The sequence below is a fragment of the Pseudomonas oryzihabitans genome (assembly GCF_014522265.1).
GTDB classification, from domain to species: domain Bacteria; phylum Pseudomonadota; class Gammaproteobacteria; order Pseudomonadales; family Pseudomonadaceae; genus Chryseomonas; species Chryseomonas aestiva.
Window position 1 is genome coordinate 3,906,737 of the sequence record NZ_CP017024.1, and the last position, 57,671, is coordinate 3,964,407.

The 57,671-nt window shown below is 68.3% G+C and carries 45 protein-coding genes, 5 pseudogenes and 1 riboswitch (2 of these 51 running past the window's edge); of the genes and pseudogenes, 27 read left to right on the forward strand and 23 right to left on the reverse strand.

Annotation, left to right across the window (positions count from 1 at the left end; all coding sequences use genetic code 11):
* Positions 1-293, forward strand: partial view of a GNAT family N-acetyltransferase gene (locus BGI51_RS18130; RefSeq protein WP_187979231.1) — the end only. It extends 556 nt beyond the left edge of the window; the window shows 293 of its 849 coding nt (coding positions 557-849); its start codon lies off the left edge, out of view; it ends in the stop codon at positions 291-293.
* A 29-nt stretch (positions 294-322) separates the two neighbouring features.
* Complete coding sequence (locus BGI51_RS18135) at positions 323-1,777, forward strand: aldehyde dehydrogenase family protein (RefSeq protein ID WP_187979232.1); 1,455 nt, start codon at positions 323-325, stop codon at positions 1,775-1,777.
* Here the strand turns inward: BGI51_RS18135 and BGI51_RS18140 are convergent.
* The 11 genes and pseudogenes from BGI51_RS18140 to BGI51_RS18190 all read right to left on the reverse strand — a co-directional run bounded on the left by BGI51_RS18140 (position 1,771) and on the right by BGI51_RS18190 (position 13,286).
* Positions 1,771-2,670 (reverse strand): LysR family transcriptional regulator, encoded by a 900-nt coding sequence (locus BGI51_RS18140; protein WP_187979233.1) that lies wholly within the window; start codon positions 2,668-2,670, stop codon positions 1,771-1,773. The two genes, BGI51_RS18135 and BGI51_RS18140, sit on opposite strands and share 7 nt — an antisense overlap.
* A 76-nt stretch (positions 2,671-2,746) precedes the next feature.
* A pseudogene (locus tag BGI51_RS18145) lies at positions 2,747-4,773 on the reverse strand (2Fe-2S iron-sulfur cluster-binding protein).
* 31 nt (positions 4,774-4,804) lie between these two features.
* Positions 4,805-5,416, reverse strand: a complete 612-nt coding sequence (locus tag BGI51_RS18150; protein ID WP_187979234.1) for a glutathione S-transferase family protein — start codon at positions 5,414-5,416, stop codon at positions 4,805-4,807.
* 175 nt (positions 5,417-5,591) lie between these two features.
* Entirely contained in the window at positions 5,592-6,743 is a 1,152-nt protein-coding gene (gene argE, locus BGI51_RS18155) for an acetylornithine deacetylase (RefSeq protein ID WP_187979235.1), read from the reverse strand.
* Positions 6,740-7,417: a DUF1028 domain-containing protein gene (locus tag BGI51_RS18160; protein WP_187979236.1), complete on the reverse strand. Its 678-nt coding sequence runs from the start codon at positions 7,415-7,417 to the stop codon at positions 6,740-6,742. Before BGI51_RS18160 ends, argE begins: the two co-directional genes overlap by 4 nt.
* 9 nt (positions 7,418-7,426) lie before the next feature.
* Positions 7,427-7,843 (reverse strand): RidA family protein, encoded by a 417-nt coding sequence (locus BGI51_RS18165; RefSeq protein WP_187979237.1) that lies wholly within the window; start codon positions 7,841-7,843, stop codon positions 7,427-7,429.
* Between the two features lie 28 nt (positions 7,844-7,871).
* Positions 7,872-9,164 (reverse strand): flavin-containing monooxygenase, encoded by a 1,293-nt coding sequence (locus BGI51_RS18170; RefSeq protein WP_187979238.1) that lies wholly within the window; start codon positions 9,162-9,164, stop codon positions 7,872-7,874.
* A gap of 80 nt (positions 9,165-9,244) precedes the next feature.
* Entirely contained in the window at positions 9,245-9,976 is a 732-nt protein-coding gene (locus BGI51_RS18175) for a class II aldolase and adducin N-terminal domain-containing protein (protein ID WP_187979239.1), read from the reverse strand.
* A gap of 19 nt (positions 9,977-9,995) precedes the next feature.
* Positions 9,996-10,835: an ABC transporter substrate-binding protein gene (locus BGI51_RS18180; protein ID WP_187979240.1), complete on the reverse strand. Its 840-nt coding sequence runs from the start codon at positions 10,833-10,835 to the stop codon at positions 9,996-9,998.
* Between the two features lie 28 nt (positions 10,836-10,863).
* A complete protein-coding gene (locus BGI51_RS18185; protein ID WP_187979241.1) occupies positions 10,864-11,736 on the reverse strand; it encodes a phytanoyl-CoA dioxygenase family protein in 873 nt (290 codons plus the stop codon).
* Between the two features lie 29 nt (positions 11,737-11,765).
* Positions 11,766-13,286, reverse strand: a complete 1,521-nt coding sequence (locus BGI51_RS18190; RefSeq protein WP_187979242.1) for an amino acid ABC transporter permease/ATP-binding protein — start codon at positions 13,284-13,286, stop codon at positions 11,766-11,768.
* Between the two features lie 379 nt (positions 13,287-13,665).
* Here BGI51_RS18190 and BGI51_RS18195 point away from each other — a divergent pair, with 379 nt between their 5' ends.
* The 17 genes and pseudogenes from BGI51_RS18195 to BGI51_RS18275 all read left to right on the forward strand — a co-directional run bounded on the left by BGI51_RS18195 (position 13,666) and on the right by BGI51_RS18275 (position 34,362).
* Positions 13,666-14,595: a LysR family transcriptional regulator gene (locus BGI51_RS18195; protein WP_187979243.1), complete on the forward strand. Its 930-nt coding sequence runs from the start codon at positions 13,666-13,668 to the stop codon at positions 14,593-14,595.
* Between the two features lie 129 nt (positions 14,596-14,724).
* A complete protein-coding gene (locus BGI51_RS18200; RefSeq protein WP_187979244.1) occupies positions 14,725-15,237 on the forward strand; it encodes a sigma-70 family RNA polymerase sigma factor in 513 nt (170 codons plus the stop codon).
* Positions 15,231-16,178, forward strand: a complete 948-nt coding sequence (locus BGI51_RS18205) for a FecR domain-containing protein (protein ID WP_187979245.1) — start codon at positions 15,231-15,233, stop codon at positions 16,176-16,178. Before BGI51_RS18200 ends, BGI51_RS18205 begins: the two co-directional genes overlap by 7 nt.
* 70 nt (positions 16,179-16,248) lie before the next feature.
* A complete protein-coding gene (locus BGI51_RS18210; RefSeq protein WP_187979246.1) occupies positions 16,249-18,645 on the forward strand; it encodes a TonB-dependent receptor in 2,397 nt (798 codons plus the stop codon).
* A gap of 339 nt (positions 18,646-18,984) precedes the next feature.
* Entirely contained in the window at positions 18,985-20,358 is a 1,374-nt protein-coding gene (locus tag BGI51_RS18215) for a diaminobutyrate--2-oxoglutarate transaminase (protein ID WP_187979247.1), read from the forward strand.
* A 69-nt stretch (positions 20,359-20,427) separates the two neighbouring features.
* Positions 20,428-22,200 carry an IucA/IucC family protein gene (locus tag BGI51_RS18220; RefSeq protein WP_187979248.1) on the forward strand — a complete coding sequence of 591 codons (1,773 nt, stop codon included), beginning with the start codon at positions 20,428-20,430 and terminating at the stop codon, positions 22,198-22,200.
* Positions 22,193-23,400 (forward strand): annotated as a pseudogene (locus tag BGI51_RS18225) (type III PLP-dependent enzyme). The gene BGI51_RS18220 and the pseudogene BGI51_RS18225 overlap by 8 nt, the downstream one beginning before the upstream one ends.
* The gene (locus BGI51_RS18230; protein ID WP_187979249.1) at positions 23,397-24,803 is read left to right on the forward strand and encodes a DHA2 family efflux MFS transporter permease subunit; all 1,407 of its coding nucleotides are present in this window, start codon (positions 23,397-23,399) and stop codon (positions 24,801-24,803) included. Before BGI51_RS18225 ends, BGI51_RS18230 begins: the two are co-directional and overlap by 4 nt.
* A complete protein-coding gene (locus BGI51_RS18235) occupies positions 24,800-26,641 on the forward strand; it encodes an IucA/IucC family protein (protein ID WP_187979250.1) in 1,842 nt (613 codons plus the stop codon). Before BGI51_RS18230 ends, BGI51_RS18235 begins: the two co-directional genes overlap by 4 nt.
* On the forward strand, positions 26,635-27,411 hold the full coding sequence (locus BGI51_RS18240; RefSeq protein WP_187979251.1) for an HpcH/HpaI aldolase family protein: 777 nt from the start codon (positions 26,635-26,637) through the stop codon (positions 27,409-27,411). The genes BGI51_RS18235 and BGI51_RS18240 overlap by 7 nt, the downstream gene beginning before the upstream one ends.
* Positions 27,408-29,243, forward strand: a pseudogene (locus BGI51_RS18245) (IucA/IucC family protein); the annotation flags it as partial. The gene BGI51_RS18240 and the pseudogene BGI51_RS18245, both read left to right, overlap by 4 nt.
* A gap of 27 nt (positions 29,244-29,270) precedes the next feature.
* Positions 29,271-30,164 carry an ABC transporter substrate-binding protein gene (locus tag BGI51_RS18250; RefSeq protein WP_187981348.1) on the forward strand — a complete coding sequence of 298 codons (894 nt, stop codon included), beginning with the start codon at positions 29,271-29,273 and terminating at the stop codon, positions 30,162-30,164.
* Positions 30,161-31,162 carry a FecCD family ABC transporter permease gene (locus BGI51_RS18255; RefSeq protein ID WP_187979252.1) on the forward strand — a complete coding sequence of 334 codons (1,002 nt, stop codon included), beginning with the start codon at positions 30,161-30,163 and terminating at the stop codon, positions 31,160-31,162. The genes BGI51_RS18250 and BGI51_RS18255 overlap by 4 nt, the downstream gene beginning before the upstream one ends.
* A pseudogene (locus BGI51_RS18260) lies at positions 31,152-32,182 on the forward strand (FecCD family ABC transporter permease). Before BGI51_RS18255 ends, BGI51_RS18260 begins: the two are co-directional and overlap by 11 nt.
* Before the next feature lie 10 nt (positions 32,183-32,192).
* The gene (locus BGI51_RS18265) at positions 32,193-32,990 is read left to right on the forward strand and encodes an ABC transporter ATP-binding protein (protein WP_187979253.1); all 798 of its coding nucleotides are present in this window, start codon (positions 32,193-32,195) and stop codon (positions 32,988-32,990) included.
* The gene (locus tag BGI51_RS18270) at positions 32,981-33,766 is read left to right on the forward strand and encodes an IucA/IucC family C-terminal-domain containing protein (protein ID WP_187979254.1); all 786 of its coding nucleotides are present in this window, start codon (positions 32,981-32,983) and stop codon (positions 33,764-33,766) included. The genes BGI51_RS18265 and BGI51_RS18270 overlap by 10 nt, the downstream gene beginning before the upstream one ends.
* Positions 33,751-34,362 (forward strand): RraA family protein, encoded by a 612-nt coding sequence (locus tag BGI51_RS18275; RefSeq protein WP_187979255.1) that lies wholly within the window; start codon positions 33,751-33,753, stop codon positions 34,360-34,362. Before BGI51_RS18270 ends, BGI51_RS18275 begins: the two co-directional genes overlap by 16 nt.
* Positions 34,363-34,367: 5 nt before the next feature.
* Here the strand turns inward: BGI51_RS18275 and BGI51_RS18280 are convergent, their stop codons facing one another.
* Positions 34,368-35,264, reverse strand: coding sequence for a LysR family transcriptional regulator (locus BGI51_RS18280; protein ID WP_187979256.1), 897 nt, complete (start codon positions 35,262-35,264; stop codon positions 34,368-34,370).
* A gap of 86 nt (positions 35,265-35,350) precedes the next feature.
* Between BGI51_RS18280 and BGI51_RS18285 the strand changes: the two genes are divergently transcribed.
* From BGI51_RS18285 to BGI51_RS18300, 4 genes are read left to right on the forward strand one after another with little or no spacing between them, the layout of a single operon-like run.
* A complete protein-coding gene (locus BGI51_RS18285; RefSeq protein ID WP_187979257.1) occupies positions 35,351-36,127 on the forward strand; it encodes an SDR family NAD(P)-dependent oxidoreductase in 777 nt (258 codons plus the stop codon).
* A gap of 1 nt (position 36,128) precedes the next feature.
* Complete coding sequence (locus BGI51_RS18290; RefSeq protein WP_187979258.1) at positions 36,129-36,884, forward strand: SDR family NAD(P)-dependent oxidoreductase; 756 nt, start codon at positions 36,129-36,131, stop codon at positions 36,882-36,884.
* A gap of 40 nt (positions 36,885-36,924) precedes the next feature.
* Positions 36,925-38,325 carry an aspartate aminotransferase family protein gene (locus tag BGI51_RS18295; protein WP_187979259.1) on the forward strand — a complete coding sequence of 467 codons (1,401 nt, stop codon included), beginning with the start codon at positions 36,925-36,927 and terminating at the stop codon, positions 38,323-38,325.
* Positions 38,322-39,689, forward strand: a complete 1,368-nt coding sequence (locus tag BGI51_RS18300) for a glutamine synthetase family protein (protein ID WP_187979260.1) — start codon at positions 38,322-38,324, stop codon at positions 39,687-39,689. The genes BGI51_RS18295 and BGI51_RS18300 overlap by 4 nt, the downstream gene beginning before the upstream one ends.
* 15 nt (positions 39,690-39,704) lie before the next feature.
* Here the strand turns inward: BGI51_RS18300 and BGI51_RS18305 are convergent, their stop codons facing one another.
* From BGI51_RS18305 to BGI51_RS18355, 11 genes are all read right to left on the reverse strand, one after another.
* Positions 39,705-40,412 (reverse strand): RES family NAD+ phosphorylase, encoded by a 708-nt coding sequence (locus BGI51_RS18305; RefSeq protein ID WP_187979261.1) that lies wholly within the window; start codon positions 40,410-40,412, stop codon positions 39,705-39,707.
* Positions 40,406-40,810, reverse strand: coding sequence for an antitoxin Xre-like helix-turn-helix domain-containing protein (locus BGI51_RS18310; protein WP_187979262.1), 405 nt, complete (start codon positions 40,808-40,810; stop codon positions 40,406-40,408). Before BGI51_RS18310 ends, BGI51_RS18305 begins: the two co-directional genes overlap by 7 nt.
* 82 nt (positions 40,811-40,892) lie before the next feature.
* On the reverse strand, positions 40,893-42,236 hold the full coding sequence (locus BGI51_RS18315; protein ID WP_252977120.1) for a tetratricopeptide repeat protein: 1,344 nt from the start codon (positions 42,234-42,236) through the stop codon (positions 40,893-40,895).
* 239 nt (positions 42,237-42,475) lie between these two features.
* Entirely contained in the window at positions 42,476-44,278 is a 1,803-nt protein-coding gene (gene atzF / locus BGI51_RS18320; protein ID WP_187979263.1) for an allophanate hydrolase, read from the reverse strand.
* 11 nt (positions 44,279-44,289) lie between these two features.
* Entirely contained in the window at positions 44,290-47,889 is a 3,600-nt protein-coding gene (uca, locus tag BGI51_RS18325) for an urea carboxylase (RefSeq protein ID WP_187979264.1), read from the reverse strand.
* A gap of 191 nt (positions 47,890-48,080) precedes the next feature.
* Positions 48,081-48,716: an urea amidolyase associated protein UAAP2 gene (locus tag BGI51_RS18330; RefSeq protein ID WP_017640185.1), complete on the reverse strand. Its 636-nt coding sequence runs from the start codon at positions 48,714-48,716 to the stop codon at positions 48,081-48,083.
* A 9-nt stretch (positions 48,717-48,725) separates the two neighbouring features.
* Positions 48,726-49,436 carry an urea amidolyase associated protein UAAP1 gene (locus BGI51_RS18335; protein ID WP_158895542.1) on the reverse strand — a complete coding sequence of 237 codons (711 nt, stop codon included), beginning with the start codon at positions 49,434-49,436 and terminating at the stop codon, positions 48,726-48,728.
* An 11-nt stretch (positions 49,437-49,447) separates the two neighbouring features.
* Positions 49,448-50,206: an ABC transporter ATP-binding protein gene (locus BGI51_RS18340; protein ID WP_187979265.1), complete on the reverse strand. Its 759-nt coding sequence runs from the start codon at positions 50,204-50,206 to the stop codon at positions 49,448-49,450.
* Entirely contained in the window at positions 50,206-51,018 is an 813-nt protein-coding gene (locus BGI51_RS18345; protein WP_027599335.1) for an ABC transporter permease, read from the reverse strand. Before BGI51_RS18345 ends, BGI51_RS18340 begins: the two co-directional genes overlap by 1 nt.
* Positions 51,019-51,041: 23 nt before the next feature.
* Entirely contained in the window at positions 51,042-52,106 is a 1,065-nt protein-coding gene (locus BGI51_RS18350) for a putative urea ABC transporter substrate-binding protein (protein WP_187979266.1), read from the reverse strand.
* Between the two features lie 51 nt (positions 52,107-52,157).
* A riboswitch (guanidine-I (ykkC/yxkD leader) is annotated at positions 52,158-52,257 on the reverse strand.
* Between the two features lie 178 nt (positions 52,258-52,435).
* Entirely contained in the window at positions 52,436-53,341 is a 906-nt protein-coding gene (locus BGI51_RS18355; RefSeq protein ID WP_187979267.1) for a LysR family transcriptional regulator, read from the reverse strand.
* Positions 53,342-53,512: 171 nt separating this feature from the next.
* Here BGI51_RS18355 and BGI51_RS18360 point away from each other — a divergent pair, with 171 nt between their 5' ends.
* From BGI51_RS18360 to BGI51_RS18375, 4 genes and pseudogenes are all read left to right on the forward strand, one after another.
* Complete coding sequence (locus tag BGI51_RS18360; protein WP_187979268.1) at positions 53,513-55,033, forward strand: ABC transporter substrate-binding protein; 1,521 nt, start codon at positions 53,513-53,515, stop codon at positions 55,031-55,033.
* Positions 55,034-55,222: 189 nt separating this feature from the next.
* Entirely contained in the window at positions 55,223-56,140 is a 918-nt protein-coding gene (locus BGI51_RS18365) for an ABC transporter permease (protein ID WP_187979269.1), read from the forward strand.
* Positions 56,141-56,148: 8 nt separating this feature from the next.
* A complete protein-coding gene (locus BGI51_RS18370; RefSeq protein ID WP_187979270.1) occupies positions 56,149-57,051 on the forward strand; it encodes an ABC transporter permease in 903 nt (300 codons plus the stop codon).
* A 14-nt stretch (positions 57,052-57,065) separates the two neighbouring features.
* Positions 57,066-57,671: pseudogene (locus BGI51_RS18375) on the forward strand (ABC transporter ATP-binding protein); it runs 389 nt beyond the window's last position.

A 57,671-nucleotide genomic window follows, 5' to 3' on the forward strand; every position in this document is an offset into this window, starting at 1 on the left:
CGGGTGAATTGCAGGGGCTGGCCCTGCTCAGACACTTCGGCCGGGGCCTGGTGATAGGCCCTGTGGTAGCGCCGGATGCCGAGGCGGCCAAGGCCCTGATCGCACCGCTGTTGGAGGCGACCCAGGGTGAATTCGTGCGCATCGACATCCTCGCCGCTTGCGGCCTGGCCGACTGGCTGGTAGCCGCCGGCCTGGCCTGCGTGGATCGCGCCCCGCGCATGGCCAGAGGCACGCCGCCACGAGCGTCGGGGAGTGTCCGATCCTTCGCCCTGGTGACCCAGGCGCTGGGCTGAGTCGCGTTCAATCTTCAGGAGACACCGCCATGCTGGACGCCACGCTGCACGACCTGCTCGATTCCCGGACCACCAGCCACTTCTATCTCGACGGTCGCTGGGTGCCCGCCGCCGGCCCGGAACGGGTCAGGGTGATCAACCCGGCGAATGAACGTCCCCTGGCCGACGTGGCCCTGGGCAGCGCCGCCGAGGTGGATCGGGCCGTACAGGCCGCCCGCGCGGCCTTCAGCGACTGGTCCGGTCGTACCCCGGCCGCCCGGGCCCGGCTGCTGGAGCGACTCCATGGCCTGCTGACGCAGCGCAGCGAAAGCTTCGCCCAGGTCATCTCCCGGGAGATGGGCGCGCCCCTGGCCGCGGCGCGCGCCCTGCAGGTGCGCCTGGCCCTGGAACATCTGCGCGTCGCGCGCGAGGTCGCGCTCGACTACGCCTTCGAGCGCAGCGAGGGTACGCTGCGCATCCGCCGCGAGGCCATCGGCGTCTGCGCCCTCATCACCCCCTGGAACTGGCCGCTGTACCAGATCACCGCCAAGGTCGCGCCGGCGCTGGCCGCTGGCTGCACGGTAGTGCTCAAGCCCAGCGAACTGGCGCCATTGAGCGCCTTGCTGTTCGCCCAGGCGGTCCATGACGCGGGGATACCGGCCGGGGTGTTCAACCTGATCAACGGTGACGGCCCCACCGTCGGCGCCGCGCTGGCCGAGCATCCCGAGGTCGACATGATTTCCATCACTGGCTCCAATCGCGCCGGGGTGCAGGTGGCCCGGGCCGCCGCCGCCACCGTGAAGCGAGTGACCCAGGAGCTGGGTGGCAAGTCGCCGAACCTGCTGCTACCCGACGCCGACCTCGAGATGGCCGTGGCCAAGGGCGTGCTGGCCGCCTTTCGCAACAGCGGCCAGTCCTGCAGCGCGCCGACGCGGATGCTGGTGCCCCAGATCCAGTTGGCGGAGGTGGAGCGCCTGGCGGCGGCCACCGTGGCCAGCCTCGTGGTCGGCGATCCCCTGGCGCCCGCGACGACCCATGGTCCCCTGGCCAATGGCGCCCAGTTCGCCCGGGTGCAGGAACTGATCGAGAGCGGCCTGGCGGAGGGCGCCAGGCTGGTCTGCGGCGGACCGGGGCGCCCGGAGGATCAGCCGGTAGGCTTCTATGCGCGGCCCACGGTCTTCTCGGCGGTCACCACCGGCATGCGCATCGCCCAGGAAGAGATCTTCGGGCCGGTGCTCTGCCTGCTTCCCTACGGTTCCGTGGAGGAAGCCATCGCCATCGCCAACGACAGCCGCTATGGCCTCAGTGCCCACGTCCAGGGCCGCGATCCCGACCAGGTCGCCGCGGTGGCGGCCCGTCTTCGTGCCGGGCAGGTCCATCTCAACTATCCGGCCTGGAACCCCTGCGCACCCTTCGGCGGCTACAAGGGCTCCGGCAACGGGCGCGAATATGGCGTCCACGGCCTGGAGGAATACCTGGAGACCAAGGCGATCCTCGGTCACTGACGCGGGTTGAACAGCGGATTGCTCCGCAATCCCGCTACCGCCAGGTCGATGAACGCCCGGACCTTGGCCGGCGCCTGGCGCCCCTCGGGATAGATCAGATTGACCGGCAGCGGCGCTTCCTCGTGGTCTTCGAGTACCAGTTGCAGCGTGCCGTCCGCCAGGGCCTGGGCGATCTGATAGTGGGGCACGCGGGTGAGGCCCAGACCGCTCTCGGCCGCGCTGATCGCGGCGGCATTGGTGTTGCTGTGCAGCAAAGGCTCGACCACCACCCGTTGTCCCCCGGCGAAACGCCATTCCAGCGACGACCAGGCGCTGTGGGACACCAGGACGCGGTGATCGCGCAGCGCGGCGGGCGTCCGCGGGATGCCACGGGTCGCCAGGTAGCTGGGCGCGGCGCAGACCACCCGCCGCATGCAGCCGACCTGAATGGCGGTGAGGCCGGAGTCGGCCAACTGGCCGATGCGCAGGGCGATGTCCATGCCCTCGTCGACGATGTTCACCGGCCTGTCGACGAAGAAGGTCCGGGCGCGCACGTCCGGATAACGCCCGAGGTAGTCCAGCACCAGCGGCAATACGTGCAGTTGGCCGAGGAGCAGCGGCGCGGTGATCGCCAGGGTGCCGACCGGCTTGGCGTAGTGCCCGGCCGCGGCCAGTTCCGCCTCGGCGATCTCGCCGAGGATGCGCCGGCAATCCTGCAGATAGCGAACGCCGGCCTCGGTGGGTTTCACCGAACGGGTAGTGCGCACCAGCAAGCGGGCGCCGACCAGCGCTTCCAGGCCCGCCACCAGGCGGGTCACCGCCGGGGCGCTCAGGTGCAGATCCCGGGCCGCGCGGGCGAAACTCTCGGTCTCGGCCACCTTCACGAATACGCGCATCGCCTGCCAACGATCCATCTGCGGGGTCTTCCTCAGGGCGCCGGAGCGGCCCGGCAAGACGCCCATGGTAGTCGACCCGGCCAGGCAGGCCAGCCTAGAGATCGAGCTCCAGTGGCGCGGACCCGGAGGCGGGCCGCGCGCAACAGAGCAGGGCCTGGTCGGCGGCGACCGCCGCGGCGGGTTCCTCGGCATAGGTGACCGCGCCCTGGAGCAGCCCCGTGCGACAGCTGCCACAGTGCCCCTCGCGACAGCTGAAGGCGGGCTCCAGGCCCTGGGCCTCGGCCAGCTCCAGCAGACTGCCGGAGGCGGGCGTCCACTGCGCTTGCTGGCCGGACGCCGCGAAGCGCACCCGGACGGCCTCGGTGGCCGCGGCAGGCCGCACGGTCGCCGCCGTCGCCGCACCGCTGCGCACCAGGCCGGCCGGACCGAAGGCTTCGGCATGGATACGGGCATCCTCGATACCAAAACCGCGCAAGCCGTCATAGAGGCCCTGGGTAAAGGCCGCGGGACCGCAGAGGTAGAAGTCATAGTCACCGAAGGGCAGCTGGCGGCCCAGCAGTGCCATGTCGATGCGCCCGGCGACGTCATAGTCCACCCCGGGGAGGGCAGCCGCGGGATCGCTCAGCACCCTGATCACCCGTAGCGCTTCCGGAGCCCTGGCCATCAGCTCGCTCAGCTCCCGGTCGAAGGCCCGTTCCGCCTGGGTCCGCGCGCCATAGAACAGCGTGACTGGCCGCCGACCCTGATGGACCGCCTGGCGCAGCATGGCCAGCAACGGAGTGATACCGATCCCGGCGGCGAGGAACACCAGGGGGCGCTCCGCCGAGACCGCCAGGGTGAAGTCGCCGGCGGGTGCCCGGGCCTCGATCAGGTCGCCTTCGCGCAGCTGGTCGTGCAGCAGCCGCGAGACCAGCCCGTCGCGCTTGACGCTGATGCGGTAATGGCCGTCGGCGGGAAGGGAGGTCAGGGTATAGGTTCGCACCAGGGAGGGTTGCCCCGCCTCGGCTGTCACCCGGATCGGCAGGAATTGACCGGCCTGGTAGGGGGCAGGGCCGAAGCGTCCCCTGATTCGAGGTGGAAGGAGCGGATGGTGGTGCTCTCCTGGACGATCCGGGTGATGCGCAGCGGACGCCAGGAGCGGTCCTGGGCCCTGGCCCGCAGGCGCTGCTCGGCTTCCGCCCAACTGCCGGTCAGCCGACTGCTGTCCGACTCGCCGCCGGGCTGCGCCTGCCAGCGCAACGCCAGGGCACCACGGCGACGGACGATACGCTGGGGGCGAAAGGTCCAGAGGCGTTCGGCACCCTCGAAGGCGGCGATCTCGGGCGAGTCGAGCAGTACCTCGGCGGTACCGCTCAGCTGCAGCAGATCACCGCGCTCCAGGTCCGCGAACAGCAGGCCGGCCCGGCCAGTGGCGACGACATTGCCCAGGGTGTTGAAGAACAGATTGCCGTTGAAGTCGGGAATGGTCAGCAGGCCCTCGGCGTCCACCCGGACGAAGCCCGGCTTGCCGCCCCGGTGGGAGACATCGACCCGTCGCTGGCCCTGCTGGTCGGCGTAGGAGGCGACGAAAAAGGCATCGGCGCCGGCAATGAGCGCGCGGGCCGACGCATCCAGGCTGGCGAGCTGCTCCCCGGGCGTGACCGGGACGGCGCCCGGTTCGTGAGCGAAGCTCAGGTCACGCAGCTGGATATAGCGCGGGCAGTTGCCAAAGCTCTGGTCCACCGTCACGCGCAGTCCCTGGGCCGTGGGGCTGAGGACGCCGTTCATGCGATTGCGGCGGCGGGTGTGCCACTCGATGCCCAGCAGGCCCACGGCCGCGCCTGCGCCCAGGCCGGCTGCTGCCGGATCCTCGCGGGCCGGGCGGGCGGCGATATCCAGGGTGGTGGACGTGGGCGAGGCGAGAAAGCCCGGCTGGCCTTCCAGGATCGTCGCCCAGGCGTCGCCGGCGGCATCCACGCTGCCCAGTATCACGAAGGGCAGCTGGGCGAAGAACTGCCGATGCTGGTCGGGCATGAACGGCCGGATCACCCGCGGCCCCAGGGCCTCCAGGCGTTCGCGGACGCCCAGCCGTTCCTGGATGAAGGTTTCCCCGGTGTGCCAGGTGGGTAGGGGCTCGTGCATGACCTTGACCTCCAGCGGAGAAAAGGCGCGATCAGGCCCGGAGGCCGGCCGCGGTCTCGGGAAAGGGCACGAAGCCCGGCAGGGCCTCCACCCGCTGCAGGAAGGCGCGCACCGCCGTATAGGGCGCCAGCTCCACATTGCCTTCCGGCGCTCCGGCCAGGTAGCTGTAGAGGGCAATGTCGGCGATGGTCGGGTGATCGGCAGCCAACCACTTGCCCGTGGTCAGGTGCGCCTCCAGGCGTTCGAGCAGGACATGGGCGCGGGCGATGACTTCTTCCGGATTCAGGCGGGCGCCGAATACCGTGATCAGTCGCGCCGCCGCCGGGCCATAGGCCAGTTCGCCTGCAGCCACCGATAGCCAGCGCTGGACGGCGGCGGCACCGACCGGATCTTCCGGTAGCCAATCGGTGCGCCCGGTCTTTTTCGCCAGGTAGACGAGGATGGCGTTGGAGTCGGCGACGACCGTCGCGCCGTCCTCCAGCACCGGCACCTGGCCGAAGGGATTGAGGGCGAGGAATTCCGGCGTGCGATTGGCGCCGCCCGGAATATCGATGTCGATCAGCTCGACCTCGATCCCCAGCAGCGAGGCGAAGAGCACGGCGCGATGGGCATGACCGGACAGCGGGGTGTGATAGAGCTTCATGATCCGACTCCTGGCAGGCAGCGGGCCGAGGGGGCCCGATAGGTGCTACCAGCTTGGGATCAGGGCGCTTTCGAGGGAATGGGCTTTCTGGTCAGTTCAGCATTCCGCAAAATGGAATGATCGGGCCAGGTCCTGTACGAAGCATCACCGAGCGCAGGCACATTTGGTACAGGACCTAGCAGCAGGCGAAGGCCAACACCCGCCCCAGCATGGCATCGCAATCATCCAGCTGCGCCTGGCTGATGAACTCGTCCGGCTTGTGGCCCTGGGCCATGCTGCCGGGGCCGCAGACCACGGTGGGGATGCCCGCCGCCGCGAACAGCCCTCCTTCGGTGCCGAAGGCCACCGTACCGAATTCGCGGGAGCCACAGAACTGTGCGATCCAGTCGGCTGCCTCGCTTTCGATGGCGGTATCCAGGCCGGGATAGCTCGACAGTTCGGTGAAGCGGAGGGCGCTCTGGCCGCTGATGGCGCGCATGGCCGGGAGCAATGCCGCTTCGGCATGGGCCTGCAGCTGATGGATCACCTGGTAGGGGTCCTGGGCGGGCAGGGCGCGGATTTCGAAATCGAAGGTGCAGTCCTGGGGCACGATGTTCAGGGCCTGGCCGCCGTCGATGAGGCCGGTCTGCACCGTGGAGAAGGGCGGATCGAAGCGGGGGTCCTGGCGTTCCGCTGTCCTGAGCGCCTCACCGAGCCGGCCGAGTTCCACGACCAGGCGCGCGGCGTATTCGACGGCGTTGACGCCCTGAGGCGCATAGGCCGAATGACAGGCCGCGCCATGCACCTGGCAGCGCATGGCTACCTTGCCCTTGTGGCCTAGCACGGGTTTCAGCTCCGTGGGCTCGCCGATCAGGCACAGCAGCGGCTTGACCGGACGCTGGGCCAACTGGTCGAGCAGGCTGCGCACGCCGAGGCAGCCGACTTCCTCGTCGTAGGACAGCGCCAGGTGCAGCGGGCGGCGCAGGGCCGCACGGCTGGCCGCGGGCACCAGTGCCAGCAGGCAGGCCAGAAAGCCCTTCATGTCGGCGGTACCGCGACCGTAGAGCTTGCCGGCGCTTTCGCTGAGGGCAAAGGGGGGACGGGTCCAGGCCTGGCCGTCTACCGGCACCACGTCGGTATGTCCCGAGAGCACGATACCGGGCACGTCCGCCGGCCCCAGGGTGGCGAACAGGTTGGCCTTGGTGCCTTCGCCGTTGTGGATCAGCTCGTAGGGTACGCCGAAGCCCTCCAGGTAGCCGGCGACAAAGTCGATCAGCGCGAGGTTAGTTTCGCGGCTGGTGGTGTCGAAGGCCACCAGCCGCGCCAGCAGTTCACCGCTGGCGCTCATCGGTCGTCTCCCGGGACGCCGTAGCCGGGGGCGAGATCCGGGCGCACCGCCCGGTCGAGATAGTCCTGCAACTGGGGTTCATAGGCGCGCCACAGCGCCGCCAGCTCGCCGATGGGGTCCGTCTCGGCCCAGTCGACCCGCAGATTGACGATGGGCCAGCTGGCGTCGCCCACCACCAGCAGCGCCGCCGAGTGCACCGGTCCGGCCTCGCCACCGGCGGCCATGGCCGCTTGCATGGCCCGCAGCAGGCGCTCGGCAAGAGCGCCCTGGCTGGCTTCGAAGCTCTCCACCAGCGCCTCCACCACCGCGGGGCTCGCCAGCATGTTGCCAGCGCCCACGCAGTCCCGGCCGCTGCGCGCCTGGTGCACGCCCAGGGTATGGGCACCGCTGTGATGGGCACTGCGGCCCTGGGCGTCGATGACGGTCACCTGGCGATACTCGGCGTAGCCGTCGCCGGCCAGGCTCTCGGCCAGGGCCGCGCTGGGAGCCTGTCCCGCAGCCAGTCGCTCCAGGGTGCGCGGCCCCAGGGCGGGCAGGGTGATGTTCTGCGAGCTGACCGCGCCGATCCCGGGTTGCAGCCAGGGACAGCGGGCGCCCACGGCGATGCTCGACGAACTGATGGCGATGCCGAATTGACCGGTCTCGGCGCAGCGGGCGGTGAGGGAAAAGGTCATGGGGCGGCCTCAGTCGGGGATCACGGCGATGACGTCGATCTCCATCAGCCACTGGGGCTGGCCCAGGGCCGCGACCACCAGGCCGGTGGAGATGGGAAAGACGCCCTTGAGCCACTTGCCGACCTCCTGGTACACCGGCTCGCGATAGCGCGGATCGATCAGGTAGGTGGTGGTCTTGACGATGTGGCTGAGGTCGCTGCCGGCTTCCTCCAGCAGTTGCTTGACGTTCTTCATCGCCTGTTCGGCCTGGGCACGGGGATCACCCAGCCCGACCAGCTTGCCGTCGAAATCGGTGCCGACCTGACCACGGACATAGACGGTGTTGCCGGCGCGCACGGCCTGGCAGAGGTCGTTGTCCAGGGTCTGGTTGGGGTAGGTGTCCTTGGTGTTGAACATGCGGATACGGGTGTGGGTCGGGGTGGCCATGCGGGATCTCCGGGTCTCGATAAGGGCGTCAGGCGCTACGCGACTGCTGGGGGTGGGCGGCCGACTGGATGCTGGGACGGTAGTCCTGGTAGCGGCGCTGGATGGCGATCTGGTCGGCCACGTGGCGGGCGTCGTGCCAGCAGCCCCAGATGAAGGCCGAGCCGCGGCGGCTGAGCCAGGGCAGCCCGACGAAATAGATGCCCGGCTCGGCACCGACCCCGCGCTGGTGCCTGGGCTTGCCGTTGTCGCCAAAGGTATCCACCTGCAGCCAGCTGAAGTCGGTGGCATAGCCGGTGGCCCAGATCACCGAGCTGACGCCCGCGGCCTTCAGGTCCAGTTCCTTGAGCGGTTCACGGATGCAGTCGGCGTCCGCCACCCGTTCGCGGGCTGAGGGCTCTTCGGGCAGGTCGAGGCTGTGGCGGGCGGCATAGGCGTCGGCGGCGTCGAGCAGGGCCAGGTAGTTGGCGTCGCCGGCGTCGAGGTTCTGGTTGAGGTCCGGACGGAAGCGCACCACCCCGTCGACGAAGCTGTCGGTAAGGCCCACCAGGGTCATGCCGGCCTGGGCCAGGCGGCGAAAGTCCACGGTATGGCCACCGCGGGCGCCGCTCACGGCGATGGTCACGTGCTCGCGGCCCGGCTGCATGGTCTCGGTGTCCCACAGGCCGAGCACGCCCAGCCACCAGCAGAAATCGCGGCTGCGATAGGCCCGCGGCGGCCGGTCATGGGGGCCGACGGAGAGATAGACGCGCTTGCCGGCGCGCAGCAATTCCTCGGCGATCTGCACGCCGGAGGAGCCGGCGCCCACCACCAGCACCGCGCCTTCGGGCAGTTGCTGTGGATTGAAATAATGGGCGGAATGGATCTGGTAGAGGCCCTCGTCCGTTGGTGCGATGGCCGGGATCACCGGCTTCTGGAAGGGACCGGTGGCCACCACCACGCGCTGGGCGTTCAGGCTGCCCGCCGAGGTTTCCACCAGAAAGCCCGCCTGGCCGGCCTGGCGGGTCACCCGGGTGACGGCGACGCCGGTGCGGATGGGTGCGCCGATCTGCCGGGCATAGGTCTCGAAGTAGGCGGCGATCTCGTCCTTGCCGGGAAAGCCGTCCGGCGCCGTCTGGAATTCCAGTCCGGGGAAGCGGTCGTGCCAGGCCGGGCCGTTGGCTACCAGGGAGTCCCAGCGACCGGTGCGCCAGGCTTCGGCGATGCGGTTCTTTTCCAGCACCAGGTGCTCGATGCCGAGCCGTCCCAGGTGCTCGCTCATGGCGACGCCGGCTTGGCCAGCGCCTATCACCAGGGTGTCGATCGTGGTCGGTAATGTGGACATGAGGGTACCCTTCGGCCGCGCGGCGGGGTGCGGCCGTCATCTAGGCAGTAGGAAGGCGGAGCGCGCAGGTTCCGCGGCGATCAATCCAGTACGGAAGGGTCTTGCTGGATCATCAGTTCTTTCATCTCGGCGAAGTGCTGCTCGGAGAAGTCGGTGATGCCTTCCCAGGCGCGGGCGGTCTTCTCGGCGACCTCGGCGGAGAGTACCTTGAGCGGCTGGCCGGTGGACCAGGCGGTGACCAGAATCTGGCAGGCACGCTCCAGGGTCCAGATATCGTCGAAGGCCTGGCCGACGGTGGGGGCGATCACCATGACGCCGTGGTTGCCCATCAGCAGGCGCTGCTTGCCATCCAGCAACCCGGCCAGGCGCGCACCCTCGGCCTCGGTATCGGCCATGCCGCCATAGAGTTCGTCCACCGCCAGGCGATTGAAGTAGCGCGCGGTGTTCTGGTCGATGGGCGGCACCTCGGGCTTGGCCAGGCAGGCCACCGCCGTGGTGTAGACCGGGTGCAGGTGCAGCACCACCCGGGCCTCCGGCAGCCGGCGATGGATCTGCCCGTGGATCGACCAGGCGGTGCTGTCCACGTCGGGCCGCTCGGCGCCTCGGGGATCGTCCGCGTCGAGCAGCAGCAGATCACTGGCGCGGATGCGCGAGAAGTACTTCCACTTGGGGTTGATCAGGAACTGCTTGCCGTCGGTGGAGACGGCGGCGCTGAAGTGGTTGGCGACGGCTTCGTGCATGTCGAGGTGGGCGATGACGCGAAAGGTCGCCGCCAGATCGATGCGCAGCCGTTCCTCGGGAGAAAGTGCCATGGTCGTGACTCCGTAAGGCTCAGGGCTTGGGCATCAGGGCGGCGATGTCCGCCTCGGTGGGCGCCTGGAAGTTGTATTTCTTCAGCAGCGCGGCGTACTCCGGGGTGGCGCTGTATTGCTTGAGCGCCTCCACCAGGGCGGTCTTGACCGCATCGTTGCCCTTCTTCACGCCAAAGCCGTTGAGCACCGGGTAAATCAGGGTGTCCGAGGAGATCACCACGCGATTGCCGAGCTTTTCCACCAGGCCGCGGGCCACGGCGGCGTCGGTGATCTGCGCCTCCACGGCCTTGGACAGCAGCGCCTGGGTGGTCTGGGGATCGGTGCCGTATTCGCTCACGGCGATCGGCTGCAGACCGTTCTTCACGCAATACTCGTCGGAGAGCTTGTGCAGTTGCTGCAGCCAGGAGGTGGCGCCCATGGAGCCGATCTTGTGGCCGCAGAAATCTTCCGGCTTCTTGGGCTGATAGCTGCTGCCCTTGAGCGCGATGATCGACTCGCCGCTCTTCAGGTAGGGGATCATGTCGATCACCTTGAGGCGGTCCGCGGTGATGTACATCGAGGAGTTGGTGATGTCGAAGCGCCCGCCCTGCAGCCCGGTGATGAGGTTGGGAAAACGGGTGTCCAGCGTTTCCACGGAGCGCCCCATGAGCTTGCCCAGCCCCTCGACGAATTCGATGTCGAAGCCTGCCGGCTTGTTGTCCTGCACGTATTCGTAGGGGAAGAAGGTCAGGTCGGAACCGGCGACGAGTTTGCCTGGCTGCAGGAAGTCGGCCGAGGCCAGGCTGGAGACCAGCGCCAGGCCGGCGCCCAGTACGGCGGTGGAGAGGATTCGAATCGAGGCGCTGCTGACTCTTTGCATGGCGGTGCTCCTTGGAGGGTAGGAAAGATCAAACGGCAGCCTGGTCGAGCCCGGCCTGCTGGACGAAGAAGGACGCGCCGCGCGGTTTCTGCGGCAGCCGCACGCTGTTGGCCACGCTGCGCACCAGCCCGCTTTCCTGGCCGGCCACCAGCACCCCGGCGTGCTCGCTGGGCAGCGGATTCTCGCCGAAGGGCAGGGCGTCCTCGGCGGCATAGACGCTGATGAACAGGGTGCGCGGCAGCTCGGTCTGGTTGGGGCTGGAGGCGTGCAGCAGGCGGGTGTGCATGAAGCACACCGAACCGGCCGGGCCGAAGCAGGCCACGGGCTCGCCGCAGTGCTCGGCCACCACGCCGTCGTCGACCGCGCCGGTGAAACGGCCGTCCTGCCAGTGCGACCACAGCGGGCCCCTGTGGCTGCCGGGGATGACGGTGAGGGGGCCGTTCTCCGGAGTCACCTCGCTCACCATCAGCAGCGCGGTGACCACGTCATCGTTGCTGTGGGGCGTGAAGAGGAAGTCCTGGTGCCACTTCACCTGGGTGGCGGTGCGCGGCAGCTTCGAATTGATCTTGCTGTGGTGGAATCGCGTGCCGCTGCCACCGATGAGCTGAGCCGCGACCTGGGCCATCCGCGAGGTGAAGGCGACCTGGCGATAGGCCGCGGAGATCTCGGTCGGCGAACTGACCCGGCGCAGGGAGGGGTGGTCGGGCCGGTGATCCAGTTCGACATCGAAGCGGGCGCGGCCGTCCTGGGTCTCGCCCCAGGCCTCGGTGTGGCTTCGACTGTCTTCCACCCAGCGCTCGAAATCGCTCTGTAGGGCGGCGATCTCCGCGGCCGTCAGCAGGTTCTCGACCACCAGGTAGCCGTTCTTGTGGAAACTCTCCAGTTGCGCTTGCTCGATCATAGGGGTTCTCCAGAAGCCAAGGGTGGGGGTCAAGCCAGGGACACGTCCTTGAGGAAAGCCTCGACGCGGGGATGCTGGCCGTTGCGCAGTACCTGGGGCGCGTCGTCGCAGACCACACGGCCCTTTTCCATGAACACGATGCGGTCCGAGACCTTGAAGGCGAAGTTCATCTCGTGGGTGACGATCACCATGGTGATGCCCTCCTGGGCCAGGGCCTCGATCACCTGCAGCACCTCGTTGACCTTTTCCGGGTCCAGCGCCGAGGTGGGCTCGTCGAACAGCATGATCTGCGGTCGCATCATCAGCGCCCGGGCGATGGCCACCCGCTGCTGCTGGCCGCCGGACAGCTGGTGCGGATACTTCCAGGTGTGATCGAGCATCCCGACCTTGTGCAGCAGGGCATAGGCCTGCTGCCTGAGCGCCGCGGGGGTATCCAGGCGGTGATAGCGCGGCGCGAGCAGCAGGTTGTCCAGCACCGTGAGGTGGGGGAAGAGATTGAAGCTCTGGAACACCATGCCGATGTCCAGGCGATGCTCGCTGTGCTCGATGAAGCGCGGCTTCTGGGCGCCGTCCTTGTGCAGGTGGATGAAGGGCTGGCCGTTGATGCGGATCTCGCCGTTGTCCAGTTGCTCCAGGCCGTTGAGCAGGCGGATCAGGGTGGTCTTGCCCGAGCCGGACGGGCCGATCACCGAGACCACCTCGCCGGGCTGGACGCGCAGGTTGACCGAGCCCAGCACCTCGACGTCGTTGTAGGCCTTGTGCAGGCGGGCGGCCTGTAGCGCCGGGGTGGCGGCGTCCCACTGCGGCTTGGCGCTGGCGGTGGAGGCCTGGGTGGCCAGGGCCAGCACCTGCTCATCGGGGGTCCGCACCACCTTGCGCTGGGTAACGTCGAGGAAGCGCTCCAGGCGTTTGAGCAGGAAGTCGAACAGGGTGACGATCAGCACGTAGTAGAAGGCCACCGCCACCATGGTCTCCATGACCAGGAAATTCTGCGAATAGAGACGCTGGCCGACCATCAGGATCTCGGTGAGGGAGATCACCGACACCAGGGAGCTGAGCTTGACGATGGAAATGTACTCGTTGGCCAGCGAGGGCAGGGCCACGCGCAGGGCCTGGGGAATGACGATGCGCCACTGGGTGCCGAGAAAGCGCAGCCCCAGCGCTCGCGCCGCTTCGCCCTGGCCCTTGGGAATCGACAGCAGGCCGCCACGGTGGATCTCGGCGACATAGGCCGTCTCGCTGATGACCAGGCCGATCAGGCCGGCCCAAAAGGGATCCGCGAGCACCACCGAGGTGCCCGGCAGCGCCTGCGGCAGGTTGTAGATGAAGATCAGCAGCACCAGCAGCGGCACGCTGCGAAAGAACCAGATGTAGGCACGGGCCGGCAGGTTGAGCGCGGGATGCCGGGACTGCTTGGCCAGGGCGATGAAGAAGCCCAGGGCGATGCTGATGACCCAGGTGAGGGTGCTGAGTTTGATGACGGTCCAGGTTGCCAGCCAGAATTGAGTGTCGCCGATAAGGCCGAACATGTAGTTCCAGTCGAAAGTCATCGTTAAAACCTGTCGCCATTCATTGGAAGGACACGCCCGAAGAGGGCTGTCCGGTCGCTGCAATTACAGAATTGGCAATCGGCGGACTTATCGTCAATTAACAAATTACGGGCCTCTGTATAGAACTTTGCTATACAGAGAAAACGGCTGCTGGAGAACTTTTCCTCTATGCCCTCATAAGGAGCAAAGTGCCGCCATTAAAGGCTTCGATGCAGGTTTTTGGTGCACTGGGATGATAAGGACGCGGCGGAGATCCACTGGATTTTCAAAGGTTTGATGGGCGTTGAAGACAGACGCAGCCTGCCTGGCACAGCTTTCGCTTCGGGGGTAGAGGCTATGCAAAAACGAGCTCTGCACAGTTTTTTCCTATAGGTAATCCGTGACCCACTTTACGCTCAGGCAACTTCGTTATTTCGTCGCGGTGGTCGAGGAAGACAGCATCGTCGAGGCAGCGCGACAACTGCACATATCCCAGCCGTCGATTTCCGTCGCCATCAAGAATCTCGAAGAAAGTTTCGAGCAGAAGCTGTTTATCCGCCATCACGCCCAGGGCGTTTCCCTCACCGCCAGTGGGCGCCGACTCTACGACAAGGCCAAGGAACTGTTGCGGCTGTCCCACGAGCTGGAACAGAACGCCAAGGCGGAAAACGAGATGGTCTCGGGGACCGTGGCCATCGGTTGCTTCGAGTCCGCCGCGCCGCTCTACCTGCCCAAGCTGGTCGCCGGCTTCAAGCGGCTCTATCCGGAAATCACCATCCAGCTGCACGACGGCGAGCAGCACGAACTCATGCACGGCGTGCATCGGGGACGCTTCGACCTGGTGTTTCTCTACGATCTGGAGCTGGGTGATTCCATCACCAAGGAGAAGCTCAATGCGCCGCACAAGCCCTATGCCCTGTTGCCTATTGCCCACCCCCTGGCGGGCAAGAAGGCGGTGACGCTCAAGGAGCTGAGTCGCGAGCCCATGATCCTGCTGGACGTGGTGCCCAGCCGTAACTACTTCATCGACATCTTCAAGGAGAAGGGCTACCACCCCACGGTGGCCTACAGCTCCCCCTCCATCGAGATGGTGCGCTGCATGGTGGGGCAGGGGCTGGGCTTTTCCGTGCTGGTCACCCGGCCGACCACCAACCTGACCTACGACGGCAAGCGTCTGGCCCAGGTCAACATCCACGACGACATGCCGGCCTCGACCTTCATCATGGCCTACCTGCGCAACAACGAGCCGACCAAGGCGACGCGGCTGTTCATGGACTATTGCCGGAGTGTCGATCTGTCGCCGGTGCCGGCGGAAAACCCGGCAGGCTGAACGCCGTGCTGGCAGTTACCCATCTTCCGGGCGAAAGGGCAGGGATAGACGGCTCCGGGCTGGTCGCGGATGCGTGATGTAAAGTAGAATCAATATCATCTAAGTATCATCGAGCAGGCAGCACCCGTCATGAGTGATATGGCTCTCGCATCCTCACGCCATCTTCATCGGCTCTATTGCGACCACAGCGGCTGGCTACAGGCCTGGTTGCGGCGGCGGCTGGGCAGCGAATGGGATGCGGCCGATCTCAGCCAGGAGGCCTTTCTGCGGCTGGTGCGCAACCCCGAGGTGCTGGGCGAACTGCAGGAGCCGCGGGCGTATCTGGTGACCATCGGCAAGCGCCTGCTGATCAATTTCCAGCGCCGGCGCAGCCTGGAGCAGGCGTATCTCGACGCCCTGGCCGAGCTGCCCGAAGCCTGCGCGCCATCGCCCGAGCAACGCTGGATCCTGCTGGAAACCCTGCAGGCCCTCGATGAGCTGCTCGACGGCCTGCCCGCCACGGTGCGCCATGCCTTCCTGCTCAGCCAGCTCGAAGACCTCACCTACCGCGAGATCGCCGAGCGCTTGCAGGTCTCCGAGCGCACCATCAAGAGATACATGGCGCAGGCCTATGAACATTGCCTGCTGGCGGAGCTGTGCTGAGCGGCGCCCAGGACCGGCGGCGGACCGCGATCCGCGAGGCCGCGGGCTGGCTGGCGTTACTGGAGTCCGGTGCGGCTGGCGAGCGCGAACACCAGCAGTTGCAGGCCTGGCGCCAGGCCCATGCCGAGCACGAGCGCGCCTGGCAGGCGGCCTTGGCGCTGCAGCAACGCTTCGCCGCGGTGCCGTCGCGCCTGGCCATGGCCAGTCTGCAACCGGCCGATCGCGGCCGACGTACCGCCCTGCGGCAGTTGCTGGGCCTGGCGGTGGTGGTACCGACGGGGTGGTGGCTGACCCAGGAAGTGCCGCTGGACGCCTGGACCGCCGATCTCAGCACCGCCACCGGCGAACGCCGCAGCCTGACCCTGGCGGATGGCAGCCTGCTGCAACTCAATACCGCGACCGCCGTGGACCTGGATCAGACCCGGCGACGCCTGACCCTGGTGCGCGGCGAGCTCTCGCTGTGCGTACCCGGTACCCAGGCGCTGAGGCTGGATACCCGCTTCGGGACCCTGATGGTGGAGCAGGCCGAGGTCTGCGTGCAGCAGGACGATGAAGGATGCGACGTGCGCGTGGTCAGCGGTAGCGTGGGGGTTCGCCCGCTGAGCGGGCCGGGGCTGGAACTGGGCAGGGGCCAGCAGTTGCGCCTGAGTACCCTGGGGATCGGTGCCATAGAGCCGTTTTCCGCGACGCTGCTGAGCTGGCGCCAGGGCGTGCTGATCGCCCAGGACCAGCCACTGGGCGAATTCCTGCAGCAATTCAGTCGCTATCGTCCTGGCCTGCTGCGCTGGGATCCCGCGGTGGCCGACCTCAGGGTCACCGGCAGCTTTCAGCTCGCCGATACCGACCGGGTACTGGCGCTACTGGCCGCGACGCTGCCAGTGGAGCTGCACTGGCGTACCCGCTTCTGGGTGACCCTGAAACCCCGCTCGGTCGCCGCCTGAAAAAAGCCTGTCCCCTTTTCCGTACTCGTCGGTCATTAACGGCATAGGACAATCAAAGGAGGGGGATTCAATGGTGGCGTTGGTACTGCGTCCGTTGCTGCGCACGGGCTTGCTGGTGGCGTTGAGTGGTACTCCCTGGTGGGCGGGTTCTGCCTGGGCCCAGGAGGCCGCCCGCCGGCACTACGAGATTCCCGCTGGCAGTCTCGCCCAGGCGCTGACGCGCTTCGCCGCGGAATCCGGCGTCAATCTGGCGGTGGATCCGGGGCTGGTGGGCAAGCGCGACAGCGCTGGCCTCAACGGCGACTACGGCGTGGAGGAGGGCTTCAGCCGCCTGCTCGCCGGCTCGGGCCTGCGACTGCAACCGCTGGGGGAGCGCGACTTCACCCTGGCGCCAGCGCCGCAGGACAGCGGCGTCCAGGAGCTGGCCAGCACCTCCATCGTCGCCACCAGTCTGCAGGCGGATGACACGCCCTACGCCGGCGGCCAGGTCGCGCGGCAAGGCTCCCAGGGACTGCTGGGCAATCGCGACTTCATGGACACGCCCTTCAGCCAGACCTCCTACACCGCCCAGACCGTCCAGAATCTCCAGGCCCGCACCCTTACCGACCTGATCGCCAGCGATCCCTCGGTGCGCTCCACCAATCCGTCGAGTGGTCGCTTTGAGCAATTCACTATCCGCGGTTTCAGCCTGTTCAACAGCGACGTCGCCTACAACGGGCTCTATGGCGTGCTGCCGACCTATTCCATCGACATGGAGATGGCCGAGCGGGTCGACATCCTCAAGGGCCCGAGCCAGTTGCTCAACGGCATCTCGCCTCGCGGCAGCGTCGGCGGGGGCATCAACGTGGTGCCCAAGCGCGCCACCGATCAGCCCATCACCGAAATCACCGGCAGCTATGCCTCCGACAGCCAGGTGGGCGGCGCCGTGGACATCGGTCGTCGCTTCGGCGAGGACAATCGCTTCGGGATGCGCTTCAACGGCGTCAAGCAATCCGGCGATACCACCTGGGATCACCAGCACGTCGACCGGCAGATGGGCGTGCTCGGTCTGGACTATCGCGTGGAACGCCTGCGCCTGGGCCTCGATCTCGGCCACACCGAGCGCGACACCGATGCGCCCCAGGAGCGGGTGCTGGTCGGTGCCAATGCCCGGGTGCCCGATGCCGACGACGTGCGCCACAACTATGCCCAGCGCTGGACCCGCGCCCAGACCAAGGACACCTTTGGCGCCCTGCGTGGCGAATTCGACGTCGACGATTCGCTGATGGTCTACGGTGCCGTGGGCGCGCGCCGCAGCGATCACGATTTCCTGCGCCACAATGTTTCCCTCACCAACGACGCCGGCGATTTCACCGTCCAGCCGCGCGACTTCACCCGCGACGAAAACGTCCGTACCGCCAACGTGGGCGCGCGCAAATGGCTGCAGACCGGGCCGGTCAGCCACGAGCTCAATGTCAGTGCCGACTACTTCTACATGGACTTCGAGAACGGTGGCGGGCGCTACGCCAGCGGGGCCAGCAACCTCTATGCGCCCCGCGACCTGCCCGCGCCGGGCGTGCGCACCCGGTCCGATGCCAAGGACTACACCGAGAACCGCTTCAGTGGCGTGGCCCTGGCCGACACCCTGGGCTTCTTCGACGACCGCCTGCTGGTCACCCTCGGCGCCCGCTGGCAGCGGGTCAAGGTGGACGACTGGTCCGATGGGGTGAAGCAAACCACCGCCTACGACGAGGAAAAGGTCTCGCCCTCGGCGGGGGTGCTATTCAAGGCCACCGAGCGCCTGTCGCTCTATGCCAACTACATGGAAGGCCTCAGCCAGGGCAAGATCGCGCCGTCCACCGCGCTGAACGAGGACGAGATCTTCCCGCCCTTCATCAGCCGTCAGGCGGAGGTGGGCGCCAAGTACGACTTCGGCGCCGTGGCCGTGACCGCGAGTGCCTTCCGCATCAAGCAGCCAGCCTACGAGACCAACGCCACCAGCCGTACCTTCGGTCCCAACGGCAAGCGGATCAACGATGGAGCGGAGCTGAGCGTGTTCGGCGAGCCGCTGGCCGGCTTCCGCGTGCTGGGCGGCCTGATGTACATCGACAGCGAGCTCAGGGACACCGTGGGCGGCACCTTCGACGGCAATCGCGCCCCGGCCACGCCCAGGCTCAATGCCAACCTCGGCGCCGAACTGGACATCCCGGCGGTGCCCGGCCTGACCCTGACCGGACGGGGGATCTACACCAGCTCCCAGTATCTGGACCAGGCCAACAGCAAGGAAATCGACGCCTGGCATCGCTTCGACGTGGGCGCGCGCTACGCCTTCAAGGTCGACGCCACCCGCGTGACCCTGAGGGCCTCGGTGGAGAACGTGATGAACGAGCGCTACTGGGCCTCCGCCGGCGCGTCCGACGACAGCGAACCCGGCCTGACGATCTCCACGCCGCGGACCTTCGTCTTCTCCACCACCCTGGCGTTCTGACGCCGCCGGAGCCCGCTGCTGCGCAAGGCTCGTACAGTCCTGCGCAGCGGCACATTTATGAGCAGTTAATTACCGGAATAGCCTTGCTGCATTATTCGGTTGAAAGTCGTTATTCATCGACAGGAGTGCCTTGCGGATATAGCTGAAACAAGATCCTTATCAGGCTTATCACCGAGCTATTTCAATAACGGACTGTAGTGAGTTCGGGTTTCCTGTCGTCCGCACATTGGCCAAAGTTGGGCGAGTTCAAAGACTGGGCTATTCACCGGAATAGCGGTTGAAGGATGAGAATGAAACTGATTATCGTTACCGAAGATAAACGTCCCGAGGTCTGACGCCATGCTTCAACCATCCCTCAGTCGCGATACCGCAGTAGCCGACAACGCCTTCTTTCTCGCTCGCCAGGCGCGCTTCGAATCAAATGTCCGCAGCTATCCGCGCAAGCTGCCGCTGGCCATCGCCAAGGCCGCCGGTGTCTGGGTGACCGACGTCGAAGGCAAGACCTACCTGGATTGCCTGGCCGGGGCCGGCACCCTGGCCCTGGGGCACAACCATCCGGCGGTTACCGCGGCCATCACCGACTTTCTCGGCAGCGGGCTGCCGATGCACAGCCTGGATCTCACCACGCCGCTCAAGGACGCCTTCAGCGAGCACCTGCTGGGCCTGCTGCCGGGTCGGGCGGAAGACTACTGCCTGCAATTCTGCGGGCCGTCCGGCGCCGATGCGGTGGAAGCGGCACTGAAGCTGGCCAAGAAGGTCACCGGACGCAGCAACGTGGTGGCCTTTTCCGGCGGCTACCACGGCATGACCCACGGCGCCCTGGCCGTGACCGGCAATCTCGCGCCCAAGCAGGGCGTGGCGGGGTTGATGCCCGGGGTGCAATTCCTGCCCTATCCCCATGAATACCGCTGCCCGCTGGGACTGGGCGGCGAGCAGGGCGCCGCGGCCCTGGCGGGCTATCTGGAGCGGTTCTTCGGCGATGTGGAAAGCGGCGTCTGCCGGCCGGCGGCGGTGATCGTCGAGGCGGTCCAGGGGGAGGGCGGCGTCAATCCGGCACCGGCGGCCTGGCTGCGGACCCTGCGCCAGGTCACCCGGGAGCACGGAATCCTGCTCATCGTCGACGAGGTCCAGACCGGTTTCGGTCGCACCGGCGCGCTGTTCGCCTGCCAGCATGCCGGCATCGAGCCGGACATCCTGGTGCTGTCCAAGGCCGTGGGCGGTGGCCTGCCGCTGGCCATGCTGGCGATACGTCGGGAGTTCGACGCCTGGGAGCCCGGTGGCCATACCGGCACCTTCCGCGGCAATCAATTGGCGATGGCCACGGGGCTGGCCACCCTGGAGGTCATCGAGCGCGATGGCCTGGTCAGCCATGCCGCCCAGCTCGGGGGCTGGCTCAGGCGCCATCTGGAGCGGCTGCGCGAGCGCTTTCCCGCCATCGGTAATGTCCGCGGGCTGGGGCTGATGCTGGGCCTGGAAATTGTCGAGGCGGGCGGCGACGCGGATGCGCTCGGCAGCCTGCCGGCCGATCCCGCCCTGGCGGCGGCCATCCAGCGCCACTGTTTCGCCCAGGGGCTGCTGCTCGAACGCGGTGGCCGCGACGGCAACGTGGTGCGCCTGCTGCCCCCGCTGATCCTCCAGGAAAGCCACTGCCTGGTGCTGCTCGATCGCCTGGAGGCGGCCCTCGTGGCGGCCCTGGCCGAACCCCGTGGCTGAGCGCAAGGCACCCCCGAGTGCCGTGACACCGGATCGCCCGCAGGGACGCGCAACCTCTTGGACACTGCCATGACTTCTCTAGAATCCACGCTGCTTTCCCGCATCGTCAGCGAGCTGGCGTCTTCCCACGCCCTGATGAATTGCCTCATCAAGGAATTCGCGCTGCCGGAAAAGTGCCTGACTTATAACTGGCCGGAAGATCGGCGCGGTATAGCGCCGGCCAATTATCTGAGTTGGTTACAAGACGGCGGCGTTCCCTTGCTGATCAGCTTTCCTGGAGACCGCCAGTTCTTTCTGGTCGTCGATCGACAGGATGAACTCGGCAGCCAGCGTTATCTATCCGATATCTATGTAAGACGCGGCGACCAGCCCTGGTATTGCCCGGACTTTCCCGCCTTCATCGATTATCTGCTGGAAGCCTGCGAAGAACTCGCCGGCGCCCACAATGGCGAGTTGCTGCAGCAGGTCCTGCAGAGCCAGCGCCTGACCGCGGCCATCGTCGACCACGTGCAGGTCACTCGACATCCCGCGCCGCTCAGCGACTACCTGGCCAGCGAGCAGGGCCTGTGGTTCGGCCATCCCAATCACCCGGCGCCCAAGGCGCGGCGCTGGCCGGAGCCTCTGCCGGCCGAGGCCTATGCACCGGAGTTGCACACCAGCACCCCCATGCACGTGCTGGAGGTGCCGCGCGCCGGGTTGCAGGTGGCTGGCAACGGCCTGAGCGATGCCCAGGTGTTGCAGGGCTTCGTGGACCAGGCGCAGGCCGCTCCGGAGCGGGCGCGGATCGTGCTGCACCCGGTCCAGGCGCAGCTGTTCCTGGGCGATCCGCGGGTCCAGGCGCTGGTCAGCCAGGGGCTGATCCATGACCTCGGGCCCAGCGGCGCCCTGGCCAGTCCCACTGCCTCCATGCGCACCTGGTACCGCGCGGGCCATGCCTTCTTCGTCAAGGGCTCGCTGAATGTGCGCATCACCAATTGCGTGCGCAAGAACGCCTGGTACGAACTGCAGAGCAGCCTGATCGTCGATCGCCTCATGCAACGCCTGCAGGGGCGGGTGGCGGGCCTGGACATGGTGCGTGAGCCGGGTGCCCTGAGCTGGGCACCGCCGGCGGCGAGTGCCGAGGACGAGCGCTGGTTCCGGGAGCAGACCGGCGCCATCCTGCGCGAGAATTTTTGCCTGGAGCATGGCGCCGACTGCTGCCTGCTGGCCGGCACCCTGTTCGCCCGCGACACCCGCCTGCAGCCGCTGCTGCAGGACTTCCTCAGTCGCTGCGGCGGTAGGGAACCCAGCGATCAGGCGCGGCTGGCCTGGTTCCAGGATTACCAGCGGCTGTTGCTGGGGCCGGTGCTGCGACTGTTCTTCGAGCACGGCGTGGTGCTGGAGCCGCACCTGCAGAATTGCGTCCTGGTGCATGACAATGGCCGGCCCGTCCGGCTGCTGCTGCGCGACTTCGAAGGTATCAAGCTGACCGATACCCTCGGCGCCGAGGCCCTGGACGCCCACGTCCATCCCCGGGTGCGCCAGTCGTTGCTCTACAGCCGCGACCAGGGCTGGCGGCGCATCGCCTACTGCCTGTTCGTCAATAACCTCGCCGAGGCGGTGCTGGCGCTGAGCTGGGAGCGTCCGCACCTGGCGCCGCGCCTGTGGCGGCAGGTGGAAGCCGAGTTGATCGCCATCCGCGCGGATCTGCAACGCGCCGCGCCCGAGCTGGATGCGCTGATCGCCGGCCAGCCGATTCCCTGCAAGACCAATCTCAAGGTGCGCCTCGCCGCCCAGGCCGATCGCCAGGCCGGCTACGTGCAGTTGCCTTGCCCCTGGGGCGCGGAGGTGCGTCATGGGTGAGCTACCGACCGTGGTCCGCGCCGCCCTGGTGGAAGCCCAGGCGCAGTCCAGCGATCCCCTGGCGGCCTTCGTCTACGACCTCGATGCCCTGCGGCGGCACGTCGCCGCGCTGATGGCCGAATTGCCGCCGGGCGTGGAGCTGTACTACGCCATCAAGGCCAACAGCGAGGCGCCGATCCTGGCGGCCCTGGCGCCGCTGGTGCACGGCTTCGAGATCTCCTCCGGTGGTGAGATCGATCGCCTCGCCGCCTGCCCGCAGCGCAAGCCGTTCATCTTCTCCGGTCCGGGCAAGCTGGATTCCGACCTGCGCACCGCCCTGAGCGCCGGGGTCGAAGCCATCCACCTGGAGAGCCTCGGCGAGATCCAGCGCCTGCAACGCCTGGCCCGCTCCCTGGGGCGGCTACAGCCGGTGTACATCCGCATCAACCCACAATTGCCGGCCGGGCTGACCAGTACCCTGGCCATGGCCGGTACGGCGACGCCCTTCGGCTTCGACGAGGCCGATCTGCACGCCGCGGTGGCAGCGGTGGAGGCGGCCAGTCACCTGCAGCTGCAGGGTTTCCATGTGCATGCCCTGTCGCACCAGCACTCGGTCGAGCGCCATCTGCACCTGCTGGACTTCTACCTGCAGCGTTGGCCGCACTGGTGCGGCCTGGCCCGGCGCCCGGAGAGCCTGGTGCGGCTCAACGTCGGGGCGGCATCGGCGTTGACTATCGCGAAGGTCGGCGATTCGACTGGGCGCGGCTGTGCGCGCACCTGCGCGCCCGTCTGGCCGCCCAGGCGCAGCCGCCGCTGATCCGCTTCGAACCGGGCCGTTTCCTCGCGGCCTTCTGCGGCTACTACGCCATGGAGGTGCTGGATACCAAGACCAGTCATGGCCAGCACTTCCTGGTCTGCCGCGGCGGAACCCACCAGTTCCGCCTGCCGGTGGCCCAGGGGCACGATCACCCGGTGCTGCACCTGCCCCGCGAGGCGCGGGCGACGGCGACCGGGGGCAAGGCCTGGACGGTGGTGGGCCAGCTCTGTACCCCCAAGGACGTCCTCAGCCGCGGCCAGCCGCTGGGTGAGGTACGGGTGGGCGACCTGCTGGTGCTGCCCCTGGCCGGCGCCTATGGCTACAACATCTCCCACGCGGATTTCCTCTGCCATCCGCGCCCGCGGCAGCTGTTCCTCGACGGGAACGGGAGGGCCTCGGCGTGAGCGTGGCGATCCCGCGGGTCTGGGTGGCGGTGAACGTGCTGCTGGGCACGGTCACCGTCAGCCTGGCCAATACCGCGCTCAATCCGGCGCTGCCGGCCTTCATCGCCACCTTCGACCTGGGGCCGCTGCTGGCCAGCTGGATCGTCGCCGGCTTCATGGTGGCCATGGGCATCACCATGCCGCTGACCGGTTTCCTGGCCGGGCGCCTCGGGCGCCGGCGGCTCTATCGCCTCGGGCTGCTGGCCTTCATCGCCGGTTCGGCGCTGGGCGCCCTGGCCGATTCCATCGCCGGCGTGCTGCTGGCGCGCATGGTTCAGGGGGTGGCCAGCGGCCTGATGATTCCCCTGGCGCTGGGCATCATCTTCTCCGTCTATCCCAAGGAGGAGCGCGGGCGGGTGACCGGCTGGTGGGGTGGGGCGGTGATGCTGGCGCCGGCGGTAGGGCCCTTGTGCGGCAGCCTGCTGCTGGAGGTGTTCGACTGGCGCGCCCTGTTCCTGCTCAACGTCCCGGTGGGCCTGCTGGCCCTGGCCATGGGGCAGGTGGTGCTGCCCGCGGATGGCCCTCGCGAACACCAGCCCTTCGACCTGGCCGGCTACCTGCTGATCGCCGGTGGCCTGGGGTTGCTGCTGGTGACCCTCGGCCGGCTGCGCGAGCTGGCGGCGCTGGGCGAACCCCTCAATCTGCTGGCCCTGGCGGCCGGCTTCCTGTGCCTGCTGGCCTTTGTCCGGCTGCAACTGCGGCGCAGCCATCCGCTGCTGCCGCTGCGACTGTTCGCCCTGCGCGGCTACCGGGCCAGCGTCATCATCGCCGTGGTCCAGGCGGTGGGCATGTTCGAATGCCTGGTGCTGCTGCCGCTGCTCATCCAGCTGGTACTGGGCCACAGCGCGCTCTGGACCGGTCTGGCACTGCTCTGCACGGCGCTGGCGGCGGCGCTGTTCGGTCAGGTCGGCGGGCGCCTGCTCGACCGCCGCGGACCCCGTGGCGTGATCGCCACCGGTCTGGCGCTCAGCGGCCTGGCCACCCTGGCCCTGGGTGTGGTTGGCAGCCATGCCGGACTCGCCTGGATCTGCGCGCTGATGGTGCTGCGCGGCGTCGGCCTGGGGCTGTCCTACATGCCGGCCACCACCGCCGGCCTCAATACCCTGCCGGATGCCCAGGTCACCCAGGGCGCGGCCATGAACAACATCGCCCGGCGCCTGGTGTCCTCGGTGGCCGTGGTGGCCGCCTCCCTGTGGCTGGAACTGCGCCTGGGCGGCGCGGCCGGCTGGGGCCCGCGCCAGGCTGCCACCGGCGTCGCCATCCAGGACGCCTTCATCGCCACCGGTCTGTTCATCCTGCTGGCACTGCCCTGGGCCTGGCGCTTTCCCGCCGGCCAATCCCTTTCCGTTCGGAGGTACTCATGACCGCTCAGCTTTCACTTCCTGCGCAGCCCTGGCCGTCGCCCGCCGACGCCGCCCTCTATCGCCAGGTCGAGCAGCGCGTGGTGGCGCAATTGCTGCAGACGCTGATCTACGAAGAGGTGCTCAGCGCCCAGGTACAGCCAGTGGCGGATGGCCTGGCGCAGTATCGCCTGGCCGGTCACGCCGCCGATGGCCAACCGGTGCAGTACCTGGGCTATGCGCCCGCCGCTGCCAGCTTCGGCCTGATCCGCCTGGACCCCCAGCGCCTGGTTCGCCAGGACGCCCAGGGGAGCCGTGCGCCGACGCTGCACGAGACCCTGGCCGAATTGCTCGGCGAGCAGAGCGCCGCGCCGCTATGGCCGCGCTTCGTCCAGGAGCTGGAGCAGACCCTGCTCAAGGACCTGCAGTCGCGCCGCCAGGATTATCGTCCCGACCGCCCGGCCCACGAACTGGATGTGGACGCGCTGGAACGGCACTTCATGGATGCCCATGGCTACCACCCCTGCTACAAGTCGCGCATCGGCTTTTCCCTAGCCGAAAATCGCCGCTACGGACCGGAATTCGGCGAGCCGATCCAGCTGGTCTGGCTGGCCCTGGCGCGCGAGCGGGCCTCGGTGGGGCACTCTCGCCATCTGGATTTTCCGGCCTTCATCGCCGAGGAATTCGGTGCCCAGCGCTGGGCGGCCCTGGCCGCCGAGTGGCGCGAACAGGGGCGGGCGCTGGACGACTACCAACTGATCCCGGTGCATCCCTGGCAGTGGGAGCAGCACCTCGCCGCGCTGTTCCAGCCCGAGCTGGTGAGTGGCGAGCTGCTCTACCTGGGCACCTCTCGCGACCAGTACGCCGCCCAGCAGTCCATCCGCACCCTGGCCAACCGCAGTGCGCCCCGGCGGCCCTACGTCAAGTTGGCGATGTGCCTGACCAATACCTCCAGCACCCGCATCCTGGCGCGCCATACGGTGCTCAACGGCCCAATCATCACCGACTGGCTGCAGCGCCTGATCGAAACCGATGCCACGGCCCGCGACCTGGACTTCGTGGTGCTCGGCGAGGTCGCCGGCGTCGCCTACGACAGTCGCACGCTGCCGGTCAGTCGCGCGGGGCAGGTCTACGGCACCCTCGGCGCCGTCTGGCGCGAGAGCATCCATGCCTATCTGCGCGCGGATGAACAGGCGGTACCCTTCAATGGCCTGACCCAGGTGGAGCATCGTTATGGCCAGGGCGCGCCGCAGCCCTTCGTCGCCGCCTGGATCGAGCGCTACGGCCTGGACGCCTGGCTGCGGCAACTGCTCAGGGTCACGGTGACGCCGCTCATGCACATGCTCCACGCCGAAGGCATCGGCATGGAGTCCCACGGCCAGAACATCGTGCTGATCCACCGCGACGGCTGGCCGCTGCGCATCGCCCTCAAGGACTTCCACGACGGCGTACGCTATGCCGAGCGCCACCTGGCGCGTCCGGAGCTGCGCCCGACCCTTGCGCCCTTGCCGGCAAGCCACGCGCGGATCAACCGCAACTCCTTCATCCTCACCGAGGACGTGGACGCGGTCCGGGACTTCACCTGCGATGCCTTCTTTTTCATCGCCCTGGGCGAACTGGCGGTATTTCTGCGCCAGCACTTCGCCCTGGCCGAGGCCGACTTCTGGCAGGCGACCGCCACGGTCATCCTCGACTACCAGCGCGCCCATCCCCAGCACCGGGAGCGCTATGCGCTGTTCGACGTCTTCGCCCCCACCTTCGAGGTGGAGGAGCTGACCAAGCGGCGCCTGCTGGGCGATGGCGAGCGGCGTTTCAAGGCGGTGGCCAATCCCCTGCATCCCTACCGGCCCGCCGCATGCTGAGGCGCAATCGACTCAAGGCCGCCCTGGCGGCCGGCACGCCCAGCCACGGCCTGTTCGCCTCGTTGCCCACGCCCGCCAGCATCGAGCTGATCGCCGAAGCCGGCTACGACTTCGTGATCATCGACCTGGAGCACGTGCTGATCAATCCGGAAACCCTGGAGAACATGATCCGCACCGCCGAGAGCTACGACCTCACGCCGCTGGTGCGGGTGCCGGACGCCGAGCCCAAGCGCCTGCTGCGCCTGCTCGATGCCGGGGCCCAGGGGATCGTGCTGCCCTGCGTGGAAGACCCGGCAGTGCTGGCCGCCGCGGTGCGCGCCTGCAAATACCACCCGGAGGGCGAGCGCAGCCTCAATGCCGGGCGGCCTGGCTCCTTCGGCAAAACCAGCCTGGCCGACTACGTGACCCGCGCCAATGCGCAGATCCTGGTGGTCGCCATGATCGAGAGCGCCACCGGCGTTGCCCGGGCAGCGGAGATCGCCGCGGTGCCGGGAGTGGACCTGCTGCTCGAAGGGGCGGCGGACCTGTCGCAATCCCTCGGTCGCCCCTGGCGCATCGCCGATCCGGAGGTGCAGGAGGCCCTGCACAAGACCTGGTACTCGGCAAGACGCCAGGGCACACCCTATTGCGCCATCCCCCGGCGCCCGGAGGACCTCGATCTCTGGCGCGCCCGGGGCGTCACCACCTTTGTGCTCGGCGACGAGCGCGGCATCGCCTTCCGGGCCCTGCAGGCCCGCCTGACCGCCCATTCCTGCGGAGAATCCCCATGAACGCCCAGACCCTCGCCACCGATCTGATCCTGCAGGACCTGTTCGACTGCCTGCTGGCCGAAGACGTCTTCGCCCCGCTGGCCGTGACCCTGGCGGCCGCGGCCCCGGAACTTCCCGCCATCCTGCAGCCGGCCGCCCCGGAGGAGCGCCTCTGGGAGTGCTGCTGCGATCCCCGCGAGCAGCGCTTCATCGCCGCGCGGGTGCGTCCGGGTATCACCCAGGCCTGGGTAAAGGTGCCCGGTACGCCGATCCTGGCGCGCCAGGGCGACGCCTGGAGCACCCTCACGCCCGAGGCCTTCGTCTCCCTGGTCTTCGCCGAGGCGGCTGCCGATCCGGAGCGGGCACGGGGCATCGCCCTGCTGCGCGAGACCCTGGCCACCAGCCTGCGGCAAACCCGGCTGTCGCTGGAACGACCCCTGGTCCCGGGTCCGCTGCTGGAGGGCGACGGCCAGGCCGCCTTCCTGCAACTGGAGCGCTGGGCCGCCCTGCGGGATCGACCCTATCACCCCCTGGCCAAGGCCAAGCTGGGCCTGAACGACGCCGACTACCAGGCCTATCAGGCCGAATTCGGCCAACCCGTGCGCCTGGCCTGGGTCGCGGTGCACCGCGATCAGCTGCTGTGCGGCGAGGGGGTGGCGGCGGAGAGCCAGGGGCCGGCGGCCGCCCTGCTGACCCCAGCGGCGCTGGCCGAGTTGCAGGCCGAATTGCAGCAGCGCGGCCTGGCCGAGAGTCACCTGGCGCTGCCGGTACACCCCTGGCAACTCGCCGAGGGACTGCCGGGCCGGCTGGACGAGGCCTTCACCAGCGGCGTCTGCCAGCACCTGGACTTCGCCGGCGCACGTTGCCACGCGACCTCGTCGCTGCGCTCCATGCTCATGGAGGAGGGCGCGGGCGTGGCCCAGCTCAAGTTGCCCATGGCGGTGCATTCCCTGGGCGCCTCGCGCTACCTGCCGGCGGTGAAGATGATCAACGGCTCGCGCAGCGAGGCCCTGTTGCGCCAGGCCCGCACCCTGGACCCGGTGCTCGCGGAGAGCCTGCACCTGTGCGACGAGTCGCGCTGGTGGGCCTTCATGCCGCCGGCGGCGACCTTGTTCGACGAGGCGCCGCGGCATCTGTCAGCCATGGTGCGCGGCTATCCCGCGGCGCTGCTGGCCGATCCCGACTGCCGGCTGCTGCCCATGGCCGCGCTCGGCACGCCGTTGCCGGGCAGTCGCCGGCATTTCTTCGATGACTGGCTGGCGGCCCGGGCGCTGGCACCGACGCCGGCCAACGTCCAGCTGTTGCTGGGTGAGCTGTGCCACAGTTTCATCGATCTCAACCTGCGGCTGTTCCGCCTCGGCCTGCTCGGCGAGGTGCACGGGCAGAATGCCGTGCTGGTCTGGCGCGCCGGGCGCATCCAGGGCCTGCTGCTACGCGACCACGACTCCCTGCGCCTGTACGTGCCCTGGCTGGAGCGCCAGGGGCTGGCCGATCCGCAGTACCGGATCAAGCCCGGCCATGCCCAGACGCTCTATCACGAGCATCCGCGCGATCTGCTGTTCTGGTTCCAGACGCTGGGCATCCAGGTCAACCTCAGGGCCATCTTCGAGACCGTCGCGAACTGCTACGCTGTCCCGCTGACCGCTGCCTGGACGCTGCTGCGCGAGGTACTGGAGGAGCGCATCGCGGCCCTGGACTTCGACGCCGAGGCCCGGGCGCTGCTCCGGGAGACCTTGTTCGAGGCACCGGACTGGCCGCAGAAGTGGCTGCTGCGCCCGATGATCGAGCGGGCCGGTGGGCCCGGCAGCATGCCGTTCGGCAAGGGCAGGGTGGTCAATCCCTTTCATCAGGTGAGCCATGCCCCTAGTGTTTCCCTCTCTATGACCCGCCGCCGCCTGCTCGGGCTCGGCGGCGTGCTCGCCACCGGCCTGGCGCTGCCGCCAGGCGTCGCCCGGGCGCAGTCCACGCGCGTAGCCACGCTGTTCCAGGGTGCCACCGACAGTGCCGTGGCCCTAGGGCTCAGGCCTTGCGGGGTGGTCGAATCCTGGAGCGAGAAACCTGTCTATCGCTACCTGCGCCCGGCGCTGGCAGGGGTGCCCTCGCTGGGTCTGGAAACCCAGCCAAGTCTGGAGGCCCTGGCGCTGCTGGCGCCCGACCTGATCGTCGCCTCGCGCTTTCGCCATGGCCGGATCGCACCCTTGCTGCAGCAGCTGTGCCCGGTGGTGATGCTGGAGGAGGTCTTCGAATTCAAGCAGACCCTGCTGGCCCTGGGCACCGCTGCGGGGCGTGAAGCGGACGCCATGGCCCTGCTGCAGGCCTGGCAGGCGCGCATCGCCCGTCTGCGCGAGGCGCTGCAACGCCATTACGGGACCCAGTGGCCGCCGACGGTGGCGGTACTGGATGTGCGCGCCGATCACCTGCGCAGCTACCTGCCCGACAGCTTCGCCGGGCGGGTACTCAGCGAACTGGGCTTCGCCTGGCCGGCGGCCAGCCAGGGCAGCGCCGCGTCCTCGATCAAGCTGACCTCCCGGGAAAGCCTCCCGGTGGTGGAGGCCGAGGTCTTCTTCGTCTTCCTGCGCGCCGACCAGGCCGCGGTGCAGCGCAACTACGCCAGTCTGCTCGAACACCCGCTCTGGCAACGCCTGAGCGCCCCCCGGCGCGGGCAGGTCTGGCGGGTCGACGGGGTGGCCTGGAGCCTGGGCGGCGGCATTCTCGCGGCGAATCGGCTGCTGGACGATATCGAGGGCGTTCTGGCCGCCCAGGGGGCCGCATGAGCGCACCCTTCAGATTGCTGCTGCTCGCCCTGGCCCTGGCGCTGACCGCCGTGCTGAGCCTCTCGGTCGGTGCGCGCTGGATCGCGCCTAGCAGCGTGGTGGCGGCGCTGGTGCAGGATCCTTCGCTGGCGCTGGATGCCACCCTGGTCAACACCACGCGCCTGACGCGGCTGCTGGTCGCTCTGGTGGTGGGTGCCAACCTGGCGGTGGCCGGTGCCCTGATGCAGGCCATGACGCGCAATCCCCTGGCTTCGCCGGGGCTGTTCGGCATCAACGCCGGGGCCACCTTCGCCCTGGTGCTGGGCATCACCCTGCTGGGGCTGTCCAGCACGGAAGGCTGGGTGCTCTGCGCGCTGCTGGGCGCTGCGGTGGCCGGCACCCTGGTCTGGATCCTGGGCAACCGGGGCCAGGCGCGCCTGACGCCGCTGCGCATCGTGCTGGCTGGCGCCGCCCTGGCGGCGCTGTTCACCGCTTTCAGCCAGGCGCTGCTGGTGATCAATCAGGAGGGCCTGGACAGCGTGCTGTTCTGGCTGGCCGGTTCGGTGGGTGAGCGCAACCTGGCCATGGCTGCGCCCCTGCTGGTGTTCAGCCTGCTGGCCCTGGCCGCCGCCATGGTCCTGGCCGGGCAGCTGGATGTACTGGTCGCCGGTGACGACCTGGCCCGTGGCCTCGGCCAGCCGATCGGACTGATCCGCTTGCTGGCCGGGGTGCTGGTGATCTGCCTGGCTGGCAGCGCCGTGGCCCTGGCCGGCAACATCGGCTTCATCGGCCTGATGGTGCCGCACCTGGTGCGCGGGCTGTTGGCCCGCGCGCGAAACGAGCATCGCTGGCTGATCCCCGGCTGCGCCCTGGGCGGGGCCCTGCTGCTGGTGCTGGCCGACAGCCTGGCGCGGGTGGTGATCCTGCCCCAGGAGGTGCCCGTGGGCATCATGACCGCCCTGTTCGGCGGGCCGTTCTTCATCCATCTCGCGCGCCGGGGAGGCCGCCATGGCCGTTGAGATCGTCTGGCGGCTCGGCCGCTTTTCCCGGCGCCTGGCCCCGGCCACCCTGGGGCGGCTGGTCGTCGCCGCGCTGGTGGCCCTGGCGGCCTTGCTGCTGTGCCTCTGCCTGGGCAAGGTCTGGTTGACGCCCACCCAGGTGCTGGCCGTCTTCGCCGACGACGCGCACGGCGGCCGGAATTTCATCGTCACCCAGTTGCGCCTGCCGCGGGCGCTGCTGGCGGCCCTGGTCGGCAGCGCCCTGGCGGTGTCCGGCCTGCTGCTGCAGGGCCAGGTTCGCAATCCCCTGGCCTCGCCGGACCTGCTCGGCATCACCAGTGGCGCCAGTGCCGGGGCGGTCTGCTATCTGGCGTTTCTGGCCGGGAGTCTCGGGCCGCATGGCCTGCCGCTGGCCGCGATGCTCGGCGCGGGCCTGGCGGCGCTGCTGGTCTATGGCCTGGCCTGGAATCACGGAGCCTCGCCGTTGCGGCTGGTGCTGGTGGGGGTAGGGGTATCGGCCATGCTCGCCGCGGCCACTACCTTCCTGCTGGTGTTCAGTCCGCTGACCACCACGCTGTCCGCCTACGTCTGGCTGACCGGCAGCGTCTATGGCGCCAGCTGGCCGGAGGTGCGCGCCCTGGGCCTCTGGTGGCTGGCCCTGTTGCTGCCACTGGCGGCTCTGGCGCGACACGCCGTGCTGGCGCAACTCGACGACGACCTGGCCCGCGGCCTCGGCGTGCGCCTGCAGCGGCAACGCGCGGCCCTGCTGGCGCTGGCCGTGGCCCTGGCCGGGGTGGCCATCGCCTGGGGGGCGCCATCGCCTTCGTCGGCCTCATCGCGCCCCATATCGCCCGCCGCCTGCTGCCCAGTGGGTTCGCCGGTCAGGCGCTGCTGGCGGCCCTGGTGGGAGCGCTGCTGGTCATGCTCGCCGACCTCCTGGGTCGTACCCTGTTCCTGCCCCTGGATCTGCCGGCCGGCATCTTCGTCGCCGCCCTGGGGGCGCCCTTTTTCCTCTACCTGCTGATCCGGCAACGCCCCTGAAGGAGGCTTCATGGCAACCCTGGCCAGCCGCGGCCTGACCCTCGGCTACGGCACCCAGACCATCATCGAGGCCCTCGACCTCGACCTACCACCGGGTCGCGTCTCGGTCCTCATTGGCAGCAACGGCTCCGGCAAGAGCACCCTGCTCAAGGCCTGCGCCCGGCTGCTGGAACCACGCCAGGGCCAGGTGCTGCTCGACGGCCAGGACATCCACCGGCAGTCCACCGCCGCCCTGGCCCGGCGATTGGCGGTCCTGCCACAGACCCCGGTGGCGCCCGAGGGCATCAGCGTGCGGCAGCTGGTCAGCCTGGGCCGCTATCCCTACCAGAACTGGATGCGCCAATGGTCGCCAGACGATGCCGCGGCGGTGGACAAGGCGCTGCGCCTCACCGACCTGCTGGCGCTGGCGGAGCGGCCGGTGGACGACCTCTCCGGCGGTCAGCGCCAGCGCGCCTGGATCGCCCTGACCCTGGCCCAGGATACCGATTGCCTGCTGCTGGACGAACCCACCACCTACCTGGACCTGGCGCACCAGATCGAGGTGCTGGACCTGCTGCGCCAGCTGAACCGGGAGGAAGGCAAGACCATCGTCATGGTGCTGCACGACCTCAATCTCGCCTGCCGCTATGCCGATCACCTGGTCGCCGTCCACCAGCGTCGCGCTTACGCCCAGGGCGCTCCCGCGGCGGTGTTGACGCAAGCCCTGGTACGGGAGGTGTTCGCCCTGGAATGCCGGATCATCGCCGATCCCTATTTCGGCACGCCGCTGTGCATTCCCTTCGGTCGCGAGGTACCGCCATGTGCCTGAGGCTCACCTTCGACAGTGCCCAACGGGACGAGCTGCGCGCTACCTTCGGCCTGCGCGAAGCCAGCGAGCGCGATGGGCAGCACAGCCAGCCGGTCGCCGCCTGGCTGGACGCCGCGCGCTGCGCCGAGTTGCTCGACGATCTGGCGGCGCGCATGCAAGCCCCCACGCGGCGGGTCGCGGCGTCGTTGCTGACCAAACGGCTGGGCTTCCTTACCACCGGGGTGGCCTTTCACGCCCTGTCGGCCTATGACCGGCGCCTGGACCTGACGCCTGGCAATGTCTGGATCGAGGATGGCCACGCCCAGGGGCGCTGGCGATCGGCCCTACCGTTGAGCGATACCCGGCCGCTGCCTGCCGTGGAAGATCATGCCACTGCCCGGGCGTTGCTGGCCCGCACCCTGTTCGGCGAGTTGCTGCGGCCGCTCTGGGAGACCCTGGCGCAGGTTGGCCGCGTCTCGCCCCGCATCCTCTGGGAGAACGCGGCGGTGCGGCTCTATTCGCTGTACGACCGGCGCCTTGCCGAATTGGCCGATCCGGCCATTCGTGCCCGCTGCGCCGAGGACTTCGCCTGGCTGCTGGCGGCCACGCCGGCGGAGCTGGGACTGGAGACCAATCCGCTGGCGCAATTCCGCCGGCCTGCAACGGCCAGTACCGTGGGACGTCCCGTCCGCTTCCGGCGCACCTGCTGCTTCTACTACCAGGCCACGGCACCTGCCGAATACTGCTCCAACTGTCCGCTGATCCGCCCCCGGGAGGCCGTATGCCCAGCCACCTGAACGAGCTGCCGGCCGCGCTGATCGCCGGCTACGCCGAGATTTCCGCCTCGACCCTGGGTCATCTCGGACGTACGGGTTACCTGCCCGAGCTCAAGCCGGCGGTAGCCGGCGCGCGCCTGCTGGGCCGGGTGGTGACGGCGCGCATTCCCTTGCCCCACGGCGCCCTGTTGCGCGAGGCGCTGATCGCCAGTCGCCCGGGCGACGTCCTGGTGATCGAGGCCGTCGGCGATCCCCACTGCGCCTGCTGGGGCGAATTGCGCACCCTGGCGGCCCTGGTCAAGGGCCTGGCCGGCGTGGTGGTGAGCGGCGCCATCACCGACATCCAGGCGCTTCGCCAACTCGGTCTGCCGGTCTTCCATCGCGGCATCAGCGCCGTCACCACCCAAGGCGGCGAGGCGCTGGGCGAATTGGACGTCGAACTCCAGCTCGGCGAGACGCTCGTCTGCCCCGGTGACCTCGCCCTGGGAGACGACGACGGCCTGTTCATCCTGTCGCCCGCGCGGGCCACAGCCTTGCTGCCACTGGCCCAGGCCAAGGAAGCCGCGGACCAGGCGCGGCGTGTGCAACTGCTGCAGCGGCTCACCGAAGGGCGCTAAGGCTACTATTCAGGCTTGGTGCCGATCTGCTCCCGCAGGAGTTGCAAATAACGCCGCGCGCCCAAGCCCTGAGGGCGGTTCTTGATCCAGATGACGTCGATCCAGCGACGGATCTGGCTGGCCATGTTGTCGAATTGCACCTGTTCGAGCAGCCCGGCGGCGATCAGTGGGCGCACCAGCGGGTGAGGCAGATAGGCCCAGCCCAGCCCGGCCTGCACCAGGTCCAGCGTCGCCAGATAGCTGTCGGTGAGCCAGACCCGCTGCGACAGCACGATCTGCGGGTCCGAGGCGTTGCGGTCGCCGCCGGCCACCACGATCTGGCGGGTATCGGCCATCAGCGTTTCGCCCAGAGGTCGACCGGTGCGGGTCGAGGGGTAGCCGGGCGCCGCCACCGCCGTGAGCAACTGGCTGCCGGCCTCGGCGAAACCTTCCTGCTCGTTGATCCCCGGTCGTTCGAAGATCAGCGCCAGGTCGACGCTGCCATCGTGCAGCAGGCGGATCGCCTCGGCGCGTGCCGCCGAGCGGATCTCGATTTCCAGCGCCGGAAATTCCTCGGCCAGGGTCACCAGCGGTCGACTCCAGGCACCCGTCTGCAACTCCGGCGCCATCACCAGCACGAAGCGCCGCTCCAGCCCGGCGTGCAATTGCAGGGCATGGGCGTCGAGCAGGTTGAGCTGGCTGGCCACCTGCCGCGCCTGGGGTTCGAGGGCGCGCGCGGCGGGGGTAGGCAAGGCCTTGCGGGTGGCGCGATCGAACAGCACCAGGTCCAGCTCGGCCTCCAGCTGGGAAATCGCCATGTTCACCGCTGACGGCACCCGCCCCAGGACGCGGGCCGCCGCGGAAAAGGAGCCCTCGTCGATCACGGCGAGGAATACCCGAAGCGTTTCGCTGGTAAAGGCCATGGTTGTCAATTTCGCTGATAACGATCGTCTTTTTGTATCAGCCAGACAGGCTTAGAGTCCAGTCAGACCATAACGGAGACAGTGACATGAGCGAGTCGATGGCGGGCCAGGTGGCCCTGATCAGCGGTGCCGGCAGCGCAGCCGGCATCGGCATGGCGATAGCCCGCCGCCTGGGCGCGGCGGGGGCGCGGTTGCTTGTCACCGCCAGCAGTGCCCGGATCGCGGAGCGGGTGGCGGAACTGCGCGCTGCCGGCTTCACCGCTGAAGGTCAGGCCCTGGATCTCACCGAGGAGGCCGCCGTTGGCGACTTCTGCCAGTGGGCCGAGGCGCGTTGGGGCCGCATCGACATCCTGGTCAACAACGCCGGCATGACCATGCAGGGCAGTCCCGAGCCCCTGGTGGAGGTGGCGCGGATGACCCTGGCCGACTGGAATCTGACCCTGGCGCGCAACCTGACCACGGCCTTCCTGCTGACTCGCGCCGTATTGCCCGGCATGCAGGCGCGCGGCTATGGCCGCATTGTCCACGTCAGTTCCGCCACCGGCACCCGGGCGGGCATTCCGCAGGCAGCGGCCTACAGCGCGGCCAAGGCGGCCATGGTCGGCATGAACATGAGTCTGGCGCTGGAGGTGGCCGGGCAGGGCATCACGGTCAACGCCGTCGCCCCTGGCTGGATCGAAACCGCCTCCAGCCTGCCGGAAGAATTGCAGGCGGCGACGCGGGTCCCCGTGGGTCGCGCCGGCCGCCCCGCCGAGGTCGCCGCGGCGGTGGCCTTCCTGGCCTCGCCCGAGGCGAGCTACATCACCGGGGAATACCTGGTGGTGGACGGCGGCAACAGCCGCATCGAAAACAAGGGGGCCTGACATGCAGCCGGTCGTACTGGTCAGTGGGGTTCTGGGTGGCATCGGGGGGGCGGTGCGCGAGCATTTCCTGCTGGCGGGCTGGCAGGTCTTCGGCACCGATCTCGACGGCGCAGCCCTGGCGGCGCTCCAGGCCGACGGCCACCTTGCCGGCCAGCACGCCGCCGACCTGCGCCAGGCCCGCGCGAGCCGGGAGGTGGTCGCCAGCGTCCTGGACCGCCTCGGTCGCCTCGACGCCCTGGTCAACTGCGCCGGCGTCTGGCGCGAAGGCCCGGCCGAGACCTTCAGCGAGGAAGACTTCGACCTGGTGCTGGACGTCAATCTCAAGGCCAGCTTCTTTCTCTGCGCCGCGGCCATTCCCGCGCTGCGCGACACCCGCGGCGCCATCGTCAACCTGAGCAGCGATGCCGGCCGCCAGGGCAATCGCAATGCCGCCGTCTACTGCGCCAGCAAGGGCGCGGTGACCCTGATGACCAAGGCCCTGGCGCTGGATCTGGCGCCCAGCGGGGTGCGCTGCAACAGCATCTCCCCCGGCGATGTGGCGACGCCCATGCTGAACTTTCAGGCAGAGCGCTACGGCAATGGCGATCCCGCCGCCTATCTGCAGGAATTGCTGGAGAAGTATCCGCAAGGCGAGCAGGCGCGCTTCATCCAACCCGAGGAAGTCGCCGAACTGGCCTTTTTCCTGTGCCAACCCGCCGCGCGCTCCATCACCGGCGCCGACCTGGCCATCGATTGCGGCGTCTCGGCCGGGCACTGAGCCCTGGCCGAGCCGCCCTCAACCCCAAGAGGAGTCCGACATGACCACCAGTGGTATCAGCGAAGCCGCCGTCCAGACCTTTGTCGCGGCCGAACGCGAGCGCTTCCTGGCGCGCAATCCCAAATCCCTCGCCCTGGCCGAGCGGGCCCGGCACTCGCTGTTCGGCGGCGTGCCCATGCACTGGATGAACGACTGGTCGATGCCCAGTGCGCTGTTCGTCAGCCATGCCCAGGGTTCGCGCTTCCACGATGTAGACGGCCACGAGTACATCGACTTCTGCCTGGGCGACACCGGCAGCATGTTCGGCCATTCGCCGGCACCCATCGCCCGGGCCCTGGCCGAGCAGGGCGCGCGCGGGCTCACCACCATGCTGCCCGGCGAGGATGCCGTGGTCGCCGGGGAATTGCTCGCCGAGCGCTTCGGCCTGCCGTTCTGGCAGGTGGCGACCACCGCCACCGACGCCAATCGCTATGTCATCCGCTGGGCGCGCGCCATCACCAATCGCAAGGTGCTGCTGGTGTTCGACGGCTGCTATCACGGCACCGTCGACGACGTCATGGTGCGCCATCAGGACGGTCGCACCGTGCACCGCGGCGGCCTGATCGGCCAGGCGCACAACCTGGCCGAGACCAGCCGGGCCGTGCCCTTCAACGACCTCGCGGCGCTGGAGGAGGCGCTGGCGAAGGGCGACGTCGCCGCGCTGATCTGCGAACCGGCCATGACCAACATCGGCATGGTACTGCCCGCCCCGGGCTTCATGGACCAGGTCCGCGCCCTGACCCGGCAATACGGCACCCTGCTGATCATCGACGAGACCCATACCCTGTCCACCGGCCCCGGCGGCTGTACCCGCGCCTGGAATCTGCAGCCGGACTTCATCACCTTCGGCAAACCCATCGCCGGGGGCGTGCCCTGTTCGGCCTATGGCTGCAGCCACGAGATGGCCCAGGCCATGCGCCTGGCACAGCAGCACGCCAGCGAGACCAGCCACGGCCATGGGCACAGCGGCATGGGCACCACGCTGTCGGCCAATGCCCTGGCCATGCGCTGCCTGAGAGTCAACCTGGAGGAAGTGGCGACGCCGGCCGCCTACGAACGGATGCTGCCGCTGGCAGCGCGACTGGCCGCCGGTCTGCGCGCGGTGATCGCCCGCCATGGCCTGGCCTGGTCGGTGACGGAGCTGGGCGCCCGCTGCGAATTCCAGTTCTGCGCCACGCCGCCCACCACCGGCGCCGAGGCGGAAGCCGCCTTCCATGACAGCCTGCAGCAGGCGTTGCACCTCTATCTGATCAACCGGGGCATCCTCATCACCCCCTTCCACAACATGACCCTGTGCTGCCCGGACCTCGCTGCGGCGGACGTCGATCTACTGCTCGCCACCCTCGACCAGGGCCTCGCCGAACTCCTGGCGCTGCCCGGCGCCCGGGAGTGTCAGTCATGAACGTCGCCGACGCCCAGGAAGCCCGCGACTTCCTCGCCGCCCACCCCGAGGTGCGCAGCATCGAACTCATGCTGATCGATGCCAATGGCGTGCCCCGCGGCAAGCTGCTGCACCGGGACGAATTGCTGGCCATCTACGAAGAGGGCCGGCCGCTGCCCAGCTCCATCCTGGCGCTGACCCTGCAGGGGGAGGACGTCGAAGCCACCGGTCTGGTCTGGGAGGTCGCCGATGTCGACTGCTGGACCTATCCACTGCCCGGCAGTCTGACCCTGCAACCCTGGCGCAGCACCCCAACCGGTCAGGTGCAGGTGAGCATGCACCCGACCCAGGGGCTGCCGGCCACGCCCGCCGATCCCCGGCACGCCCTGGTACGGGTGATCGAACGGCTGCAGGCCGACGGCTTCCAGCCGGTGATGGCGGTGGAGCTGGAGTTCTATCTGCTCGACCGCACCCGCGACGCCCAGGGCCGGCCGCAACCGGCGCTGCAGATGAATGGCGTGCGACCCGGCTCGCCGCAGGTCTACGGGGTCTACGAACTGGAGCAGCTGCAACCCTTTCTCGATGACCTCTACGCCGCCTGCGAGGTGCAGGGCCTGCCGGTGCGCACGGCCATCTCCGAATACGCCCCTGGCCAGCTCGAATTGACCCTGCTGCACCGCTTCGACGCCCTCCAGGCCATCGACGAAGGCATTCGCTACAAACGCCTGGTCAAGGGCGTGGCCAACCGCCACGGGCTGCAGGCCTGCTTCATGGCCAAGCCGTTCGGCGACCAGGCGGGCAGCGGCCTGCACCTGCACGTCAGCCTGGCCGATGCCGAAGGCCACAACCTCTATGCCAGCGACGACCCGCAGGGCACGCCGCTGCTGCGCCATTCCATCGGCGGCATGCAGCACCGGATGCTGGATGCCCTGGCGATCTTCTGTCCCAACGCCAACTCCTACCGCCGTTTCCAGGCCAACAGCTATGCGCCGCTGGCCAAGAGCTGGGGGGTCAACAACCGCAGCGTATCCTTGCGCGTGCCGGGTGGTCCGGCCGGCAGTCGCCACATCGAACACCGCATCTGCGGCGCCGATGCCAATCCCTATCTGGCCGCCGCGGCCATCCTCGCCGCCATTCACGAAGGCATCCGTGACGAGCGTGACCCGGGGCCGGCCATCGTCGGCAATGGCTACGAGCAGGCCACCGACTTCCTGCCCACCGACTGGCTCACCGCGCTGCAGGCGCTGGAGCGCTCCAGCTGGATCCGGGAGGCGCTGGGTGAGCGTTTCGTCGAGGTCTATCTGGCGATCAAGCGTGCGGAATACCGGCAATTCATGGCCGAGGTGGGGGAACAGGACTGGCGCTGGTATCTGACCCACGCCTGATGGGTCGGTGTCAGATCAGTCCGACTCGCCCGGCACGGCGATGAGGCGATTCACGCTGATGATGCCGCCATTCCAGATCATCTCAACCGGCGCCGCCTGGACCACGGCAGTGACCAGGCGCGGGGTTAGCAGCGCCCAGCAATGGCTGCCGGGGCGGCGTACCGAGCGATAGCGCAGACCTGGGCAGCCGGCGCGTTTGGCGGCACCGCCTAGACTGCGCGCCGCGCTGTAGTCCAAGGGATCATGGATAGGGTCTGCTGCTTTTAGCACCAGGGCGTCGCGTACCCCCTTCTCGGAGAAGCTCACCGAAAGATTACGGAAGACGAAACGCTCGTACTTCAGTGCCGGCACCTTCGACCAGTAGGCCTGCTGATGATGGTGGACTTCGGCAAGGGCGGTATCGGGATGGTCGGCCAGATAGAGAACGCCGAAGGTGCCATCGCTGAAGCGCGAACCCTCTGGATTGACATGAGTGAAGGGCGCTGTCGCATAGGAGCAACCCGAGATGCCGAAGGGAATCTGTTCGCGAGGAATCAGCTCCAGACGCCCCAGCTCGTTTTGTAGTCGCGGGTTGGTCAACACCTGTAACTGATAGAGCACGGCGAAATCTTCGGCATTGGCAACATCGTCGAACAGGTGGATGGGTGGGAATTTGGAGTTGACCAGGCGATGCCCTTGTAGACGCTCATCGGCCAGCAGGGGCAGGTCCTCCAGCTTCACCATCCGGCACCGCGCAGGACGTCGATACGCCGGAAGGTTTCATAGAGGGAGATCATGTCGCCTTGGGCCATGATCTCCAGCGGCGAACGGCCATTGAAGAATTCATTGTGATTGGCCATGGCGACGAAGCCATAGACGTTTTCCGGGTTGTCGAAAACCAGGCGCAACGCGGAATGCATGTTCAGCACCAGGCTGACACGCTGCAGTTGATCGGCATCCAGGCTCACCGCCCATTCGCTGTCCCGCTGCGACGCTCGGGTATAGGTGCTGCGTGAGATGCGCAGGATCCGGCAACTCTGCTCGCTGGAAGCTTGCCATCTTTCCAGGATATTGAGCGCTGCCCTTAGACCAATCGTGCTCTGGCTTTTCGAAAATTGCTCGACGATGGCAACCTGGGACATAGTATTCTCCAATCTGTAGAGGCAAATATAATGAATTTGCATCTACAGAGATAGAGGCTTTACCGCTCCCTCGCTAGGGCGGCTAGATGGGCGTCCTAGCGAGGGAGCGCCAGGCTGGCCTGCCAGCGCCGATCCCGGGTCGAGGGCCGGCGGTGCAGCCGCTCGTCCAGCAGCGCCGCGGCCTTGCCCTGTTCGCCCCGCGCAGCAGGGCGACCAGCAGGGTGTCTTCGATGACCTCGCGCTGGGCGCCGCTGCCACCGATGCGGGGGACGTCCGCGCGCAGCGGCTCCAGCAGCCGGGCACAAGCTAGATAATCTTCCTCGGCGAAAGCCAGCAGGGCGCTGCAGAGCAGCGGGACGACCGGCCCGGCGGGCAGGACGCCGTCGCGCAGACGACTTTCCAATACGGCGACGCGGGTTTCCACCGCCCGACGATCCCCGGTCGCCGCGGCGATCAGTGCCATATGGACATCGGCAAAGGCCAGCCCCGGTTGCTGGAACAGCCCATCTGCGCTGGCTGCGGTGGCCTGCCAGAGGCCGACGGGCACCTCATGGCCATAGAGGCCCAGGCGCCAGAGAAAGGAGGCGTTGTCGCTGACCCGATTGAGTGGGCCGGCGGTGGACGCGGCCGGCGCCACGAAGCGCTGATAGAGGGCCAGCGCGCCCTGGCTGTCACCCTGTTCCAGGGCCACCAGGGCGCCGTGCCAGGCGATATGGCCATGCAGGGTACCGTGATGGGGGTACTCGGGCAGCCAGCCGGCAATCAGGGCCTGAGCGGACTGGCTGGCGCCGGATTCGTGCAGGACATGGGTCAGGGCATGGGCCGCGTTGACGTTGTGGCGGCGCAGCTCGAGCGCCCGCTCGGCAAGCGCCCGACCGCGGACCACGTCGCCGTTCTCGCCGTGGGACCAGCCGCGGTAGGTCAGGAACCACCAGTCATCCGCGGCGAAATGGCGGGCATGGCGCTCGCAGAGGTCGACCCGCGCCTGGTCATGATCGGCGCGCCCGGAAAACGCCAGCAAGCCGAAGGCCCCCAGCGGCAGGCCGAGGATCAGGATGTCGCGCGGCCAGCGCTCGGCGTGTTCCAGCGCGCCCTGCAGGGCCTGGGCGGCCTCACCGGCGATCAGCCGCCGCACGACTTCCACATGGCTGCGCTCGCGCTCCGTGCCCTGTCGCTCAACCAGCCGGTGCGCCTGGGCGATGGTCTCCCGGGCAGCGCCGGCCTGGTTGTCGATCAGCTGCAGCCGTGCCCGCGCTGCATGGGCCAGGGCGAAGCCAGGATCGGCCGCGATGGCCTCGTCCAACGCTTCCGCCGCACCGGGCCAGAGCGACAGCAAGAGATCTATGCCGGCCTGATAGCGCTCGGCGGCGCTGGCGGAAGCGGTGGACAGGGGAAGGTCGTAGCGGTCGGTGCAGGAGAGAGGCATGAGGGTGTTTCGATCTTCAAGCAAGGAGGCGCCACTGCCCAGCAACGGTCAGCGGCTTCGAACACCCTTGATAGCAGGCGGCCACGGGTACGGCTAGCGCCCGCAGCTCATGGCGGCTTGAAAGAAGCTCATGAACAGCAGACGGGTGCTTGCGTCCACCGCTTGCACAGCGGCGGTTAGAAGCGGCGCTGCGCATCCTGGCTGATACGGTGGCTTCGCCGCCTAGCTCGTTTCCCGACCTAAACGGCGCTGCGACTCGCCAACCACGCCCGCCACCCACCATGCGCCGTGATGTCCTCAGCCTCCGCCAGGCCATAGGGCTCGCAGATGAAGCCGGTTTCCCAGCTGCCATCGGCCAGTTCCACCTTGCCCAGGCCGAGCGGGGCGGGGATGCCGGTGAGAAAGCTACCCAGTTCGCTGCTGGGCAGCTCCCAGACCTCCACCTCGATGGCGGCGCCGTCTTCGGCGACCCGGACCATGCCCGGACGTAGCGGCGGGCCGCCGGCCAGGGCGTGGAGGCGATAGTGCGGCGCGCTCCGGGTCAGGGCCAGGCGGCGGGCACCGCGGGCGAGCAACTGGCCATTGAGGGGCAGCCCCTGCAGATGGGCACCGCAGACCACCAGCCGGGCACGGTCATGGTGGGCGGGACGCGCCGGCAGGCTGGCGTGCGGCAGGGCGCCGCCGACCAGCGCCAGGCCTTGGGCTTCCTGCAGGGCCGCGGCCAGGCTCAGCAGGTACTGGTCGGTGAAGACCCGGCCGAACAGCGTCACGCCCCAGGGCAGGCCGTTGGCCATGACGCCGGCCGGCACGGCCACGGCGGCGTAGTCCAGCAGGTTCATGAAGTTGGTGTAGTAACCCAGATCGGCGTTGCGGGTGACCGGTTCGGCGGCCAGTTCCGCCAGGGTCACCGGGCGCGGATAGGTGGGGGTAAGGACGCAATCCAGTTCGGCGAGCAGGGTGTCGCACCGGGCTTTCAGCGCCTGCAGGCGGTAGCCGGCGCGAAAGGCGTCCACCGCCGTGGTGTCGGGCGCCTTTTCCAGCACGGCGCGGATCACTGGCAGTACGGCGTCCGGTTCGGCCTCGATCAGGGCGCCGGCCACGCTATAGCGCTCGGCGACCCAGGGGCCTTCATAGAGCAGGCGCGCGGCTTCCAGGAAGGGCGCAAGGTCCAGCGGCACGGCTTCGCCCCCCAGGGCCTCCAGCTGGGCCTTGGCCGCCGCGAACAGCGCCGGGCTTTCCGGGCAGCCGAGGAATTCCAGCTGGGTCGGGACGCCGAAGCGGAAGGGCCGCGGGCGGCCGAAGGCGCTGGCGTCGTTCCACTGTGGATTGGCGCGGCTGTAGGGATCGCGCGGATCGAGGCGGGCGGTGAGCGCCAGCAGCGTGCTGGCTTCGGCGGCGGTGGCGGTAAAGAAGGTCACGCAGTCCAGGGTCTGGCAGGCAGGGACCACGCCGGCGGTGGACAGCAGTCCCTTGCTGCCCTTGAGGCCCACCAGGTTGTTCAGCCCCGCGGGCACGCGCCCGGAACCGGCGGTATCGGTGCCCAGGGCGAAGCTGGCGACACCCAGGGACACGGCCAGCGCCGAACCGGCACTGGAGCCGCCGGAAGGATAGTCCGGATGGACACTGTTGCGACAGGCGCCGTAGGGCGAACGGGTGCCGTTGAGGCCGGTGGCGAACTGGTCGAGATTGCACTTGCCCAGCGGCACGGCGCCCAGGGCGACCAGCTGTTCCACCAGGGTCGCCGAGCGTTCGGGCACATAGGCATAGGCCGGGCAGGCCGCCGTGGTGGGGATGCCGGCGAGGTCGATGTTGTCCTTGATGGCGAAGGGGATGCCATAGAGCGGCAGCTCGGCGGGATCGCGATCGTCCAGGGCGGCGAGATAGGGCTCCAGCTCGGCTGGGGTCAGCAGGTGGATGAACAGGTGGTACTCGGGGTTGAGGGCCGCGGCCTGTTCCCGCAATTCAACGATGAGCGTGCGTGGGGTCCGGGTCCCGGCGGCATAGGCGGCGCTCAGGGTGTCGAGGCGCAGATCGAATGTCATGGTGGCTTCCTTCACGTCTTGTCGATGACCAGCAGGCGCTGGCCGGCGCGGATCGGCGAGCCGGGCTGGACCTGCAGGTCGTGGATCCGGCCGCTGCAAGGCGCGAGCAACGGGATTTCCATCTTCATGGATTCCAGGATCAGCAACGGCTGGCCGGCTTCCACCTGGTCGCCCGGCTGCACCTGGGCCTGCCAGAGATTGCCGGCCACCGGGCTTTCCAGGGCCAGCTGGTGGCTGGCGAGGGGGACATCCTCGGTGGCTTCCACGGCGGCTTCCTGGCTGTCGAAATGCGCCTGGCCGGAGTCGATCCAGCGCTGCCGCTCGGCGGCGAAGGCGCTCTGCTGGCGCGTGCGGAAGGTGGTAATACCCTCGGCTTCGCGTGCCAGGAAGGCCTGGTAGTCGGCCAGGGACAATTCGCTCTCTTCGATGCGCAGCGGCACGCGACCCAGTGGGAAGTCCGCGCGGATGCGTAGCAGCTCGTCCGCCGACACCTCATGGAAGCGGATCTGATCGAAGAAGCGCAGCAGATAGGGCTGGCCGTGGAAGGCTTCCACGTCACGGTAGCGATTCCACATCTGCAGGGTGCGACCGACGAACTGATAGCCGCCAGGGCCTTCCATGCCGTACACGCAGAGATAGGCGCCACCGATGCCCACCGAGTTTTCCGCGGTCCAGGTACGCGCCGGGTTGTACTTGGTGGTCACCAGCCGGTGACGCGGATCGAGGGGGGTGGCCACCGGCGCACCCAGATAAACGTCGCCGAGGCCCATCACCAGGTAGCTGGCGTCGAAGACGATGCGCTTGACCGCCTCCAGGGACTCCAGGTCATTCACCCGGCGGATGAACTCCAAGTTGCTCGGGCACCAGGGCGCGTCCTTGCGCACCGTGGTGGTGTATTTTTCGATGGCCAGGCGGCAGGCCGGATCGTCCCAGGACAGCGGCAGATGGACGATGCGCGAGGGCACCCGCAGGTCCTGGGCATCGCCCAGCGCCTGCCAGCAGCGACTGACCGCCGCCAGCAGCTCTGCCAGAGGCAGTGCCTCGGGCTGGTAGTGCACCTGTAGCGAACGGATGCCGGGGGTGAGTTCGTACAACCCGGGCAGCGCCAGCGCGGCCAGTGCCTGCATCAGCCCATGGCCGCGAAAGCGCAAGGCCAGGTCCAGCTCCGGTGGGCCGATCTCCAGCAGCAGATGGGTATCCCCGGAAAGCCGCGCCACCAGGCGCTCGGCGCCCTGGCCCAGATCCAGCACCACGGGATCGCCGCGCTCGGGCGTAATGGCGATCTCCGCCTGCGGCTGCAAGCTGCTTTCCTCGGCCAGGCGTGCCTGCTGCAGGCGTCGCGCGGTCGCCAGGTCCACCGGCAGGAAGCGCAGCCGGTCGCCGGCCTTGAGCTGGCCCAGTTGCCAGAGGTCGGCTTCGATCACTGTGACCGGACAGACGAAGCCGCCCAGGCTGGGGCCGTCCGGGCCGAGGATGACCGGCATGTCGCCGGTGAAGTCCACCGCGCCCACCGCATAGGGATTGTCATGGATATTGGAGGGATGCAGACCAGCCTCGCCGCCGTCTTCGCGGGTCCATTCCGGCTTGGGGCCGATCAGGCGCACGCCGGTGCGACTGGAATTGAAGTGCACCTCCCAGTCGGTGGCGAGAAAGAGATCCAGATAGGCCGGGCTGAAATAGTCCGGCGCACCGTGCGGTCCATAGATGACGCGCAGGGTGCGGGTCTCGGGCAGCCGGGTGGTCAGGGCGAGGGGCAGCCGGGCCTCCGCACGTGCGTCGGTCAGCGAGTGCAGGTGCAGCACGTCGCCGGCGCGCAGGGCGCGGCCACCGTGACCGCCGAACTGGCCGAGGGTGAAGGTGCTGCGACTGCCCAGGTAGTCGGGCAGGTCCAGGCCGCCTCTCAGGCAGAGATAGCTGCGGGCGCCGGCGCCGGTGATGGCGCCCAGGTGCAGGATGGCACCCGCGGGGACGCGAAAGACGCTGTCCATGGCCTGGGGTTGGTCGTCCAGCAGGATCGGCAGCGCCGCGCCGGTGACCACCACCACGGCCTCGGTGTTGAATCTCAGGGTAGGGCCGGCCAGGGTGATTTCCAGGGCGGCCGCGCGGCCGTCGTTACCGAGCAGGCGATTGCCCAGGCGCAGGGCGCGGTCGTCCATGGGGCCGGAAGGGGGAATGCCCACCGACCAGTAGCCGAGGCGCCCGGGGGCGTCCTGCACCGTGGTCTGGGTGCCGGCGCTGAGCACCTCCAGGGTGGTGGCCTGGTAGGTCAGCCCTTCCAGGCAGCGCGTCCAGGGCTGGCCCGAGGCGAAGGGCGCGGCGGCGAGGATCTGCCGCAGGTAGTCGCCATTGGTTTCCACGCCATAGAGCCGGGTTGCCGCCAGGGCCTGATCGAGGCGTTGCCGGGCGGCGTCACGGTCGGGGGCCCAGGCGATGACCTTGGCCACCAGGGGATCGAAATAGGGCGGGATCTCGCAGCCGGCCTCGACCCAGGTGTCCAGGCGCAACGCCCGGCCATCCGCGGGTGGGAAGTCGACCTGGGTCAGCAGGCCCGGGCTGGGCTGGAAGTCGCGACCCGGGTCTTCGGCATAGAGCCGCGCCTGGATGGCATGGCCCTGGGGCTGCAGCCCCGCGGCGAGCACGGCCAGCGGCGGCAGTTCGCCAGCGGCCAGTTCGATCATCCAGCGCACCAGGTCCACGCCCCAGACCTGCTCGGTGACGCCGTGCTCGACCTGCAGCCGGGTGTTCACCTCCAGGAAGTAGAAGCGGTCGGCGGCGCTGTCGTAGACGAACTCCACGGTACCGGCGCTGCGATAGCGTACCGCGCGTGTCAGCTCCAGGGCGGCGGCGCAGAGCGCCTCGGCCATGCCGGCCGGCAGGTTGGGCGCCGGGGTTTCCTCCAGTACCTTCTGGTTGCGGCGCTGTACCGAGCAGTCGCGCACGCCCAGCGCCAGCACCTCGCCCTGGCCATCACCGAACACCTGCACCTCCAGGTGCCGGGCGCGTTCGATGTACTTCTCCAGGAAGACGCCCGCGTCGCTGAAGTTGTTCTGGCCCAGCCGGCGCACGGCGTCGAAGGCCTCGGCGAGTTCAGGGTCCGTGCGGCACACGCGCATGCCGATGCCGCCGCCACCGGCGGTGCTCTTGAGCATCACCGGATAACCGATCTGTTGCGCGGCCGCCAGTGCCCCTTCCAGGGTATCCAGCAGCTCGGTGCCCTCCAGCAGCGGCACGCCCTGGGCGCGCGCCAGGGCCCGCGCCGTGTGCTTGAGACCAAAGGTGCGCAGTTGCTCGGGGGTGGGCCCGACGAAGGCGATGCCGGCGGCTTCGCAGGCTTCGGCGAAGGCGGCGTTCTCGGAGAGGAAGCCATAACCCGGGTGAATGGCCTGGGCGCCGCTCTGGCGCGCCACCTCGAGCAGCTTGGCGGTGTCCAGGTAGGTGGCCGCGGCGGCGCCTTCGCCCAGGCTGAAGGCCTGGTCGGCCGCGCTGACATGGCGGCTGGCGCGATCGGCTTCGCTGTAGACGGCGACCGCGGCGACGCCCAAGTCGCGCAGGGTGCGCTGGATGCGGCAGCTGATGGCGCCACGGTTGGCGATGAGCAGGGTGGTGAACATTCGAGGCGTCCTCGAAGGCGGCGGGCCGTCCCGCCAGATAAAAGCTCCCGGGGTCGTCCCCAGGAGGCCGCGCGAGGGCGGTAGGTCAGTCGGCGTCTAGCGCTTGCCGCGGTAGCTGTAGCGCCCGGCGCGGACTTCGCAGAGGCGATGGAGACGCGGTCGCAGCCACTGCCAGAGCTGGCGTGCGTGGGTCAGTCCCATAGCAGCACCTCCGCCGGAGTAGGGTTCCAGCCGTTGCAGGGGTTGTTGAGTTGCGGGCAATTGGAAATAAGCAGGATGACGTTGGTCTCGGCGCGCAACTCCACATACTTGCCGGCGCCGGAGATGCCATCGGCGAAGGTCAGGCCGCCGTCCGCGGTCACCGGCACGTTCATGAAGAAGTTGATGTTGGCCCCGATGTCGCGCTTGCCCAGGCGCCCGTCATGGCCACCGGCGCAGAGGAAGTTGTCACGGCAGCTGTGCATCTGCCGGCGATCCAGGGCGTAGCGCACCGTGTTGCTCTCCTGGGAGCAGGCGCCGCCCAGGGTGTCATGGCGGCCACAGGTGTCGGCGACGATGGTCAGCAGGGGATTGCCCAGGTTGGAATAGAGCACGCTGCCGGTCGACAGATAGACCCGGCCCTGGCGTCTCAGGGTGCGCTGGGGATCGTAGCGTTCCTGGGGGTTGGCGGCGGCGTAGAAGAGGGTGTCCACCGCCTGGTTGCCTTCCAGGTCATGGATGCGCAGGGTCTGGCCGGCCTTGACCTCCTTGAGGTAGGGCGCTCCGGCCGGCAGGAGGGCGCGGTAGCTGGCATCTTCCGGGCGTTTGGTGCTGGCGATCAGGGTCATGGCAGGGCCTCAGAGGAAGTAGCGGGCGGTGTTCTGGAAGGCGCGCTCGTTTTCCGGGCGCGAGGTGCGGCAGCGTTCGGCCACCTCGGGCGCCGCGCGCAACTGGGCGAGATCGACCGGGCGCGGCGCATAGACCGGGTCCGGGTCCAGCGGATGCTGCAGGGCGGTCAGCACCACCAGGGTGTTCATGGGCGCATGGAGCTCGACCAGATCGCCGGCGCGGGAGTTGCCGGGCACGAAGGCAAAGGCGCCCGCGGCATCCACGTCCACCCGGCTGAACAGGTTGAGGGTCATCAGCAGGTCTTCCAGGCCCAGGCCCCACTTGGCCAGTTCCACCAGCAGGTTGTCGGTGCCATTGCGGTGGAAGCCGTTGCGCAGCTCCTGGTAGCGACCCGCGCCGTATTTCTCCGCCACCTCGGCGGCATTGGCCACGCCGCCGAAGCTGTCGTGCCAGCCGCAGGTGTCGCGCACCACGGCCGCCAGCACCCGCCCCATGTCGGAATAGAGGCAGTGTCCGGCGGTGAGACGCGCGGTGTGCTGGCCCTTGAGGGTATCGGGCAGGTTCAGCCGCTCGCTGCGGTCATCGGCATTGAACAGCAGCAGGCTGACATTGGCGCCGCCTTCCACGTCGGTCAGCCGCAGGGTCTGGCCGCGGCGCAGGATGAAGGAGGCGGTGCCGCCGCCGGGGACGCGTTCCTGGTAGAGCAGTTCGTCAGTCATGGGCAACCTCGTCAGGTAAGGGCTGGCCGAGTCCCAGCCGCATGCACGGGCCGGGTCTTGGCGGTCAGGGGCAGGTCGTAGGTGATGCGGGCGCCATAGGCGCCGGGGGCTTGCGGGTCCTGGCGGACCTTGTCGAACACCAGCACCCGGGTGGCCAGGCTGAAGCCCTCGTGCAGGTCATGGGTGACCATGAACACCGTGAGCGGGCGCTCGTGCCAGAGCTCCAGCAGCAGGGCGTGCATGTCCTTGCGGATGCCGGGATCGAGGGCGCCGAAAGGCTCGTCCAGGAGCAGGATGCGCGGCCGGACGATCAGCGCCTGGGCGATGGCGAGGCGCTGCTGCATGCCGCCGGACAGCTGCCCCGGGTACTTGCCCAGCGCCTGGCTCAGGCCGACGCGTTCGAGCAGGGCGGCGGCCTGTTCCCGGGCCTGGCGCTTGGCCGTGCCCAGCAGCCGGCCGAGCAGCGGGGACCTGGGCAATTCCAGGCCCAGGGCGACGTTGTCCAGCACGCTCAGGTGGGGAAACACCGAATAGCGCTGAAAGACCACGCCCCGCTCGGGATCCGGTTCCGCCGAGAGCGGCTGACCATCGATGCTGATCTCGCCACGGCTGGGCCGCTCCTGGCCGAGCAGCAGACGCAGGAAGGTGGACTTGCCGCAGCCGGAGGCACCGACCAGGGCGCAGAATTCGCCTTCGCGCACCTGCAGATTGAGACCTTCGAGCACCACCTGCTCGCCATAGCGTTGCCAGAGATTGCGGACCTCGATCATCAGCGACCCTCCCCGTACCAGGGAAAGGCGCGCCGCGTCAGCAGGCGCAGGCCCGCGTCCAGCAGCCAGGCCAGCAGGGTGATCCAGGCGACATAGGGCAGGATCACGTCCATGGCCAGATAGCGCCGCACCAGGAAGATGCGATAGCCCAGGCCATCGGTGGCGGCGATGGCCTCGGCGGCGATGAGAAACAGCCAGGCGGCGCCCAGCTGCAGCCGCAGGGCGATGAGCAGGCGCGGCAGCAGCTGCGGCAGCACCAGGCGCAGGATCACCGTCCAGCTGTTGGCGCCCAGGGTCTGGGCCTTGATCAGCAGTTCGCGTGGCAGCTCCCGGGCGCGCTGGTCCAGCTCGCGGATCAGCACCGGGGTGACGCCCACCACGATCAGCATCACCTTGGCCAGTTCGCCCAGGCCGAAGACGATGAAGAGGATCGGCAGGATCGCCAGCGGCGGGATCATCGAGAGCACCGTCACCAGCGGCGACAGCGGCGCGCCGACCAGGGGCAGACTGCCCGCGGCGATGCCCACCACCAGGGCGATCAGCGCGGCGATCCCCAGGCCCAGGCCCAGGCGTTGCAGGCTGGCCAGGGTGTCCTGCCAGAACGGATAACCCCCGGTACGCACGTCGGCGGTAAAGGCCAGGCGCTGCACCGCATCGGCCATCTGCGCCACGCTGGGCAACAGCTTGTCGTTGGGGTTTTCCGCCAGCCGGGTGGCCGAGCCCACCAGATAGAGCAGAGCGAGCAGGGCGAAGGGCAGCAGGACCAGCAGGAGCCGGCCGCCCCGATCGGGATGCCGATTGATGAAGCGCATGGGCGTCGTCCTCGCGGCGGGGCTCAGAGCTTGCCGTCGGCGGCCAGCTGTACGAAGGTCGGATCGAAGCGCAGCTTGAGATTGCCCGCGTCCCCGCTGGTCTTGCCGCCCGGATAGGCGATGCCGATGGCCTCGGCGCTGGGTGCGCCCTGGCCCAGCAGGCCGTGTTCGAAGGAGAAGTGGGCGATGCGCTGCATGGTGGTCGGCAGCGCGGGATCCTTGACGAAGGCCAGGGCCTCGGCGGGCGTGGCGAACAGCCGGGTCTTGTCCAGTTGCGCCTGGAAGCCGGCGAGATCGGTACCCGAGGCCTTGGCCATGGCCTCCAGGGCCGCCTTGCCCTTGGCGTCGCCGGACTGCATCAGCGCCAGCATCTCGAACCAGGCACCGGTCAGGGCCTTGCCCAGGGCCGGGTTGTCCTTGAGCGTGGCGGTGTTCACCACCAGCATGTCGAGGATCTCGCCGGGAATCTTGCTGGAGTCGAACACCTCGGTGGTGTCTGGCTGAGCCTTGATCTCGGCCAGCAGCGGATTCCAGGTCACCACGTTGCGCACGTCGGCGGTCTGGAAGGCGGCCACCATGTCGGCGTCGGAGGTGTTGACGGTGGTCAGGTCCCTCTCGCTCAGTCCCACGCTCTGCAGCGCGCGCGCCAGCAAATAGTGGGAGACGGAGAACTGCACCAGGTTGACCTGCTGGCCCTTGAGGTCGGCCAGGGTCTTGCCCTTGCCCTTCATCACCACGCCGTCGTTGCCGTTGGAGTAGTCGCTGACGATCAGCGCCGTGCTGTCCACGCCGCCGGCGGCCGGAATGGTCAGGGCGTCCATGTTGGTCATGGCGCAGCCGTCGAACTGGCCGGTGGTGTATTGATTGATGGATTCGACGTAGTCGTTGAGCTGCACGACCTCGATGTGGATGCCGTATTTCTTGGCCCACTTGTCGATGATGCCCTGGGCCTGGGCTTCGCCCCAGGGCATCCAGCCGGCATAGATCGTCCAGCACACCTTGAAGTCGTCGCGCGGCGCCGCCTGAGCGGTGGCACCGAGGAGCAGGGAACAACCGAGAACGAGCGAGGCGAGCAGGGAATGGCGCATGGGACCTCCAATAGGATGGACGACGGGACAGGAGCACGCGACTGGCGCTGTGTCTCCCGGGCTTTTGTCCCGCCGTGTAACCCCATCAGAGGTCGACGACTCTCGGACCAGACACCCGCACGAGCGAGTCGGAACCCTAGTCATCCATTGCAGATTGTGGTGCATCAAACCGGCTGGCCGGTGCTCCTGCACGCTATGGCCTTTGCCAGATGCGTGCCAGTTGCCGCCAGGCCCCGTGCCATGCTGATTTCTCGCCATGACGTTGAGGCTGTATCCAGCGCGCCGCCCCGTTGCAGTGCGTTCGAGGCGGCACGATGCACTGCTTTGACTCAGCGCCCCAGCGCCGCGATCAGCGCCTGGCGAAAGGCATTCACCGCCGGGGGCAATTCGCGACCCGCCATGCTCTGCAATTCGATCCGCCGCGCGGCCAGGCCTTCGTCCAGCAGGGGCAGGGCCACCAGTTGGCCTTCGCGCAGTCGACTACGCAGGCTCAGTTCGCTTGAGAGTGCCACGCCACCGCCCAAGGCGGCGAAGCGATAGAGCGCCTGCATGTTGTTGCTCACCAGCACGGGTTCGAAGGAGAGGCCCTGGACGCCACAGCAGATGTCGAACAGCTGGCGCACCGTGGTATCGGGCATCGGCAGCGCCAGTGGAAAGGGCTGCAGATCGGCCAGGGTCAGCCCGGTACGGCCGGCAAGGGGATGCTCGGGCGCCACCACCGCCTCAATGGCGCCACTCAAGGTGGCGTCGACGCTGATGTCCGGCTCTGGCCTGAGGCTGAAGGTGAGGCCCAGATCGGCGTCACCTTCCTGGACCCGGCGCGTGACCGCCGCCGGCGCGCAGACCTCCAGGGAAAAGTGGATGCCGGCATAGCCCTGGCGAAAGGCCACGATGACCTCGGGCAGGAAGTCCAGCGAAAAGCCTTCGGTGGTGGCCAGGCGTACCTGGCCGCGGCGCAGGTCGGCGAGGCCCCGCAACTCGGCCGCGACCTGCTCGCTGGCCAGCTGCGCCTTGCGCGCATGCACGGCCAGACGCTCGCCGGCGGCGCTGGGCACGACGCCACGGGCGCGGCGTTCGAGCAGCGGCGTCTGCAGTTCGCGCTCCAGTTTGGCGATCTGGCGACTCACCGCACTGGCCGCGACATTGAGCCGCTGGGAAGCTTCGCTGATGGAGCCGCACCGCACCACCTCGAGGAAATAGCGCAGGGCGGTGGACTGAATGCCGTAGGGCTGCATAGGGCCTCCTTTGCCGAAAAGGCATGGCTCGCATCTAAATATTCTGCTTGTGGCATGGGATGGCAAGACCTAGAGTCGGGTCAAGAGACCAACAACAGGCTTCAGCAAGAACTCCTTTCCCGCGTTTCGCGGACCTGCCTTTGACCAACCACCGCCCCGGAGACAGACGGCATGGGACTCAAAGGTTTCGCTTGTGGCATCGCGTTTTCCCTCTTCCTGGCCCAGGGCCAGGCCTTCGCCGGCAAAGCCAACGACACCCTGGTCTACGCCTCCGACACCGAGCCCGAAAACGTCAGCCCCTATCACAACGATGCCCGTGAAGGCGTCATCCTCGCCCACCTGGCCTGGGATACCCTGATCTACCGCGATCCCCAGACCGGTGAATACCGGCCGATGCTGGCCACCGGCTGGCAGCAGGTCGATCCGCTGACCCTTGACTTCGATCTGCGCCAGGGCGTGACCTTCCACAACGGCGATCCCTTCACCGCCGACGACGTGGTCTTCACCTTCAACTACGTGGCCTCGCCCGAAGGCAAGGTGGTCACCCAGCAGAACGTCAACTGGATCAAGAGCGCCGAGAAGCTGGGCGAATACAAGGTTCGCTTGCACCTCAAGCAGCCGTTTCCCGCCGCGCTGGAATACCTGGCCAATCCCTTGCCCATCTATCCCGGCAAGTACTTCCAGAAGGTCGGTCTGGCGGGCTTCGCGCAAAAGCCGGTGGGTACCGGGCCCTATCGCATCGTCGCGGTCACCAGCGGCCAGGGGGTCACGCTGGAGCGCAATCCGGACTACTTCAAGGACAGCCCCCAGGGTCAGCCACGCATCGGCCATATCCAGTTCCGCGTCATCCCCGACGCCGAGACCCGGCTCGCCGAACTCATGACCGGCGGCATCGACTGGGCCTGGCGCGTGGCGCCGGACCAGGCCGAGCAACTCAAGGCCGCGCCCAACCTCACCGTGGAAAGCGGCGCCAGCATGAGGATCGGCTTCCTCAGCATGGACGCCCAGGGCGCCTCCAGTCCGGATTCACCCTTCGCCAAGGCCGAGGTGCGCCAGGCGGTCAACTACGCCATCAATCGCCAGGCCATCGCCAGTCAGCTCATGGGGGGCGGCAGCCAGCCGCTGCAGGTGGCCTGCTATCCGGAGCAATTCGGTTGCGATGCCAAGGCGGTGCCGGGCTACCCCTACGACCCGGCCAAGGCCAAGGCGCTGCTCAAGGCCGCCGGCTACCCCAACGGCTTCAGCACCGAGATCTTCGCCTACCGGGATCGCGACGTGGTGGAGGCGCTGATCGGGGACCTGCGCGCGGTGGGCATCGACGCCAAGCTGCGCTATCTGAAATATGCCGCGCTGCGTGACCAGCAGCGCGCCGGCAAGGTGCCCATGGCCTTTCTCGCCTGGGGTTCCTTCTCCATCGCCGATGCCTCGGCGGCCACCGGCGTCTATTTCAAGGGCAATGCCGACGACGTGGCCAAGGATCCCCAGGTGATCGACTGGCTCAAGGTGGCCGACACCGCCATGGACCCGGCCGTGCGCAAGGACAACTACCGCAAGGCGCTGCAGCGGATCGCCGCGCAGGCCTACTGGGCGCCGGTGTTCAACTATTCCATCAACTACGCCTTCACCTCGGACCTGGCCTTCCAGCCCTATCCGGACGAGTTGCCGCGATTCGCCCTGGCCCACTGGAACTGATCCGTCCCGGCGCCCCGCACGGGGGCGTCTTCAGAACCTGTTCAAGCTCGCGAGCTAGAGCCAAACAAGGCGAAAAGGCCTGAGGAAGCGGAGTTTACGAATGGTAAATGAGCATTCCGAAGGCCTTTTCAACGCCGTTTGGCCGACGCGCAGCAGCGCTTGAACAGGTTCTCAGCCGAGGAGCCGAACATGTCCGCCTATCTCCTGCGCCGCCTGGGTATCGCCCTGGCCGTGGCCTTTACCGTTTCCCTCATCAGTTTCTTCCTGCTGCACCTGTCCGGCGACCTGGCCACCGCCATCGCCGGACCCGAGGCCACCGCCGAGCAGATCGAGGTGGTGCGTCACCAACACGGCCTCGATAGGCCCCTGGCGACGCAGTACGTCGAGTGGATCGGGCAGTTGCTGCGCCTGGACCTGGGGCAGTCGTTCTTCTTCCAGGAATCGGTGCGGGATCTCATCGCCAGCCGCCTGCCCATCACCCTGACCCTGGGCGCCATCGCGCTGCTGGTGGCGCTGCTCATCGCCATCCCGCTCGGGGTGCTGGCCGCGGTCCGGCGCGACACCTGGATCGACCGCCTGGCGCTGACCCTGGCGACCTTCGGCCAGGCGATGCCCAGCTTCTGGTTCGCCCTGGTGCTGATCGTCGTCTTCGCCGTGACCCTTAAATGGCTGCCGGTGTCCGGCAATACCAGCTGGCAGCACTTCATCCTGCCGGCGATCGCCCTGGGCTACTACGCCACTCCCTCGCTGATGCGCCTGACCCGGGCCGGGATGCTCGATGTACTGGGCGCCGACTACATCCGCACCGCCCGGGCCAAGGGCCTGAGTCCGGCCCGGGTACTGTTCAAGCACGCCCTGCGCAATGCGCTGATCCCGGTGGTGGCCCTGGCCGCGGTGGAGTTCGGCTTCATGCTGGGCGGCTCGGTGGTGATCGAGGCGGTGTTCTCGCTGCAGGGCATCGGCCAGCTGGCCTGGGACGCCATCGCCCGCAACGACTTCCCGGTGGTGCAGGCCATCGTCCTCTTGATCGCGTTGATCTATATCGTGCTGACGCTGGTGGCCGATCTGCTCAACGCCTTGCTCGACCCGCGCATTCGCGTGCGCTAGGAGGCTCCATGACCGTCGCCAATCCCTTCGTGCTCGACGACTATCTGCCCCCGCGCCCGACGCTGGGCCGCCAGCTGCGCCGCTGGTTCGGCCACCGCGGCTTCGCCCTGGGCGCCGTGCTGCTCGTCGTCATCGTCTTCGCCGCCCTGGCCGCGTCCTGGCTGGCGCCCCACGACCCCTATGCCCAGGACGTGATGCAGCGGATGAAACCACCGGTATGGATGGCCAAGGGCACCTGGGCCCATCCGCTGGGCACAGACAAGCTCGGCCGCGACTATCTCTCCCGGCTGCTCTATGGCGCGCGCATCTCGCTGTTCATCGGTCTCGCCGCGGCGCTCATCTCCGGCGCCATCGGCACCTTGCTCGGGGTGCTCGCCGGTTACTACGGCGGCAAGGTCGACGCCCTGGTGAGCTACCTGGTGACCACCCGCCTGGCCTTGCCGGTGGTGATGGTGGCCCTGGCCGCCGCCTCCCTGGTGGGTGGCTCGCTGCAGGTGGTGGTGATCCTGCTCGGCTGTCTGCTGTGGGATCGCTTCGCCGTGGTGGTGCGCGCCGCCGTGCAGCAGATTCGCGACGCCGAATACGTCGCCGCTGCCCAGGCGCTGGGCTGTTCACCCTGGCGGGTCATCGTCGGCGAGATCCTGCCCAATGTGCTGGGGGCGCTGATCGTGGTGATCACCCTGGAGATGGCCCACGCCATCCTGCTCGAGGCGACCCTGTCCTTTCTCGGCGTGGGCGTGCAGCCGCCGTTGCCGTCCTGGGGCCTGATGATCGCCGAAGGCAAGCCCTACATGTTCTTTTCGCCCTGGGTGATCGCCATTCCCGGCATCGCCCTGATGCTGCTGGTGCTGGCCATCAACCTGGTGGGTGACGGTATCCGGGACCTTGCCGCGCCCAGCGGGCGCAACTAAGCGGAGGACTGACCATGGCACTGCTCGACGTAAGAGACCTGCGCATCGATATCCCCCTGGGGGATGACACCCTGCACGCCGTGCGCGGCCTGGACCTGCAGGTGGAGCGGGGCGAAATGCTCTGCCTGGTGGGCGAGTCCGGCTGCGGCAAGTCGCTCACCTCCCTGGCGCTGATGGATCTGCTGCCGCGCCAGGCCCGGCGCCAGGCGGCGCGCCTGACGCTGGGCGAGCACGACCTCCTGACCCTGGGCGAAAAGGGCATGCGCGACCTGCGCGGCAATCGCCTGGCGATGATATTCCAGGAACCCATGACCGCCCTCAATCCGGCCTACAGCATCGGCGACCAGCTCGCCGAGGTGCTGCGGCGCCACCGCAGGCTGGATCGCAAGGCCGCCTGGGCAGGCGCGGAGGCCATGCTGGAAAAGGTCGGCATCAGCAACGCCGGCGAGCGCCTGCGCCAGTATCCGCACCAGCTCAGTGGCGGATTGCGCCAGCGGGTGGTGATCGCCATGGCGCTGCTCTGCGAACCGGACCTCATCATCGCCGACGAACCCACCACGGCGCTGGACGTCACCATCCAGGCGCAGATCCTGCACCTGTTGCGCGATCTGCAGCGGGAA

Coding starts and splice junctions, on each gene's coding strand:
- BGI51_RS18285 (WP_187979257.1), top strand. CDS start 35,351: ATGAGCGAGTCGATGGCGGGCCAGGTGGCCCTGATCAGCGGTGCCGGC.
- BGI51_RS18135 (WP_187979232.1), top strand. CDS start 323: ATGCTGGACGCCACGCTGCACGACCTGCTCGATTCCCGGACCACCAGC.
- argE (WP_187979235.1), bottom strand. CDS start 6,743: ATGAGCGCCAGCGGTGAACTGCTGGCGCGGCTGGTGGCCTTCGACACC.
- BGI51_RS18265 (WP_187979253.1), top strand. CDS start 32,193: ATGGCAACCCTGGCCAGCCGCGGCCTGACCCTCGGCTACGGCACCCAG.
- BGI51_RS18280 (WP_187979256.1), bottom strand. CDS start 35,264: ATGGCCTTTACCAGCGAAACGCTTCGGGTATTCCTCGCCGTGATCGAC.
- BGI51_RS18315 (WP_252977120.1), bottom strand. CDS start 42,236: ATGCCTCTCTCCTGCACCGACCGCTACGACCTTCCCCTGTCCACCGCT.
- BGI51_RS18190 (WP_187979242.1), bottom strand. CDS start 13,286: ATGACTTTCGACTGGAACTACATGTTCGGCCTTATCGGCGACACTCAA.
- BGI51_RS18270 (WP_187979254.1), top strand. CDS start 32,981: ATGTGCCTGAGGCTCACCTTCGACAGTGCCCAACGGGACGAGCTGCGC.
- BGI51_RS18240 (WP_187979251.1), top strand. CDS start 26,635: ATGCTGAGGCGCAATCGACTCAAGGCCGCCCTGGCGGCCGGCACGCCC.
- BGI51_RS18140 (WP_187979233.1), bottom strand. CDS start 2,670: ATGGATCGTTGGCAGGCGATGCGCGTATTCGTGAAGGTGGCCGAGACC.
- BGI51_RS18165 (WP_187979237.1), bottom strand. CDS start 7,843: ATGGCCACCCCGACCCACACCCGTATCCGCATGTTCAACACCAAGGAC.
- BGI51_RS18235 (WP_187979250.1), top strand. CDS start 24,800: ATGACCGCTCAGCTTTCACTTCCTGCGCAGCCCTGGCCGTCGCCCGCC.
- BGI51_RS18300 (WP_187979260.1), top strand. CDS start 38,322: ATGAACGTCGCCGACGCCCAGGAAGCCCGCGACTTCCTCGCCGCCCAC.
- BGI51_RS18215 (WP_187979247.1), top strand. CDS start 18,985: ATGCTTCAACCATCCCTCAGTCGCGATACCGCAGTAGCCGACAACGCC.
- BGI51_RS18310 (WP_187979262.1), bottom strand. CDS start 40,810: ATGTCCCAGGTTGCCATCGTCGAGCAATTTTCGAAAAGCCAGAGCACG.
- BGI51_RS18160 (WP_187979236.1), bottom strand. CDS start 7,417: ATGACCTTTTCCCTCACCGCCCGCTGCGCCGAGACCGGTCAATTCGGC.
- BGI51_RS18370 (WP_187979270.1), top strand. CDS start 56,149: ATGACCGTCGCCAATCCCTTCGTGCTCGACGACTATCTGCCCCCGCGC.
- BGI51_RS18360 (WP_187979268.1), top strand. CDS start 53,513: ATGGGACTCAAAGGTTTCGCTTGTGGCATCGCGTTTTCCCTCTTCCTG.
- BGI51_RS18365 (WP_187979269.1), top strand. CDS start 55,223: ATGTCCGCCTATCTCCTGCGCCGCCTGGGTATCGCCCTGGCCGTGGCC.
- BGI51_RS18340 (WP_187979265.1), bottom strand. CDS start 50,206: ATGATCGAGGTCCGCAATCTCTGGCAACGCTATGGCGAGCAGGTGGTG.
- BGI51_RS18295 (WP_187979259.1), top strand. CDS start 36,925: ATGACCACCAGTGGTATCAGCGAAGCCGCCGTCCAGACCTTTGTCGCG.
- BGI51_RS18180 (WP_187979240.1), bottom strand. CDS start 10,835: ATGCAAAGAGTCAGCAGCGCCTCGATTCGAATCCTCTCCACCGCCGTA.
- BGI51_RS18355 (WP_187979267.1), bottom strand. CDS start 53,341: ATGCAGCCCTACGGCATTCAGTCCACCGCCCTGCGCTATTTCCTCGAG.
- BGI51_RS18210 (WP_187979246.1), top strand. CDS start 16,249: ATGGTGGCGTTGGTACTGCGTCCGTTGCTGCGCACGGGCTTGCTGGTG.
- BGI51_RS18330 (WP_017640185.1), bottom strand. CDS start 48,716: ATGACCCTGATCGCCAGCACCAAACGCCCGGAAGATGCCAGCTACCGC.
- BGI51_RS18200 (WP_187979244.1), top strand. CDS start 14,725: ATGAGTGATATGGCTCTCGCATCCTCACGCCATCTTCATCGGCTCTAT.
- BGI51_RS18220 (WP_187979248.1), top strand. CDS start 20,428: ATGACTTCTCTAGAATCCACGCTGCTTTCCCGCATCGTCAGCGAGCTG.
- uca (WP_187979264.1), bottom strand. CDS start 47,889: ATGTTCACCACCCTGCTCATCGCCAACCGTGGCGCCATCAGCTGCCGC.
- BGI51_RS18175 (WP_187979239.1), bottom strand. CDS start 9,976: ATGGCACTTTCTCCCGAGGAACGGCTGCGCATCGATCTGGCGGCGACC.
- BGI51_RS18150 (WP_187979234.1), bottom strand. CDS start 5,416: ATGAAGCTCTATCACACCCCGCTGTCCGGTCATGCCCATCGCGCCGTG.
- BGI51_RS18275 (WP_187979255.1), top strand. CDS start 33,751: ATGCCCAGCCACCTGAACGAGCTGCCGGCCGCGCTGATCGCCGGCTAC.
- atzF (WP_187979263.1), bottom strand. CDS start 44,278: ATGACATTCGATCTGCGCCTCGACACCCTGAGCGCCGCCTATGCCGCC.
- BGI51_RS18250 (WP_187981348.1), top strand. CDS start 29,271: ATGACCCGCCGCCGCCTGCTCGGGCTCGGCGGCGTGCTCGCCACCGGC.
- BGI51_RS18185 (WP_187979241.1), bottom strand. CDS start 11,736: ATGATCGAGCAAGCGCAACTGGAGAGTTTCCACAAGAACGGCTACCTG.
- BGI51_RS18345 (WP_027599335.1), bottom strand. CDS start 51,018: ATGCGCTTCATCAATCGGCATCCCGATCGGGGCGGCCGGCTCCTGCTG.
- BGI51_RS18170 (WP_187979238.1), bottom strand. CDS start 9,164: ATGTCCACATTACCGACCACGATCGACACCCTGGTGATAGGCGCTGGC.
- BGI51_RS18335 (WP_158895542.1), bottom strand. CDS start 49,436: ATGACTGACGAACTGCTCTACCAGGAACGCGTCCCCGGCGGCGGCACC.
- BGI51_RS18255 (WP_187979252.1), top strand. CDS start 30,161: ATGAGCGCACCCTTCAGATTGCTGCTGCTCGCCCTGGCCCTGGCGCTG.
- BGI51_RS18350 (WP_187979266.1), bottom strand. CDS start 52,106: ATGCGCCATTCCCTGCTCGCCTCGCTCGTTCTCGGTTGTTCCCTGCTC.
- BGI51_RS18305 (WP_187979261.1), bottom strand. CDS start 40,412: ATGGTGAAGCTGGAGGACCTGCCCCTGCTGGCCGATGAGCGTCTACAA.
- BGI51_RS18290 (WP_187979258.1), top strand. CDS start 36,129: ATGCAGCCGGTCGTACTGGTCAGTGGGGTTCTGGGTGGCATCGGGGGG.